The 55,196-nt window shown below is 71.5% G+C and carries 53 protein-coding genes and 2 pseudogenes; 26 read left to right on the top strand and 29 right to left on the bottom strand.

Translation table 11 applies throughout. From position 1 onward, the window contains the following. The first annotated feature begins 67 nt into the window (after positions 1 to 67). From ACZ7OO_RS39080 to ACZ7OO_RS39070, 3 genes are read left to right on the top strand one after another with little or no spacing between them, the layout of a single operon-like run. The gene (locus ACZ7OO_RS39080) at positions 68 to 1,297 is read left to right on the top strand and encodes a cytochrome P450 (protein WP_471512226.1); all 1,230 of its coding nucleotides are present in this window, start codon (positions 68 to 70) and stop codon (positions 1,295 to 1,297) included. Positions 1,298 to 1,347: 50 nt separating this feature from the next. Further along, positions 1,348 to 1,545: a ferredoxin gene (locus ACZ7OO_RS39075; protein WP_471512225.1), complete on the top strand. Its 198-nt coding sequence runs from the start codon at positions 1,348 to 1,350 to the stop codon at positions 1,543 to 1,545. Then, complete coding sequence (locus ACZ7OO_RS39070; RefSeq protein WP_471512224.1) at positions 1,542 to 2,702, top strand: NAD(P)/FAD-dependent oxidoreductase; 1,161 nt, start codon at positions 1,542 to 1,544, stop codon at positions 2,700 to 2,702. The genes ACZ7OO_RS39075 and ACZ7OO_RS39070 overlap by 4 nt, the downstream gene beginning before the upstream one ends. 43 nt (positions 2,703 to 2,745) lie before the next feature. On the opposite strand, the gene ACZ7OO_RS39065 is transcribed toward ACZ7OO_RS39070, so the two are convergent. Beyond that, the gene (locus ACZ7OO_RS39065; RefSeq protein ID WP_471512245.1) at positions 2,746 to 3,561 is read right to left on the bottom strand and encodes an EamA family transporter; all 816 of its coding nucleotides are present in this window, start codon (positions 3,559 to 3,561) and stop codon (positions 2,746 to 2,748) included. A 140-nt stretch (positions 3,562 to 3,701) separates the two neighbouring features. Here ACZ7OO_RS39065 and ACZ7OO_RS39060 point away from each other — a divergent pair, with 140 nt between their 5' ends. From ACZ7OO_RS39060 to ACZ7OO_RS39030, 7 genes are all read left to right on the top strand, one after another. Further along, entirely contained in the window at positions 3,702 to 4,559 is an 858-nt protein-coding gene (locus ACZ7OO_RS39060) for a LysR family transcriptional regulator (protein ID WP_471512223.1), read from the top strand. Positions 4,560 to 4,665: 106 nt separating this feature from the next. Then, positions 4,666 to 5,316 (top strand): GntR family transcriptional regulator, encoded by a 651-nt coding sequence (locus ACZ7OO_RS39055; RefSeq protein ID WP_471512222.1) that lies wholly within the window; start codon positions 4,666 to 4,668, stop codon positions 5,314 to 5,316. A gap of 51 nt (positions 5,317 to 5,367) precedes the next feature. Then, on the top strand, positions 5,368 to 6,120 hold the full coding sequence (locus ACZ7OO_RS39050; protein WP_471512221.1) for a PIG-L deacetylase family protein: 753 nt from the start codon (positions 5,368 to 5,370) through the stop codon (positions 6,118 to 6,120). After that, positions 6,117 to 6,821 carry a 4-carboxy-4-hydroxy-2-oxoadipate aldolase/oxaloacetate decarboxylase gene (locus ACZ7OO_RS39045; protein ID WP_471512220.1) on the top strand — a complete coding sequence of 235 codons (705 nt, stop codon included), beginning with the start codon at positions 6,117 to 6,119 and terminating at the stop codon, positions 6,819 to 6,821. Before ACZ7OO_RS39050 ends, ACZ7OO_RS39045 begins: the two co-directional genes overlap by 4 nt. Further along, on the top strand, positions 6,818 to 7,936 hold the full coding sequence (locus ACZ7OO_RS39040; RefSeq protein WP_471512219.1) for a 4-oxalomesaconate tautomerase: 1,119 nt from the start codon (positions 6,818 to 6,820) through the stop codon (positions 7,934 to 7,936). Before ACZ7OO_RS39045 ends, ACZ7OO_RS39040 begins: the two co-directional genes overlap by 4 nt. Beyond that, positions 7,917 to 8,867, top strand: coding sequence for a catechol 2,3-dioxygenase (locus ACZ7OO_RS39035; protein ID WP_471512218.1), 951 nt, complete (start codon positions 7,917 to 7,919; stop codon positions 8,865 to 8,867). The genes ACZ7OO_RS39040 and ACZ7OO_RS39035 overlap by 20 nt, the downstream gene beginning before the upstream one ends. Before the next feature lie 253 nt (positions 8,868 to 9,120). Further along, positions 9,121 to 10,446: an MFS transporter gene (locus ACZ7OO_RS39030; RefSeq protein ID WP_471512217.1), complete on the top strand. Its 1,326-nt coding sequence runs from the start codon at positions 9,121 to 9,123 to the stop codon at positions 10,444 to 10,446. A gap of 57 nt (positions 10,447 to 10,503) precedes the next feature. Here the strand turns inward: ACZ7OO_RS39030 and ACZ7OO_RS39025 are convergent, their stop codons facing one another. Together ACZ7OO_RS39025 and ACZ7OO_RS39020 are read right to left on the bottom strand one after the other, a co-directional pair. Then, a complete protein-coding gene (locus tag ACZ7OO_RS39025; RefSeq protein WP_471512216.1) occupies positions 10,504 to 11,268 on the bottom strand; it encodes a helix-turn-helix domain-containing protein in 765 nt (254 codons plus the stop codon). Between the two features lie 196 nt (positions 11,269 to 11,464). Beyond that, complete coding sequence (locus ACZ7OO_RS39020; protein ID WP_471512215.1) at positions 11,465 to 11,875, bottom strand: SH3 domain-containing protein; 411 nt, start codon at positions 11,873 to 11,875, stop codon at positions 11,465 to 11,467. A 506-nt stretch (positions 11,876 to 12,381) separates the two neighbouring features. Here ACZ7OO_RS39020 and ACZ7OO_RS39015 point away from each other — a divergent pair. The 4 genes from ACZ7OO_RS39015 (at position 12,382) to ACZ7OO_RS39000 (ending at position 16,272) form a co-directional block, all read left to right on the top strand. After that, on the top strand, positions 12,382 to 12,915 hold the full coding sequence (locus tag ACZ7OO_RS39015) for a MarR family winged helix-turn-helix transcriptional regulator (protein ID WP_471512214.1): 534 nt from the start codon (positions 12,382 to 12,384) through the stop codon (positions 12,913 to 12,915). A gap of 96 nt (positions 12,916 to 13,011) precedes the next feature. Then, a complete protein-coding gene (locus tag ACZ7OO_RS39010) occupies positions 13,012 to 13,389 on the top strand; it encodes a DoxX family protein (protein WP_471512213.1) in 378 nt (125 codons plus the stop codon). After that, on the top strand, positions 13,390 to 13,857 hold the full coding sequence (locus ACZ7OO_RS39005; RefSeq protein WP_471512212.1) for a peroxiredoxin: 468 nt from the start codon (positions 13,390 to 13,392) through the stop codon (positions 13,855 to 13,857). A 54-nt stretch (positions 13,858 to 13,911) separates the two neighbouring features. Further along, positions 13,912 to 16,272 (top strand): ATP-binding SpoIIE family protein phosphatase, encoded by a 2,361-nt coding sequence (locus ACZ7OO_RS39000; RefSeq protein WP_471512211.1) that lies wholly within the window; start codon positions 13,912 to 13,914, stop codon positions 16,270 to 16,272. A 13-nt stretch (positions 16,273 to 16,285) separates the two neighbouring features. Here ACZ7OO_RS39000 and ACZ7OO_RS38995 read toward each other — a convergent pair whose 3' ends face one another. The 5 genes from ACZ7OO_RS38995 to ACZ7OO_RS38975 all read right to left on the bottom strand — a co-directional run bounded on the left by ACZ7OO_RS38995 (position 16,286) and on the right by ACZ7OO_RS38975 (position 19,927). Continuing rightward, a complete protein-coding gene (locus ACZ7OO_RS38995; protein WP_471512210.1) occupies positions 16,286 to 16,720 on the bottom strand; it encodes a cupin domain-containing protein in 435 nt (144 codons plus the stop codon). 111 nt (positions 16,721 to 16,831) lie between these two features. Then, entirely contained in the window at positions 16,832 to 17,755 is a 924-nt protein-coding gene (gene ligD, locus ACZ7OO_RS38990; RefSeq protein ID WP_471512244.1) for a non-homologous end-joining DNA ligase, read from the bottom strand. 75 nt (positions 17,756 to 17,830) lie between these two features. Beyond that, positions 17,831 to 18,436, bottom strand: a complete 606-nt coding sequence (locus ACZ7OO_RS38985) for a DNA polymerase ligase N-terminal domain-containing protein (protein WP_471512209.1) — start codon at positions 18,434 to 18,436, stop codon at positions 17,831 to 17,833. A 54-nt stretch (positions 18,437 to 18,490) separates the two neighbouring features. Continuing rightward, positions 18,491 to 18,811 (bottom strand): aldo/keto reductase, encoded by a 321-nt coding sequence (locus ACZ7OO_RS38980; protein ID WP_471512208.1) that lies wholly within the window; start codon positions 18,809 to 18,811, stop codon positions 18,491 to 18,493. A 285-nt stretch (positions 18,812 to 19,096) separates the two neighbouring features. Next, complete coding sequence (locus ACZ7OO_RS38975; protein WP_471512207.1) at positions 19,097 to 19,927, bottom strand: aldo/keto reductase; 831 nt, start codon at positions 19,925 to 19,927, stop codon at positions 19,097 to 19,099. Positions 19,928 to 20,083: 156 nt separating this feature from the next. Between ACZ7OO_RS38975 and ACZ7OO_RS38970 the strand changes: the two genes are divergently transcribed. Beyond that, positions 20,084 to 21,058 (top strand): TauD/TfdA dioxygenase family protein, encoded by a 975-nt coding sequence (locus ACZ7OO_RS38970; RefSeq protein WP_471512206.1) that lies wholly within the window; start codon positions 20,084 to 20,086, stop codon positions 21,056 to 21,058. Position 21,059: 1 nt separating this feature from the next. On the opposite strand, the gene ACZ7OO_RS38965 is transcribed toward ACZ7OO_RS38970, so the two are convergent. From ACZ7OO_RS38965 to ACZ7OO_RS38950, 4 genes and pseudogenes are all read right to left on the bottom strand, one after another. After that, positions 21,060 to 22,088 carry an LLM class flavin-dependent oxidoreductase gene (locus tag ACZ7OO_RS38965; protein WP_471512205.1) on the bottom strand — a complete coding sequence of 343 codons (1,029 nt, stop codon included), beginning with the start codon at positions 22,086 to 22,088 and terminating at the stop codon, positions 21,060 to 21,062. Between the two features lie 66 nt (positions 22,089 to 22,154). Further along, entirely contained in the window at positions 22,155 to 23,657 is a 1,503-nt protein-coding gene (locus ACZ7OO_RS38960) for a metallophosphoesterase family protein (RefSeq protein ID WP_471512204.1), read from the bottom strand. A 139-nt stretch (positions 23,658 to 23,796) separates the two neighbouring features. Continuing rightward, a pseudogene (locus ACZ7OO_RS38955) lies at positions 23,797 to 23,901 on the bottom strand (MHYT domain-containing protein); the annotation flags it as partial. A gap of 157 nt (positions 23,902 to 24,058) precedes the next feature. Beyond that, on the bottom strand, positions 24,059 to 24,709 hold the full coding sequence (locus ACZ7OO_RS38950; protein WP_471512203.1) for an NADPH-dependent F420 reductase: 651 nt from the start codon (positions 24,707 to 24,709) through the stop codon (positions 24,059 to 24,061). A gap of 169 nt (positions 24,710 to 24,878) precedes the next feature. On the opposite strand from ACZ7OO_RS38950, the pseudogene ACZ7OO_RS38945 reads away from it, so the two are divergent. Then, positions 24,879 to 24,986, top strand: a pseudogene (locus ACZ7OO_RS38945) (GNAT family N-acetyltransferase); the annotation flags it as partial. A gap of 68 nt (positions 24,987 to 25,054) precedes the next feature. Here ACZ7OO_RS38945 and ACZ7OO_RS38940 read toward each other — a convergent pair. The 3 genes from ACZ7OO_RS38940 to ACZ7OO_RS38930 form a co-directional block, all read right to left on the bottom strand. Next, positions 25,055 to 26,293, bottom strand: coding sequence for a glycoside hydrolase family 64 protein (locus ACZ7OO_RS38940; protein WP_471512202.1), 1,239 nt, complete (start codon positions 26,291 to 26,293; stop codon positions 25,055 to 25,057). A gap of 112 nt (positions 26,294 to 26,405) precedes the next feature. After that, positions 26,406 to 27,161: a dienelactone hydrolase family protein gene (locus ACZ7OO_RS38935; RefSeq protein WP_471512201.1), complete on the bottom strand. Its 756-nt coding sequence runs from the start codon at positions 27,159 to 27,161 to the stop codon at positions 26,406 to 26,408. A gap of 109 nt (positions 27,162 to 27,270) precedes the next feature. Next, positions 27,271 to 27,891 carry an L-threonylcarbamoyladenylate synthase gene (locus ACZ7OO_RS38930; RefSeq protein WP_471512200.1) on the bottom strand — a complete coding sequence of 207 codons (621 nt, stop codon included), beginning with the start codon at positions 27,889 to 27,891 and terminating at the stop codon, positions 27,271 to 27,273. A 611-nt stretch (positions 27,892 to 28,502) separates the two neighbouring features. On the opposite strand from ACZ7OO_RS38930, the gene ACZ7OO_RS38925 reads away from it, so the two are divergent. Further along, positions 28,503 to 30,032, top strand: a complete 1,530-nt coding sequence (locus ACZ7OO_RS38925; protein ID WP_471512199.1) for a helix-turn-helix domain-containing protein — start codon at positions 28,503 to 28,505, stop codon at positions 30,030 to 30,032. A gap of 122 nt (positions 30,033 to 30,154) precedes the next feature. Here ACZ7OO_RS38925 and ACZ7OO_RS38920 read toward each other — a convergent pair whose 3' ends face one another. From ACZ7OO_RS38920 to ACZ7OO_RS38910, 3 genes are read right to left on the bottom strand one after another with little or no spacing between them, the layout of a single operon-like run. Beyond that, the gene (locus ACZ7OO_RS38920) at positions 30,155 to 31,387 is read right to left on the bottom strand and encodes a cytochrome P450 family protein (RefSeq protein ID WP_471512198.1); all 1,233 of its coding nucleotides are present in this window, start codon (positions 31,385 to 31,387) and stop codon (positions 30,155 to 30,157) included. Next, positions 31,384 to 32,535: a cytochrome P450 family protein gene (locus ACZ7OO_RS38915; protein WP_471512197.1), complete on the bottom strand. Its 1,152-nt coding sequence runs from the start codon at positions 32,533 to 32,535 to the stop codon at positions 31,384 to 31,386. The genes ACZ7OO_RS38920 and ACZ7OO_RS38915 overlap by 4 nt, the downstream gene beginning before the upstream one ends. A 33-nt stretch (positions 32,536 to 32,568) precedes the next feature. Continuing rightward, on the bottom strand, positions 32,569 to 33,036 hold the full coding sequence (locus ACZ7OO_RS38910; RefSeq protein ID WP_471512196.1) for a hypothetical protein: 468 nt from the start codon (positions 33,034 to 33,036) through the stop codon (positions 32,569 to 32,571). Between the two features lie 335 nt (positions 33,037 to 33,371). On the opposite strand from ACZ7OO_RS38910, the gene ACZ7OO_RS38905 reads away from it, so the two are divergent. Both ACZ7OO_RS38905 and ACZ7OO_RS38900 read left to right on the top strand, forming a co-directional pair. Next, on the top strand, positions 33,372 to 34,721 hold the full coding sequence (locus ACZ7OO_RS38905; RefSeq protein ID WP_471512195.1) for a transaminase: 1,350 nt from the start codon (positions 33,372 to 33,374) through the stop codon (positions 34,719 to 34,721). Between the two features lie 20 nt (positions 34,722 to 34,741). Next, positions 34,742 to 35,182, top strand: coding sequence for an Lrp/AsnC family transcriptional regulator (locus tag ACZ7OO_RS38900; RefSeq protein ID WP_471512194.1), 441 nt, complete (start codon positions 34,742 to 34,744; stop codon positions 35,180 to 35,182). A 14-nt stretch (positions 35,183 to 35,196) separates the two neighbouring features. Here the strand turns inward: ACZ7OO_RS38900 and ACZ7OO_RS38895 are convergent, their stop codons facing one another. Further along, entirely contained in the window at positions 35,197 to 36,294 is a 1,098-nt protein-coding gene (locus ACZ7OO_RS38895) for a PP2C family protein-serine/threonine phosphatase (protein ID WP_471512193.1), read from the bottom strand. Between the two features lie 244 nt (positions 36,295 to 36,538). On the opposite strand from ACZ7OO_RS38895, the gene ACZ7OO_RS38890 reads away from it, so the two are divergent. Further along, complete coding sequence (locus ACZ7OO_RS38890) at positions 36,539 to 37,447, top strand: GNAT family N-acetyltransferase (protein WP_471512192.1); 909 nt, start codon at positions 36,539 to 36,541, stop codon at positions 37,445 to 37,447. A gap of 105 nt (positions 37,448 to 37,552) precedes the next feature. On the opposite strand, the gene ACZ7OO_RS38885 is transcribed toward ACZ7OO_RS38890, so the two are convergent. The 5 genes from ACZ7OO_RS38885 to ACZ7OO_RS38865 all read right to left on the bottom strand — a co-directional run bounded on the left by ACZ7OO_RS38885 (position 37,553) and on the right by ACZ7OO_RS38865 (position 41,216). Next, a complete protein-coding gene (locus ACZ7OO_RS38885; protein ID WP_471512191.1) occupies positions 37,553 to 38,440 on the bottom strand; it encodes a Gfo/Idh/MocA family protein in 888 nt (295 codons plus the stop codon). A 47-nt stretch (positions 38,441 to 38,487) separates the two neighbouring features. Then, positions 38,488 to 39,471 (bottom strand): ATP-grasp ribosomal peptide maturase, encoded by a 984-nt coding sequence (gene tgmB, locus ACZ7OO_RS38880; protein WP_471512190.1) that lies wholly within the window; start codon positions 39,469 to 39,471, stop codon positions 38,488 to 38,490. A 15-nt stretch (positions 39,472 to 39,486) separates the two neighbouring features. Beyond that, the gene (gene tgmA, locus ACZ7OO_RS38875) at positions 39,487 to 39,678 is read right to left on the bottom strand and encodes a putative ATP-grasp-modified RiPP (RefSeq protein WP_471512189.1); all 192 of its coding nucleotides are present in this window, start codon (positions 39,676 to 39,678) and stop codon (positions 39,487 to 39,489) included. Positions 39,679 to 39,854: 176 nt separating this feature from the next. Continuing rightward, positions 39,855 to 40,721 carry a fructosamine kinase family protein gene (locus ACZ7OO_RS38870; RefSeq protein ID WP_471512188.1) on the bottom strand — a complete coding sequence of 289 codons (867 nt, stop codon included), beginning with the start codon at positions 40,719 to 40,721 and terminating at the stop codon, positions 39,855 to 39,857. Positions 40,722 to 40,748: 27 nt separating this feature from the next. Beyond that, positions 40,749 to 41,216, bottom strand: a complete 468-nt coding sequence (locus ACZ7OO_RS38865; protein ID WP_471512187.1) for a hypothetical protein — start codon at positions 41,214 to 41,216, stop codon at positions 40,749 to 40,751. Between the two features lie 244 nt (positions 41,217 to 41,460). On the opposite strand from ACZ7OO_RS38865, the gene ACZ7OO_RS38860 reads away from it, so the two are divergent. Together ACZ7OO_RS38860 and ACZ7OO_RS38855 are read left to right on the top strand one after the other, a co-directional pair. Further along, entirely contained in the window at positions 41,461 to 42,168 is a 708-nt protein-coding gene (locus ACZ7OO_RS38860) for a cyclodityrosine synthase (protein ID WP_471512186.1), read from the top strand. After that, positions 42,165 to 43,355 carry a cytochrome P450 gene (locus ACZ7OO_RS38855; protein WP_471512185.1) on the top strand — a complete coding sequence of 397 codons (1,191 nt, stop codon included), beginning with the start codon at positions 42,165 to 42,167 and terminating at the stop codon, positions 43,353 to 43,355. The genes ACZ7OO_RS38860 and ACZ7OO_RS38855 overlap by 4 nt, the downstream gene beginning before the upstream one ends. On the opposite strand, the gene ACZ7OO_RS38850 is transcribed toward ACZ7OO_RS38855, so the two are convergent. Further along, entirely contained in the window at positions 43,315 to 44,340 is a 1,026-nt protein-coding gene (locus ACZ7OO_RS38850; RefSeq protein ID WP_471512184.1) for a Vgb family protein, read from the bottom strand. The genes ACZ7OO_RS38855 and ACZ7OO_RS38850 overlap by 41 nt on opposite strands. Positions 44,341 to 44,904: 564 nt before the next feature. On the opposite strand from ACZ7OO_RS38850, the gene ACZ7OO_RS38845 reads away from it, so the two are divergent. The 3 genes from ACZ7OO_RS38845 (at position 44,905) to ACZ7OO_RS38835 (ending at position 47,863) form a co-directional block, all read left to right on the top strand. Continuing rightward, positions 44,905 to 46,293 (top strand): glycoside hydrolase family 43 protein, encoded by a 1,389-nt coding sequence (locus ACZ7OO_RS38845; protein ID WP_471512183.1) that lies wholly within the window; start codon positions 44,905 to 44,907, stop codon positions 46,291 to 46,293. Positions 46,294 to 46,529: 236 nt separating this feature from the next. Continuing rightward, a complete protein-coding gene (locus tag ACZ7OO_RS38840; protein ID WP_471512182.1) occupies positions 46,530 to 47,072 on the top strand; it encodes a hypothetical protein in 543 nt (180 codons plus the stop codon). Between the two features lie 101 nt (positions 47,073 to 47,173). After that, positions 47,174 to 47,863 carry a class F sortase gene (locus tag ACZ7OO_RS38835; protein ID WP_471512181.1) on the top strand — a complete coding sequence of 230 codons (690 nt, stop codon included), beginning with the start codon at positions 47,174 to 47,176 and terminating at the stop codon, positions 47,861 to 47,863. A 72-nt stretch (positions 47,864 to 47,935) separates the two neighbouring features. Here ACZ7OO_RS38835 and ACZ7OO_RS38830 read toward each other — a convergent pair whose 3' ends face one another. The 4 genes from ACZ7OO_RS38830 to ACZ7OO_RS38815 all read right to left on the bottom strand — a co-directional run bounded on the left by ACZ7OO_RS38830 (position 47,936) and on the right by ACZ7OO_RS38815 (position 53,412). Continuing rightward, the gene (locus ACZ7OO_RS38830) at positions 47,936 to 48,943 is read right to left on the bottom strand and encodes a LacI family DNA-binding transcriptional regulator (protein ID WP_471512180.1); all 1,008 of its coding nucleotides are present in this window, start codon (positions 48,941 to 48,943) and stop codon (positions 47,936 to 47,938) included. A 2-nt stretch (positions 48,944 to 48,945) separates the two neighbouring features. Further along, positions 48,946 to 50,247 (bottom strand): glycoside hydrolase family 27 protein, encoded by a 1,302-nt coding sequence (locus ACZ7OO_RS38825; RefSeq protein WP_471512179.1) that lies wholly within the window; start codon positions 50,245 to 50,247, stop codon positions 48,946 to 48,948. Then, positions 50,244 to 51,788, bottom strand: coding sequence for an alpha-N-arabinofuranosidase (locus tag ACZ7OO_RS38820; protein ID WP_471512178.1), 1,545 nt, complete (start codon positions 51,786 to 51,788; stop codon positions 50,244 to 50,246). The genes ACZ7OO_RS38825 and ACZ7OO_RS38820 overlap by 4 nt, the downstream gene beginning before the upstream one ends. Before the next feature lie 172 nt (positions 51,789 to 51,960). Further along, positions 51,961 to 53,412, bottom strand: coding sequence for a glyceraldehyde-3-phosphate dehydrogenase (locus ACZ7OO_RS38815; protein WP_471512177.1), 1,452 nt, complete (start codon positions 53,410 to 53,412; stop codon positions 51,961 to 51,963). Positions 53,413 to 53,588: 176 nt separating this feature from the next. Between ACZ7OO_RS38815 and ACZ7OO_RS38810 the strand changes: the two genes are divergently transcribed. Continuing rightward, on the top strand, positions 53,589 to 54,782 hold the full coding sequence (locus ACZ7OO_RS38810) for a glycosyltransferase family 39 protein (RefSeq protein ID WP_471512176.1): 1,194 nt from the start codon (positions 53,589 to 53,591) through the stop codon (positions 54,780 to 54,782). Positions 54,783 to 55,196 lie beyond the last annotated feature (414 nt).

Below are 55,196 nucleotides of genomic sequence, written 5' to 3'. Positions count from 1 at the left end.
CAAGCGAATTGACCGATCGTCCCGGCGCTCCGCACCGAGCGGAGTCCCCCACCGCGAGGAGACAGAGATGGCCGACACCCTGACCGGCGCCGCTCCCGGCACGCCCGCGGAGACACCCGACTTCCCGATGCCCCGGTCCATGCGTTGCCCCTTCGACCCGCCTCCGGCGCTGAAGGCCGCCCAGGAGGCGGGCCCCCTCGCCAGGGTCAGGCTCTGGGACGGCAAGGACTACTGGCTGATCACCCGGTACGCCGACCAGCGTGCCGTGCTGCTCGACCCGCGGGTCAGTGCCGAGCCCGACCGTCCCGGATACCCGCTCCAGGCACCCAGCAACGGCAAGAACAACATCAGCTTCATCATGATGGACGACCCCGAGCACGCTCGGCTGCGCCGTATGGTCACCGCGCCGTTCGCGGTCAAGCGGGTCGACGCCATGCGGCCCGCAGTGCAGAAGATCGTCGACGACCTGATCGACGAGATGCTGGCCGGCCCCAACCCCGTCGACCTGGTCGAGGTCTTCGCGCTCCCGGTGCCCTCGCTGGTCATCTGCGCCCTCCTCGGAGTGCCCTACGAGGACCACGACTTCTTCCAGGAGAACAGCAAGCTTCTCATCAGCCGGGACACCTCCGTCGAGGACCGGACGGCGGCGCACGGCAGGCTGGTCGAGTATCTCGACCGGCTGATGGGCGACAAGATGAAGAACCCCGCCGAGGACCTCTTCTCCGGCCTGGTGGCCCGGGTCGAGGCCGGTGAGCTGACCCGGCTGGGCGCGGCGCAGATGGGCGTCCTGCTGCTGCTCGCGGGGCACGAGACCACCGCCAACATGATCACGCTCGGTACCCTCGCCCTGCTCGAACACCCCGAGCAGCTCGCCGTCCTGCGCGACACCGACGACCCGAAGCTGATCGCCGGCGCGGTGGAGGAACTGCTGCGCTACCTGAGCATCGTGCACAGCGGCCGGCGCCGTGCGGTCCTGGCGGACATAGAGGTCGCCGGACAGGTGATCAAGGCCGGCGAAGGCGTGATCATGGCCAGCGACATCGCCAACCGCGACCCCGAGGCCTTCCCCGACCCGGACCGCCTCGACCTGAGGCGCGACGCCCGCCGCCATGTCGCCTTCGGCTTCGGCGTCCACCAGTGTCTGGGCCAGCCGCTGGCCCGGATGGAGCTCCAGGTGGTCTACGGCACGCTCTACCGGCGCATCCCCACCCTCAGGCTCGCCGCCGACCTCGCCGACCTGCCCTTCAAGCACAACGGCGGCGTGTACGGCGTCCACGAACTCCCGGTCGCCTGGTAACCCACCACCCCCCACGAAAAGCAAGAAAAGCGAAAGGCAAGGAGAACGCCATGCGTGTCGAACTGGACGAGCCGAAGTGCGTCGCATCCGGGCAGTGTGTGCTCGCCGCCCCCGAGGTGTTCGACCAGCGGGACGAGGACGGGATCGCCTTCGTGCTGGACGAGAAGCCCGCCGAGGAACTCCTCGACGACGTCCGTGAAGCCGTGGCGGTCTGCCCCGCCGCCGCGATCCGACTGGTGGAGCGATGAACCGGATCGTGGTCGTCGGCGCCTCGGCCGCGGGTCTCGCGGCCGTCGAGACCCTCCGCCGCGAGGGCTACGACGGCACGCTCACCCTGGTCGGCGACGAACTCCACACACCGTACGACCGGCCGCCGTTGTCCAAGCAGGTGCTGTCGGCCGAGTGGGCGCCGGACCGGGTGGTACTGCGGGCGCCGACCGAACTGGACGCCCTGGAGCTGGAGTTGCGGCTCGGGGTGGCGGCGACCGGGCTGGACATTGCGGACTGTACGGTTCGTCTGGCCGACGGCTCCCTGCTGCCGTACGACGGGCTGATCGTGGCCACGGGGGTACGGCCGCGCCGGCTGCCGGGGGAGGGTGCGCATGTGCTGCGCACCCTCGACGACGCGCTGACCCTTCGGGGGCGGATCGGCCCGGGGCAGCGCCTGGTGGTGGTCGGCGCCGGGTTCCTCGGCGCCGAGGCCGCCGCCGTCGCCTGGAAGCTCGGTGCGCAGGTCACCCTCCTTGAACCGGCACCGGTACCGCTCGCGCACGCGGTCGGTGAAGAGGTGGGAAGGGTGCTCACCCGGGCCCATCTCGAGCGGGGCGTGGCCCTGCGGACCGGTGTCTCCGTCACCGAGGTCACCGAGGACGGGGTGCGGCTCGCCGACGGGGAGACCATCGAGGCCGACGAGGTGCTGGTCGCGGTCGGCTCGCTGCCGAACGTGGAGTGGCTGGCCGGGAGCGGGCTCACCGTGGGCGACGGGGTGATCTGCGACCAGTACTGCGAAGCCGCGAAGGACGTGTACGCGGCCGGCGACGTCGCTCGCTGGTACAACCCGCTGTTCGATGCGTCGATACGCATCGAGCACCGCACGAACGCGGCGGAGCAGGGGATGGCCGTGGCCCGCAATCTCCTCAACGCCGAGGCGCGCAAGCCGTTCGCGCCGGTGCCGTACTTCTGGTCGGACCAGTACGACCTGAAGATCCAGGCGTACGGGTATCTGCGGGGGCACGACGAAGTGCAGGTCGTGGAGGGGGAGTTGGAGGAGGGGCGGTTCGTCGTCGCGTACCGGACCGGGGAGCGGTTGAGCGGGGTGCTCGCGGTGGGGATGGCGCCGAAGGTGATTCGGGGGTGGCGGCAGGCGATTGCGGTCGGAGCGTTGTGGGGGGAGGCCGTGAGCTGAAGGGGTGGTTGCGGTAGTGGGTGGCGGTACGGCCCCGCGCTCCTTACGGGGCGTCTGACGTCGCGACACTTACAGAGTTCGCGGCGACCACCGCCCCTGTCGCCGCCCACTCCGGCACCCCCAGGCTCTGCCCCAGCACCACCCAGCCGACCACCGCCGCCAGCACCGGGTTGACGCTCATGAACAGCCCGAAAGTCCGGGCCGGGACCTTGCGCAGCGTCAGCAGGTCGGCCAGGTAAGGCACCGCCGACGACAGGACGCCTGCCGTCACCGCGCACAGGACGGCCCCGGTCGTCGGCGGGTGTCGTACCGCCACCACGACGCCGATCGGCAGGAACGTCAGCGCGGACACGCTCGCGGCCGCCGCCGACCCCTGTGCCCCGGGTATCCGGCGCCCGACCAGCCGGTTCAAAAGGATGTACGACGCCCAGCAGCCCGCGGCCACCAGGCCCAGCCCCATCCCCAGGTAGTCCGTCGACGGTTGCGGGCGCATCAGCACCACCACACCCGCCGCCGCCAGCACCGCGCACCCCGCGTCCAGTCGACGGCGGGACGCGGCCAGGGCGATGGTGAGCGGGCCCAGGAACTCCAGGGTGACCGCCAGGCCCAGGCCGACGCGGTCGATCGCGGTGTACAGGGTCAGGTTCATCGTGCCGAAGACCGCCGCCAGCAGCAGCACCGGCCACCACTGCCGCCACGTGAAGGCGCGCAGCCGGGGGCGGCCGACGGCCACGAGGACGAGTGCGGCCACGTACTGCCGTACCGCCACCACACCCAGCGGGCCGAGGACCGGGAAGGCCAGGGCGCCGATCGCCGCGCCGGTCTGGTTGGACAGGCCGCTGCCGAACATGGTCGCCACGGCGGCCGGCCGCCCCGCATCGGAGGTCGGGACCGCGGTCGAGGGTGCCGGGCGTTCCAGGACTCGTCGCATGACAGCAGAGTCCGCCCGGCCGAGCCTTGCGCAAAATGCATGCGCTCCTGGATCTATACGATTGCCGTATGGATGACGTCGAGCTGCGGCAGCTGCGCTGTCTGGTCGCCATCGTCGACGAGGGGACCTTCACCGACGCGGCGATCGCCCTGGGGGTGTCCCAGGCCGCGGTGTCCCGCACCCTGGCGGGGCTCGAACGGGCCCTGGGCTTACGGCTGTTGCGGCGCACCTCGCGTGAGGTGACGCCCACGGCGACCGGGTTGCGGGTGGTGGAGCGGGCCCGCCGGGTCCTGGCGGACGTCGCCGACCTGGTGCGGGAGGCCGGCTCGGGGCACACCCGGCTGCGGATCGGCTACGCCTGGTCGGCGGTGGGGCGGCACACCGTGGCCTTCCAGCGGAGATGGACGGCCGCCCACCCCGGGACCGATCTGCATCTCGTCCGGGTGAACACGGCCTCCGCCGGGCTCGGTGAGGGAGCCTGTGATCTTGCTGTGGTGCGGCGGCCCCTCGAGGACCGGCGGTTCGACACGGCGATCGTGGGTCTTGAACGGCGGCTGTGCGCGCTGGCCGCCGACGATCCGCTGGCCCGGCGCCGGTCCGTACGGCTCGTCGATCTCGCCGGCCGGACCGTCCTGACCGACCGGCGCACCGGCACCACCACTGCCGAGCTGTGGCCCGCGGAGTTCCGCCCGGCCGTCGAGGAGACGCACTCGGTCGACGACTGGCTCACCGAGATCGCCGCCGGGCGCGGCATCGGCGTGACCGCGGAGTCGACCGCCAACCAGTATCCGCGGCCCGGCATCGTCTACCGGCCGGTGCGGGACGCCGAACCGGTCGCCGTCCGGCTGGCCTGGTGGCGGGACGATCCGCACCCCGCCCACCAGGCCGTTGTCGAACTGCTCAGCGAGCTGTACCGCACCGGCTGAGCGCGGTGGAGGCCGGACCGACCCGGCAATATGGCAGACAAAATTGTTGACAATCTTGTTTGGCTAGATTTACGTTCGACAGGCACTCACTCAGGGAGGGCAAACGATGCCGAAAGAAGCCCGTCCGAGCACCGGAGAGCAGGCCAAGCAGCATGCGCTCGCGCTGTTGCGGCAGGCGATCCTGCACGGCGAGATGGCCCCGGCCCAGCGGCTGGTGGAGAACGAACTCGCCGAGGAGTTCGGTGTGACGCGGGCCAGCATCCGTGCGGCGCTGATCGATCTGGAGGCGCAGGGACTGGTCGAGCGGATCCGTAACCGCGGTTCGCGGGTGCGGGTGGTGACCGTGGAGGAAGCGGTCGCGATCACGGAGTGCCGCATGGTCCTGGAGGGACTGTGCGCGGCGAAGGCGGCCGTCGTGGCCAGCGACGAGCACCTCACCGAGCTCGCCGACCTCGGGGCGGCCATGACCAAGGCCGTCGCGGACGGCGAACCGGTCACCTACTCCGAGCTCAACCACGGACTGCACGACAAGATCCGGGAGATCTCCGGCCAGCAGACCGCCGTGGAACTGCTGGAGCGGCTCAATGCCCAACTGGTGCGGCACCGATTCCAGTTGGCGCTGCGCCCGGGGCGTCCGCAGCAATCCCTGAACGAGCATCTGGCGATGATCGAGGCGATCAGGGCCAGGGACCCGCAGGCGGCCGAGGCGGCCGTCCGCGCCCACCTCACGAGCGTGATCGACGCACTGAGCGACTGAGACGCCCGGGGCTGGGTGGGCGCACACCTGTCCACCAAGGAGATTTCTGCAATGACGCACGCCAACGCGCCTGCCATCCCACCGCGATCCACCCTGGTCGTCACCGCGCACGCCGGGGACTTCGTGTGGCGGGCGGGTGGAGCCATCGCCCTGGCCGCGTCCCGGGGCGAGAAGGTCACCATCGCGTGTCTGACCTTCGGCGAGCGCGGGGAGTCCGCCAAGGCGTGGCGCGAGGGCAAGAACCTCGAAGAGATCAAGGCGATACGCCGGGAGGAGGCGGAGAAGGCCGCCGCCACTCTCGGCGCCGAGGTCCGCTTCTTCGACGCCGGCGACTACCCGCTGGTCGCCTCCGCCGAGCTGACCGACCAGCTGGTCGCCGTCCACCGCGAGACCCAGCCCGACGTCGTGCTCACCCACCCCGTCGAGGACCCCTACAACGGCGACCACCCGGCCGCCAACCGGATGGCCCTGGAGGCCCGTATCCTCGCCCAGGCCATCGGCTACCCGGGCGAGGGCGACATCATCGGCGCCCCGCCGGTCTTCTACTTCGAGCCCCACCAGCCCGAGATGAGCGGCTTCAGGCCCGAGGTCCTCCTCGACATCACCGAGGTCTGGGACACCAAGCGCAAGGCGATGGAGTGCCTCGGCGCCCAGCAGCACCTGTGGGCCTACTACACCGACCTCGCCGTCCGCCGGGGCGTCCAGCTCAAGCGGAACGCCGGACCCAACCTGGGCCTGGCGCACAACACCATGGCCGAGGCGTTCATGCGGCCGTTCCCGCAGATCGCGAAGGAGCTGGCATGAGGGGCGTGATCGTCACCAATCCACCGAAGGCGGAGCTGAAGGACGTCGACGAGCTTGCCGGTTTCGGGGTGGCCACCGTCAGCGAGGCGATGGGGCGGACCGGCCTGCTCGGCCCGGGGATCCGGCCCGTCCAGCAGGGCGTGCGGGTCGCGGGCACGGCCGTCACCGTGCTCAGCTGGCCCGGCGACAACCTCATGATCCACGCGGCCGTCGAGCAGTGCGGCGAGGGCGACATCCTGGTCGTCACCACCACCTCGCCCTGCACGGACGGTCTGTTCGGCGAGCTGTTCGCGACCGCGCTGAAGCAGCGCGGGGTACGCGGGGTCGTCCTGAACACGGGTGTCCGCGACACCCAGGAGCTGCGGGACATGGGCTTCGCCGCCTGGTCCCGGGCCGTCTCCTCGCAGGGCACGGTCAAGGCCACCGGTGGCTCGGTCAACGTACCGATCGCCATCGACGGCCAGGTGATCAACCCGGGTGACGTGATCCTCGCCGACGACGACGGTGTCGTGGTCGTCCCCCGGGAGCGCGTCCGTGAGACGGCCGAGAACTCCGAGGCCCGGGAGGCCAAGGAGGCCGCGACCCGCGCCGCGTTCGTCGAGGGACAGCTCGGCCTGGACCGCTATGGACTGCGGGACACCCTGAAGCGGCTCGGTGTCGAGTACAAGACGTACGAGGAGTACGAGGAGTCCGCCCCGTGACCGGGCCCGCGGAGGTGCGCTGCATGCTGATGCGCGGCGGCACCTCCAAGGGCGCCTACTTCCTGGCCGAGGACCTGCCCGCCGAACCCGCCGCCCGCGACGACCTGCTGCTGCGGGTGATGGGCAGCCCCGACCCGCGGCAGATCGACGGCCTGGGCGGGGCGCACCCCCTCACCAGCAAGGTGGCCGTGGTCGGGCCGTCGGACGACCCGGAGGCGGACGTCGACTATCTCTTCCTCCAAGTCGCCGTCGACCGGCCGGAAGTGAGCGACCGTCAGAACTGCGGCAACATCCTCGCCGGAGTCGGTCCGTTCGCCGTGGAGCGGGGGCTCGTGGCTCCCGGCGACGGTGAGACCTCCGTACGGATCCGCATGCTGAACACGGGGGAGTCGGCCATCGCCACCTTCCCGACGCCCGGTGGGCGCGTCGACCACACCGGGGACGCCGAGATCTCCGGCGTGCCCGGCACGGCCGCCCCGGTGGTGATCGAGTTCCCGGCCGGCCAGAGCCCGCTGCTGCCCACCGGGAACGTCCGCGACACCGTCGCCGGTACGACGGTGACCTGTGTCGACAACGGTATGCCGACCGTGCTCATCGCCGCGCGCGACCTCACGGTCACCGGGTACGAGACGCCGAAGGACCTGGAGGAGGACCGCGCCCTCGCCGACCGGCTGCACGAGATCCGGCTGGCCGCGGGGAAGCTGATGGGCCTCGGCGACGTCGAGACCGCCACCGTGCCCAAGCTCAGCCTGCTCGCTCCGCCCCGCGACGGCGGCGCGGTCACCACCCGGACCTTCATCCCGGTCCGCTGCCACACCTCGATCGGCGTCCTCGGCGCCGCGAGCGTGGCCGCGGGCCTGCGGCTGCCCGGCAGCGTGGGGGAGGGGATCGCCCGGCTCCCGGAACACGGTGACCGTATCCGCATCGAACACCCCACCGGATTCCTGGAGGTCGACACCAGCGTCGACCCCGGGTCCGACGGCTCCCCGCCGGCCGCCCGCCGCACCGCGGTCGTCCGCACCGCCCGCAAGATCTTCGACGGCACGGTCTTCCCCCGCGCCGCCGCCATCCCCGCACAACCCCAAGGAGGCAACGATGGCTCCGCCCCTCGGTGACATCGCCCATATCGGCCACGCCCAGCTGTTCACCCCGGACCTGGACGCCAGCGTCGCCTTCTTCACCGACTACCTCGGACTGACCGTCAACGGCCAGGACGGCGACACCGTCTATCTGCGCACCTTCGACGACTACGAGCACCACAGTCTGGTCCTCACCGCCCGCGACCGGCCCGGCCTCGGCCGGCTCGCCCTGCGCACGTCCAGCGAGGAGGCACTGAACCGTCGTATCAAGGCGGTCGAGGAGGCGGGCGGCACCGGCCACTGGGTCGAGGACGAGCCCGGTCTCGGCAAGCTCTTTGTCACCACCGACCCGGACGGCCACGAGCACGCCCTCTACTGGGAGAGCGAGCACTACCTGTGTCCCGACGCGATGAAACCGGCGCTGAAGAACCAGCCGCAGGCCAAGCCCAACCGGGGGGTCGGCGTGCGCCGCCTGGACCACGTCAACTTCCTGGCCGCCGACGTGCTGGCCAACGCCGAGTTCCAGGAACAGGTGCTGGGCGCCCGGCCGACCGAGCAGATCCGGCTCGACACGGGGAAGATCGCGGCCCGCTGGCTGACCTTCACCAACAAGTCGTACGACGTCGTGTACACCTCGGACTGGACGGGCTCGACCGGGCGGCTGCACCACATCGCCTTCGCCACCGACACCCGCGAGGACGTCCTGCGCGCGGCCGATCTCGCCATCGACACCGGCGTGTTCATCGAGACCGGCCCGCACAAGCACGCCATCCAGCAGACGTTCTTCCTGTACGTCTACGAGCCGGGCGGCAACCGTATCGAGCTCTGCAACCCGCTCACCAGGCTGGTGCTGGCGCCCGACTGGCCGCTGATCACCTGGACCGAGGCCGAACGGGCCAAGGGCCAGGCGTGGGGTCTGAGGACGATCGAGTCCTTCCACACCCATGGGACACCGCCGGTCGACTGACCGTCTTCGGCCATCAGGGGGTGTGCGACGCGCTGCTGTGCGTCGCACACCCCCTTTGCCACCTGGGGGTTTACCCGTCCACCGGGTGGCGCGGCCGGCGTCTGGATTGTTGCTGAGATTGTTGACGAAATCGTTGACACGTTTGGGTTCCGGTCCTTAGCGTCTACGCACCACGGGTCAGCCGCACGAGCCGCGTCGACCCCCTCACCGCTTCCCCTCCAGGGAACGCCTCCTGGACGAGAGGAAAACAAAGATGTCCTCCTCCCCCGCCCTGTCCGCTCGCGGCACCAAACTGGCGCTGTTGGTCGTCGGTCTGTGCTGGCTGGCCGTGCTCTTCGACGGCCTCGACATGTTCATCTACGGCTCGGTGCTGCCCCACCTGCTGGAGACCAAGACCTTCGGCCTCACCGCCGGCCAGGCCGGCGACCTCGGCTCCTACGCCACCTTCGGCATGCTGGTGGGTGCCCTGACCGCGGGCACGGTCGCGGACCGTATCGGCCGCAAGCAGCTGATGATCGGCTGCGTCACGCTGTTCTCGCTCGCCTCCGGCATCTGCGCGGTCTCGGGCAGCGTCGCCGTCTTCGGCCTCGGCCGCACCCTGGCGGGCGTCGGCCTCGGCGGGCTGCTGCCGACCGCGATCAGCATGGTCTCGGACTACGCCAGGGGCGGCCGGGTGGCGATCACCATCGGCATGCTGATGACCGCCCACCACGCGGGCGGCATCCTCTCCGCCTACGTCGCCAAGTGGCTGGTCGAACCGGTCGGCTGGCGCGCAGCCTTCTGGGTCTGCGTGCTCCCCCTGCTCTTCGTGCCCGTGCTGCTGAAGTTCCTGCCGGAGTCGCTGAGTTTCCTGGTCGCCAAGGGCCGCGGCCAGGAGGCCCGCGAACTGGCCGACCGCTACGAGGTCGAGCTGCCCGCAGCGGCCGGCAAGAAGACCGCCGCCGACCGGTGGGACGCACTGCTCAACCTGTTCCGCGGCGGCGAGTGGGTCCAGACCCTGCTGTACTGGCTGGCCTCCTTCGGCGGTCTGCTGCTGGTCTACGGCGTCGCGACCTGGCTGCCCACCCTGATGCGCGGCGAGGGCTACGAGCTCGGCAGCGCCCTGACCTTCGTCGTCGTCTTCAACCTCGGCGGCATCGTGGGCATGCTGGTCGCAGGCCGTGCCGCGGACAGGTTCGGCGCCCCGCGCATCTCGGCCATCTGGTTCGCCCTGACCGCCGTCGGCGTCTACCTGCTCAGCATCCACATGGCCACCGGCGTGACCATGGTGGTCGTCTTCCTCACCGGCGTCTTCCTCAACAGCGCCCAGACGATGATCTACGCGACCGTCTCCATCCGCTCCACCCCGGGCAACCGGGCCACGGCCGTCGGCTGGACCTCGGGCATGGGCCGCTTCGGTGCCGTCTTCGGCCCCTGGCTCGGCGGGCAGCTGCTCGCGGCGGGCAACGGCGACTGGGGCTTCACCGCCTTCGCGCTGGCCGGTGTCTCCTCGATGGTGTTCATCGGCATCGCCGCCCTGCGCTCGGCCGGGCAGCCGCAGCGCAGCAACGACCAGGAGCAACTGGTCGCCGCCCACTGACCGGTGTCCGTGACCGGTCCGGCGCCGCGCTCCTTCCACGGGCGCGGCGCCACTTCTTCACTCCTCCAGGCCGGGCTCGGCCTCCAGTCCGGTGCACGCCAGCTTGCCCTCGACCTCCGCACACGCCTCCACCCCCCGGGGTGTCGGCACCGTGAGCATCGGGCTGGTGTAGCCGACGGAGTCCGCGGCGGGATAGCTCGCGGAGAGCATGTCCTGCCCGGCCCGGACCGAGACCTCCCGGGCGTGCGGGGCGTGCATCCGCACCTCGGACCAGGCCGTGCCGCAGGTGGGGGAGTAGCGCAGCCGGACGTCGTACGCGGTTCCGGTGACCCTGCTCTTGGTCTGTGCGTCCCGGGCGCACGCCGAGGCGTCCGGCAACTCGCCCTGACAGGACCGCCCGTGACAGCGCGGCGCCCCCGACACCGGCTGCGCCCCCTGGGCGGTGCGCCGGTCGGACACGGTCACGGCGGCAGCCGTCACCCCGGCCACGGCGAGCAGCGCGAGTGCGGTCAGCGGCAGCCGCCCCCACCGCCTCGGCCGCGGTTTCTCCGGGGCCGGAGCCGCGGCCGGTCGCTCTTCGGCGGCTACGCACAGCGCCAGCACGGCCGCCGGGTCGGCGCCCGCGAGCCGGGCCAGGGCCTCCACGGCCGGGCGCGGCGGCCGTTTGGCGCCGGTGAGATAGCGGTGCCAGGCGGACTTGCTGTACGGGGTGCGGGCGGCCAGCGCCGCCAGGCTCAGCCCCGTACGCTCCTTCAGCTCGCGGAGGCTTGCCGCCGGGGACTCGTCGGGTGGGGTGGTGGTCGCTCCTTCGGAGTGCCGCATGTCGCGTGCCCCAACTTCATTACGCTATGGGCGTTTCGCCCCTGTTGTCGGGATGGCTTCCCATGGATACCGGGGGCGTAATCGGCGAACAGGTGTGAAGAGGGCGAATCGGGGGGTGCATGCCGAAGACCTGTTCGGGAACGCGGGGTTCCCGAACAGGTCTTCGACGGTCAGGGAGTACGGCGGAAGGGGCCCGTCAGCACCACGGAACGGCGTGGCCGACCCGGACGTAGCGGCTGGAGACGAACCCCTTGCGGTGCGGGAGCCGGTACCAGGTGTGGTTGCCGCGCACCGAGCCGCCGTACGCCTTGCAGGCCACCGGGACGAGCCGGTTGTTGTGACGGTGGCCGACGACGCGGTAGCGGGTGCTCGGGCCGGAGCGGACGTTGAGCCAGACGTGGTGGTGCGTGGTCACCCGGCCCAGGGTGCGGTAGTAATGACGGTGGGCCGCCGGGGCGGGCAGGGTGGTGTAGTTGTAGTACTGCACGATTCCGTGCGGTGCGGGGTTCGGAGTGGCGGCGCTCGCGGTGGCGGCCCCGGCCGTGGGCAGGAACGCGAACACCGCCACAGTGGCCAGCAGGCCGCTCTTCAGGATCCGACGGGACATGGAAACCTCCGTGCTGTCGTGCTTGTGACCACGAAGCGTGATCACAGTTCGGAGGATTGCCATGGCCGAGGGCGACCATGTCGTCCCCGCGTGCCCCGGGACGCCTGGGACGTCCCCGGGGACGGGGCTCAGCCCGTTTGGTCCTCGGCGGAGAGGTGCTCGACCGTCTTTCCCGTCTCCGTGAAGGTCCGGGTGACATATCCCGACGAGCACACCCGCAGGAGCCGCAGCGAGGTGTCGCCGGCGTTGCGGAACAGGTGGGGGACGGGGGACGCGGGACGTAGGTGTGTCGAACCGCTCCGGCCGGGTCACCTCGCCGTCCACCCAGACCTCCGCCTCACCCTTGAGGACGGTCGCGTGCTCGTCGCAGTTGTGCGAGTGCAACAGCGCGCCGGAGCCGACCGGATAGACACTCGTCCCGCTCGTGATACGCGCTGTGCAGTAGGGTGCGTAAACCCACGCGGTAGCTTACTTGAGTTACGCAACGATATGGTAAACTGGCTGGTATGCCCACAGAACCCCTGCCAGCCGTCCCCACCGCCACGCCGGAGGTCATCGAGATCGAGCGTGCGCTGACGCGCATCACCTATCTGAGCACCCGGGCCCGGCAGCACGAGCGGCTGATGGCCCTCGCCGGTGTCCCGCTGGACCGCGCCGCGGTGGCCCTGCTGCGCCAGGTCGCCGACTCCGAGCCGCTGCGCCCGGGGGAGCTCGCGCAGCGGCTCGGAGTCGAGGCGTCCCATGTGACGCGGACGGTGCAGCAGCTCCAGAGGTCGGGCTATGTCACCCGGGTCCCCGATCCCGACGACCGCCGCGCCCAGCGGATCGAGCTCACCGACGCCGGACGGGAGGCCGTCGACCGGGTCCGGGACGCCGGGGCGCGCGGGATGCAGCTGGCCCTTGGCGAGTGGAAGCCGGCGGAGCTGCGGCAGCTGGCCACGCTTTTTCACCGCATGGTCGACGACTTTCTGACGTACGCGGTCGAGGACGAGCCCGGCCCGGAGTCCGGCGAGACGGTGCCCTCGGGCCGGACCGTGTGAGCCGCCGGCCTTGCGGACGACCCAGCACAGACCCTGACGGCGAGCGCGCCGGTACCGCCCGGTAGTGTCCTGCGGCAGGCCGTCAGAGGAGGCGCCGTGTCCCGGTCCGAACGTTCACCCCTGTTGCTGGCGGGGCTGCTGGCCGCCGCCGGAGTGGCCCACTTCGCGGCGCCGAAGTCGTTCGACGCCACGATTCCCGGGGCACTGCCGGGCTCGCCGCGGGCGTGGACGTACGGGAGTGGGGCGGTGGAACTGGCGCTGGCGGCGGGGATCGCCCTGCCGCGCACCCGCAGGGCGGCGGCCCGGGCGGCCGCCGCCTACTTCGTCGGCGTGTTCCCGGCCAATGTGCAGATGGCTGTCGACTGGCAGAAGCGGCCCGAGCCGCTCAGGACCGCGGCCCTCGTCCGCCTGCCGCTCCAGGTCCCCCTGGTGCTGTGGGCGCGCGGTGTCGCACACAACGAGGAGGGCCGATAGATGGCGGGAACCGTCGAGGTCGGGAGCAAGGTCGAGGACTTCGCGCTGCCGGACGAGACCGGTACGACGCGGACGCTCACGGAGCTGCTGGCCGACGGGCCGGTCGTCCTCTTCTTCTACCCGGCCGCCCTGTCGCCCGGCTGCACCACCGAGGCCTGCCACTTCCGGGACCTGGCAGCCGAGTTCGCCGCCGCCGGCGCCCGGCCGGTCGGGATCAGCGGGGACACCGTCGAACGGCAGCAGGAGTTCTCCGGGAAGCACACGCTCGGCATGCCGCTGCTCTCCGACAGTGAGGGCACGATCCGCGAGCGGTTCGGCGTCAAGCGCGGATTCGCGCTCGCCCCCACCAAGCGTGCCACCTTCGTCATCGCCCAGGACCGCACCGTCCTGGAGGTCGTCCGCAGCGAACTGCGCATGAACACGCACGCCGACCGGGCGCTCGCCGCACTGCGCGGTCGGCAGGACTGAGACAGCCCGTCCCCGCGCTTGATGCCGTGGGACACAGGTCCCATCCTGGGGCGTATGGAGCGTGTCGCGGCCGCGGCGATCATTGACGCCCTGGGCAGGGTGACGGGGTGGAGCGAAGGCGCGCGGGTACTCACCGGACGCCCGGCGGAGCAGGTCGTGGGGCGCCCCGCCGCCGACCTGCTCGCCGAGGCGGTCCCCGCGGCGGCGCTCGCCGCCCGCTCCGGGACCGTCGTCCTGCGCCACGCCGACGGACACCCGACGGAGATCGCCCTGACCGCCTGTCCGGTCCTCGGCCCCGACGGAGAGACCACCGGATACGTCCTCACCGCCGACCCGCCCCGGCAGGCCGAGCCCACCCTGGCCGAACAGGCCTTCCAGCAGGCTTCCATGTCCATGTCGGTCTTCGACGTCCACCAGCGCTATCTCCGCGTCAACGACGAGGTCTGCCAGGTCATGGGCGTCCCCGAGGAGGCGATGCGCGGCCGCTTCTTTCTGGACACCGTCGAGGACACCCCGCAGAGCCAGGGCTTCCTGAGCCATCTGCGCCAGGTCGTCGAGACCGGTCGGCCCGCCCGTTACGAGAGCTTCACCGGCGCCCCGGCCCTGGACCGGGAGCACGCGTGGAGCATCGAGATGTGGCCCCTGCACGACCCCGGCGGCGAGCTGACCGCCGTCGCCCTCGCCGCCTTCGACAGCACCGAGCAGTACCTGGCCCGGCTTCGGCTCGCCCTGCTCAACGAGGCGGCCACCTCCATCGGCACCACCCTGGACGTGGTGCGCACCGCCGAGGAGGTCGTCGAACTCATCGTCCCGCGCTACGCCGACTTCGCCAGCGTCGACCTGCTCGACTGGGTCCTCGGCGCCGAGGAACTGCCCACCGTCCCGGAGGGGGACATCGTGCTGCGGCGCGTCGCCCACGGCTCGGCGAACGAGGGCACCCCCGAGGCGGCCGTACGGCTGGGTGGGACGGAGGTGTACCTGGCGTCGTCGCCGCCGGCCCGGGCACTGCGGGAGGGGCACGCGGTGGTCAGCCAGGTCGGCGAGCCGGAGTTCCGCCGCTGGGTCGCGGAGCGCAACGCCCGTGCGCCCGAGGGCCGCAGATACCGTCGCGGCGTCCACTCGATGATCGCCGTACCCCTGCGGGCCCGGGGCGTCCTGCTAGGCGTCGCCGTGGGCGTGCGCATGCGCCACCCCGACGACTACGCCATCGACGACACCGTGTTCGCCGAGGAACTCGGCAGCCGCGCCGCCGTCTGCATCGACAACGCCCGCCGCTTCGCCCGCGAGCGCTCCACCGCCCTCGCCCTCCAGCACAGCCTGCTGCCCAGCGGTCTGCCCGGCCAGGCCGCCGTCGAGGTGGCGCACCGCTACCTGCCCTGCGGATCACTGGCCGGCATCGGCGGCGACTGGTTCGACGTGATCCCGCTCTCCGGCAGCCGGGTCGGCCTGGTCGTCGGCGACGTCGTCGGCCACGGCATCCACTCCTCCGCCACCATGGGCCGGCTGCGTACGGCCGTGCGCACCCTCGCGGACGTCGATCTGCCCCCCGACGAACTCCTGACCCACCTCGACGACCTGGTCACCCACCTGGCCGCGGACGGCAACGGCGGGGAGGTCGCCGAACTGGGCGCCACCTGCCTGTACGCCGTCTACGACCCGGTCTCGCGCCGCCTCGCCCTCGCCGCCGCGGGCCATCCGGCGCCCGCTGTGGTGCTGCCCGGCGGCGAGGCCGAGCTGGTCCCGATGACCGCGGGGCCGCCGCTCGGTGTCGGCGGGCTGCCCTTCGAGGCGGCGGAGCTCGACCTGCCCGAGGGCGCCGTCGTCGCCCTCTATACGGACGGCCTGATCGAGGACCGGGACCGGGACGTGGACCGCGCCACCGAGGAGATGTGCCGGGCGCTGAGTTCGCCCGCCGACTCGCTGGAGGCCCTCAGCGACAACGTGCTCAAGGCCGTCCTGCCGGAACAGGCCTCCGACGACGTCGCCCTCCTGCTGGTCCGCACCCGTGCCCTCGGCGCCGACCGGGTGGCCACCTGGGACGTCCCGCCCGACCCCGCCGAGGTCGCGCGCTTCCGGCAGGCGGCCACCGAACGCCTCGCCGCCTGGGGCCTGGACGAGGCCGCCTTCGTCACCGAACTCGTCGTCAGCGAACTCGTCACCAACGCCATCCGCTACGGCGAACCGCCCATCCAGCTGCGCCTGATTCGCGACCGGGCGCTCATCTGCGAGGTCTCCGACTGCAGTTCGACCTCACCGCACCTGCGTCGCGCGCACGCCTACGACGAGGGCGGCCGCGGCCTGCTCCTGGTCGCCCAGCTCACCCAGCGCTGGGGCAGCCGCCAGACCGGCAGCGGCAAGACCATCTGGGCCGAACAGCCATTGCCCGAAGGGCCGTTGCAGGTCGTCGACGCCTGACGGCGCGGCCGGTCTACTCGAAGTCGCAGCCCGGGTTGGGCACCGACTCGGAGTACGGCGAGCCGTGCGGGAGGATGTACAGCACGTCCAGGACCAGGTCGGTGTCGCCCAGGTTGGCACCCAGATGCACATCGCCAGGACCGCCCGGCTCGTACACCGTGCCGCCCTGCCGGTAGACGCCGTCCCCCTCGCAGTCCGAGTGGAAGTGGCTCAGCGTGCCCTTCTGGACGTATCCGTAGACCGGGCCGTCGTGGAAGTGCCAGCCGGTGCTCTGGCCGGGCGGGACGGTGATCTCCCGCAGGACGTAGTCCGTGCCGCCGACGGTGGTCTGGCTGATCAGCCGGCCGGTCACACCGGGCCCGGCGGGGGTGGCGTAGGCGGTGCCGCAGGTCAGCAGAGTGCCGGCGGCGACCGCCCCGGCCAGCGCGGTACGGAGCGCGGTGCGCATACGGAGGGCCTCCTGAGCCGAAGATCGAGTACCTCCGTGAACATAGGCCCCCAGCGGGCCGGCCGGGGCGGGAACGCCGCAAATCCCGGTGGACCGGGGCAACGCCCGCGGTCATCCGCCCGCCCGCTCCCGGACCACCTCCCGGGGATCCTTGTCCGTCCGCAGCCCGAGGAACCGCGGATGCCGCAGCATCCCGTCTCTCGTCCACTCGGTGAACGCGATCTGGGCGACGAGCTCCGGCTTTGTCCAGTGCACCCGGTCCGCCCGCACCGGCCCGTCGAACGGCGAGCCCCGCACAGCCAGTTCGTCGAGCCGCTCACGCAGCGCCAGCAGGGTCCGCCGGTCGAACCCGGTGCCCACCTTGCCGGCGTACCGCAGCCGCCCCTGCTCGTAGTAGCCGAGCAGCAGCGCGCCCAGCCCCACACGGCTGCCCGCCGGCTCGGTGAACCCGCCGATGACGAACTCCTGCTCCTGCGAGCACTTCAGCTTCAGCCAGTCGGTGGACCGCCGCGGCACATATGGCCCGTCGGCCCGCTTGGCGATCAGTCCCTCCCAGCCGCGGGCGCACGCGTCGGCGAGCAACTCGGCACCACCCGCGTTGCGGTGGGGTGTGAAACGCAGCGGCGAGCGGTAGGCGAGCGCCCGCCGCAGCAGCGACTTCCGCGCCCGCAACGGCAGTCGACGGGTGTCGCGGCCCTCCAGGCGGAGCAGGTCGAAGACGTAGTACGTCACCGAGACCCCGGTCGCCTCGATGTCCCGCGGCCGGGTCAGCCCCAGCCGCTGCTGCAGCCGGGAGAAGTCGGTGCGGCCGCGGGAGAAGGCCACGATCTCCCCGTCCACGGTGAAGTCGCCCGACTCCTGCGCGGTGAGCGCCGCTCCGACCTCCGGGAAGGTGTCGTCGAGCCGCTGACCCGTGCGGGACAACAGCCGGGTCCGGCCGCCCTCCCGCACCACCAGCATCCGGACCCCGTCCAGCTTCCGTTCGAAGACCCACCCGTCGCCGAACTCACGGCGGTCACTGAGGGTGGCGAGCATGGGGTGGGCGGCCAGTTCCACACCCGGCGGGGCCGGAGGGAGCCGGTCGTCGTCCGACAGGTCTGGCACCGCCCGTCACCCTTCGCCCGCGTCCGCCGCGACCTGGGCGAGGGTCCGGCCGGAGGCCACCGAGCGGGCCCGGCGGGGATCGGGCGTGCCGTGCCCGCCCGACCGTGCGGCCCCCTTCTTCACCAGCAGCCAGGCGTCCTCGCCGTCGCTGCCCCGGAAGCGGGTCAGGGCGTACTCGCCGTGCAGCTTGGAGCCGTGCAGCCGGAACGTGGCGTGCCCCTGCTCCAGCGACTCCTCGAAGCCGACCGGCCGGCCCTTGCGGTCGTGACTGAGCGGCTCGTACCAGCCGTGGTCCCAGACGATCACCGTGCCGCCGCCGTACTCGCCCTTCGGGATGACGCCCTCGAAGTCCTCGTACTCCAGCGGATGGTCCTCGGTGGGCACGGCCAGCCGCTTGTCCCCGGGGTCGGCCGACGGGCCCTTGGGGATCGACCAGGACTTCAGGACCCCGTCGACCTGCAACCGGAAGTCGAAGTGCATCCGGCGCGCGTCATGGATCTGCACCACGAACCGGGGCCGCTCGCCGCCCGGACCCGACTGCCCCGCCGGCTCCCGGGTCCGCCCGAAGTCACGCTTGTCACGGTACGTACGCAGCCGCTCGTCGCTACCCACCACGGCTCCCTTCGTCGGAGGTGCGCCCCGAGTACCCGGCTCCGTCGCCCCCGATCAGCCCGCGGTCTGCTGCCCGATCCCGTCCAGTCCGGTGATCGCGTCCTCGGGCAGCACCAGGGAGGCGGCCGCGATGCTCTCCCGCAGGTGCTCCGGCGAGGAGGTGCCCGGGATCAGCGCGATGTTCGGGGAGCGCTGGAGCAGCCAGGCCAGCGCGACCTGCTGCGCCGAGGTGGCGCGCAGCACCGCGACGGCACGGGCGCGGTCCTTCGGCGGGCCGAAGACGTTCGGGCCTGCCAGCTGCATGGCGCCGTAGCCGACGCGGGTCAGGGTCAGGCCTTCGGCCGGGGTCAGGGTTCCGGCGAGGTGTGCGGTCATGTGTCGTGCCTCTCGGAAAGTCCGGGGGGCCACCGCTCGGGTCCGGTGTCCCCTTCTCGCCGTCCGGCCTGTGGCGGTCCGCGTGCGGCGTGGCCAAGCCCCCGTGTTCCTGGTACGTGGACGGCACCGACGGACTCACCCTGGTCGTCTGCCACGCCGAGCCCGGCAGCCACGACGCCGAGCTGCTGGACATCCTCGGGAGCCTCACCGCGACCGGGGCGGAGCGCGAGACTCCCCACGAACGCCCCCAGGCACGTCCCCAGGAACGCAGGGAGGACCAGCCGCTCAGAACTCCTCGTGGCTGTCGGGGTCACCGCCGAGCCGTTCGTGGGGCCGATCCGAGATGGCGGCCATCTGGGCCTCACTCAGCCGGAACCCGAAGACGTCCAGGTTCGCCCGCTGCCGCTCGGCATCCGCCGACTTCGGGATGGCCACGGCACCGAGCTGGACGTGCCAGCGCAGGATCACCTGGGCGGGCGTCACCCCGAGCGCCTCCGCCACGCCGACGACGGCCGGGTCCTCGAGCAGCAGGCTGCCCCGGCCGAGCGGGCTCCAGCTCTCGGTGACGATGCCCTTCTCGGCGTGGAAGGCGCGCAGCTCCTCCTGCGGGAACAGCGGATGCAGCTCCACCTGGTTCACCGACGGCAGCACCCCGGTCTCCTTCTCCAGCCGGGTGAGGTGCTCCTCGGTGAAGTTGGAGACGCCGATCGAGCGGACGAGACCCTCCTCGCGCAGCTTGATCATCGCCTTCCACGAGTCGGCGTACTTGCCGACCCGGGGGTTGGGCCAGTGGATCAGATACAGGTCCACGTACTCCACGCCCAGCCGCTGCCGGGACTCCTCGAAGGAGGCGAGGGTCTCCTCGTGACCGTGGTGCCGGCCCGGCAGCTTCGTCGTCACCACCACCTCCTCACGGGGGACGCCGCTGCTCGCGACACCCCGGCCGACACCGGTCTCGTTGCGGTAGTTCACCGCCGTGTCCACGAGCCGGTAGCCCGTCTGGAGCGCATGGCGAACGGCCTGCTCGGCCTGCGTGTCGTCCATCGGCCAGGTGCCCAGGCCGATGGCGGGGATCGCAGAACCGTCGTTGAGTGAATACGTCGGAATGCTGATCACGATGAGACCTTCCCTCGACGTTGTCCTCCCTCCACCCTCACGGACGGGGGGAGTGGCGATCAAACGGGGCCGACGCGTCTGTTCACGTCTTTTGCCGAGCGCGCCGGGCTGTCACGATCTTCGAAGAGAGCGGTACCGGCGAGCATCGGAGCACGCATGACGACGGACAGGGGCACGGCGGAGCAGGCGGAGCGCGTCGCGGGGGCCGAGGTGAAACCCGTCGCCGGGCACATCGGGGCCGAGATCACCGGCGTCGACCTCGGCGCGGACCTCGACGACGCCGTCGTCGCGCTGATCCGGGCGGCGGTGCTGCGCTGGAAGGTCGTTTTCTTCCGGGAGCAGCGGCTGGACCACACGGGGCATGTGGCCTTCGCCCGGCGGTTCGGTGAGCCGGTGGTACTGGGGCGGCGGGGCAGCGCCTCGCCCGCCGGCTTCCCGGAGGTGGAGACCACCGCCGACCGGCTGGAGCTGGGCGGACGGTTCGGGATGGAGCACGAGGAGTGGCTCCAGCGGCGCCGGCACACCCTGCTGCGCGGCTGGCACTGCGACCACGGAGCCCGGATCGACCCGCCCGCCGCGACCATCCTGCGGGCCGAGACCGTCCCGCCGTACGGCGGAGACACCACCTGGGCCAACCTGGCCGCCGCCTACGCCGGGCTCTCCGCACCCGTGCGCGCCTTCGTCGACGGACTGCGCGCCGAGCACCGCCTGGGCGTCGGCTACCAGCCCCGGCCCGGCGACGACTCCTATCTGCGCCATCTCCTCGACCATCAGGTCGCCTCGGTGCACCCGCTGGTGCGCGTCCACCCGGAGACCGGCGAGCGGGTGCTGTACGTCAACGGCTACTACGTCGAACAGATCACCGACGTCTCCCGCCCGGAGAGCGCCGCACTCCTGGAGATGCTGCTCGAACAGGCGGTACGCCCCGAGTACACGGTCCGCTTCCGCTGGGAGCCCGGCAGCGTCGCCTTCTGGGACAACCGGGCCACCATCCACCTCGCGCCCAGCGACAACGCCCACCTCGGCTTCCCCCGGGTCATGCACCGGGTGATGCTGCACGGCGACGTGCCGGTCGGCGTGGACGGCAGGCCGTCGGAGCCGGTGACCGGCACGGAGGCCGGCCGCTGGTGACTCAGAGGCCCGGCTGCCGGCCCAGTGCCGGGCCCAGACGGGTCGCCATGTCGGTGAGGATCTGCACGTAGTCCTCGTGCTCGAACGTGAACGGCAGCGCGAACGCCACCTCGTCGACCTCCCGGAACGCGGCGTGCGCGTGCAGCTGTTCGGCGATCTGCGCCGAGGTGCCCACCAGGTCCGGCGCGAACAGCAGCCGTGCAGGGCCCTGCGGGGCCGCGGTGCGGGGTAGCCGCTCGGCCGCGTACGCCTCGTACTTGGCGCGCTGCTCGGGCGTGGCGGAGTCGGTGGGGATGACGACCAGCCCCTGCGAGACCCGGGCCGCGTCACCGTCCGGGTGATGGGCGCGGAACTCACGGATGTGCGACAGCTGGATCTCCGCGAAGTCATGGGGGCCGTCCGGCCCCTCGGGCTTTACGACACTGCTGGTCAGGAAGTTCATGCCGTGCTCGCCCGCCCAGCGCGCGGAACCGAGACTGCCGCCGCCGTACCACAGCCGCCGCCCGAGTCCGGGGGAGTGTGGCTGGACGACGTCAGAGAAGACTTCGAAGCCCTCGACCCCTCTGAAGTCGGTGGCCGGCTTGCCCCGCACGAAGTCCAGCAGCCGCCGCACCCGCTCGTAGCTGAAGTCCTCCGTGTCGGCCGTGTCCGGGTAGAGGGCCTCCTTGACCTGCTCGTAGTGCATGGGCGGCCCCACGCTCACGCCGGGGTTGAGACGGCCGCCGGACAGGATGTCGACGGTCGCCAGGTCCTCGGCGAGCCGTAGCGGGTTCTCCCAGCCCAGCGGGATCACCGCGGTGCCCAGTTCGATACGGCTGGTGCGCTGCGAGGCCGCCGCGAGGACGGCCACCGGGGACGATATGCCGTACTGGAGATGCCGGTGGCGCACCCATGCGCTGTCGAAGCCCAGCCGCTCGCCCAGCTCGATGATCTCCAGCGTGGACTCGTGCCCCTTGCCCGGATCCGCCCCGTCGAACAGGCCGATGGTGAGGAAGCCCAGTCTGCGCAGCGGGCGGGGGGTGGACGGCACGGGTCCTCCAGCGGTCGTACGTCAGTTCTGCCCCGATTGTGGCACCCGAACATTGCGGGAGTGTGATCAGACGAGCGGGATGGTGATCTCGTCCTCGACCGGTGGATCCAGCTCCTGCACACGGTTCCCGGTCGCGGCGAAACAGCGCAGCCGTACCGCCTCCGGGCTCACGTCGAGGCGCAGGAAGCACTTGAAGAAGGGCGGGCTGTAGGTGGCCGAGCCGGGGGAGAACAGCTGGGTGTAGATCTTCTTCACCGGCAGCCGGAAGCGGGAGGTGCGGTCCGGGCGGCCGCCGGCGCCGAGCAGGCTCGCGACCAGCCGGATGCGGCGGGTGACCCGGGTGTTCGGGCCGGGAGCGCGTCCGGGCTCGATGCCGAGGCGTTCGGCGATCACGGCCGTCGCCTCCGCCGCGGTGAGCGTGAAGAAGCGGGGCATGCGCAGCCGGCGGCCGTACAGCCGGCTGTAGAAGGCCAGGGAGTCGCCGCGCAGCGGGTAGCAGCGGAAGTCGTCCTCGGTGACGTTCGCGACGGAGATCCGGGGGATGGTGTGGGTGGCGTGCATGAAGGCACCGCCGCCGCCCGCGACCACGTACTGGATGGTGCGGCCGGCCACTTCGACCGGGTAGCGCTGGTAGTTGTGGATGTCGCCGCCGATCGCCGCCACGTAGTGGTGGGCCGGGTCGCGGACGATGTCGTCGACGGTGCCACCGCCGTCGATCGGGCATGGATGGTGCGCGCCGTCCACGTACAGCGGCGAGCCGGTCACCAGGATCTTCGGGCGCGGCCCCCGCGACACCTCCCGCAGCCAGGCGCCCTGTTCGGCGTCGACGGTGCCGAGCAGACCGGTGTCGATGCCGACGATCCGCACCGGGCCGGCGTCGATGGCCCAGTAGGGGCCGGGCTGTACGGCGGTCTGCTCCTTCGCCGACCGCAACTTCCGTGCCTCGGCCAGGAGTTGCTCGTCCGCCGGGCTCGGCCGGTGCCACAGCAGGGTGCGCCACCAGGCGCGGGAGAGGGGACGGGGTTTCGGATCGGGCGGCAGCGGCGGGGCGTCCTCGCAGAAGACCCGCATGAACCCACCGAGGTCCTCGTACCAGTCGTGGTTGCCGGGTATCGCGTATATCGGCGCCGGATAGTCCTGGTAGGGGCGGAAGAACTTGGTGCCGTAGTCGTCGGTGGCGCCGACCGGATAGATCACGTCGCTCGCGATCACCGCGAAGTCGGTGTCCTGACTCATCTTCAGAAAGCCGGGCACAACGGCGTACTGGGAGTCGTCGCCCTCACCGGTGTCACCGATGACCATGAACGAGAACCGTTCGGCCTCAGCACGCCGGATCACCTTGTCGGCCGCTGCTCCGGCGGCCGCCCGCTGGGCCACCCAGCGGCTGCGGGTACGGCCGGTCGGGTCGCCGAACCAGGACGCCAGCACCCCGTTGCGGGCGGCCCACATGGTCCTGGGGTTGAACCAGAACAGCTTCTCGACATGGCCGGGCATCAGCTGGCGATAGGCGCCGCGCTCGGCATCGCCCCAGCCGGCGCCTTCTGCGGTTTCGCGTGAGGAGTCAGACACGCGGGCACCGTAGCAACGATCAACGGGCGGGTGACGCGAGGGGGTTGGCGTCCTTCGGGGCGGTCACCACTCGTAGGGGTTCGAGGGGGCGCCGTACGGGTTCTCGGGGCGGCCCGGGGTGCCGTAGCGGCCGGTGCCGCCGGGCGATGCAGCGCAGCCCCAGGGCTGCGCCCAGACAGGCCATCAGATAGGCCGCCACCGGAGTGACCCCACCGTAGTGGAACCCGCTTGTCGTGCCGTGCATAAGCGCAACTCCCCCCAGAGCCACGGCTGTTGTGGGGAAGGTACTATGCGCCGGAGGCGTGCGCCCCCGCGTTCACCGGGACTTCGGTTACCTCTCGGGCACCACGGGTCGGCACAGCTTCTCCACGGGCCGTTTTCGGTCCGGGCACAGAAGTGGCTCAGGGTGTGACGATCTTGATCGCGCTCATCCAGCCGTGCCCCTCGGGGCGCGTCTGCAGGGCCATGTGCAGCAACTGGATGCCCTCCAGCTCGCGGGCGTGGCGCAGTCCGCCGACGATCACCGGGTTGAGCCCGCCGGAGGAGGCGAGTTCGGCCACCTGGTCCCGGGCCGCCGGGTCGTCGCCCGCGATGAACACGTCCAGCGGCAGCCCGCCGACCTCGCCCGCGACCAGCGAGCCCGCGAACGTGGTGTTGAAGGCCTTCACCACCCGGGTGCCCGGCACGGCGGCCTCCGCGATCTGCTGGGCGCCGGAGCTGTCCGCGGGCACCGTGAGTGAGTCGAAGGTGGCGAAGTCCACCGGGTTGGAGATGTCGACGACGGTTTTCCCGACCAGGTGGTCCCCGTACTCGACCACGACCTGCTTGGCCGCGTCGAACGGTACGGCCAGCACCACCACGTCCGCCGCCCCCACCGCGTCCGGGACGGCGGGTGCCACATCGGCGCCCGCCATCCGCTTGGCCAGGGCGTCGGCGAGCGTGGCCGCCTTTGCCGGGTCGGTGCCGACCAGCCGGACGGTGTGCCCACCCGCCAGGGCCCGGGTCGCGATACCGCCCGCCATGTTGCCTGTGCCGACGATGAAGACCCGCATGGTGAGCCCCTTCCGTGGGGGTGGGAGCTGCTGACGACCGGGCTGGGCCGCAGGGGCTGCGCCTCCTTACCGCATCCGAATAAACAGGATAAAACGGTCAGCCTGTAGGGGCTCGGGCTGGTCGAGCGACTGAGGAGGAACCCGGGGCCACGGGCTAGCCTGGCCGGTCATGGGGGACTGGGAGATACGGCCGGCGTCGCCGGCGGACGTCGAAGCGGTGGCCGAGCTGCGGGCCGTCGTGCTGCGGGACGATCTGGAACGGCTCGGGCGGTACGATCCGCCGGACAGGCCCCAGGAAAGCCGGTGTCCCGCACCCGGAGTCCGGGTGCGGGACACTCGACTGTGTCAGCTCAGCGGGTCCAGCGTGAGATACGCCTGTTGCGGACTGCCGTCGTTGACCAGTGACTCCTGGTTGCCCACGTCGTCGAAGGCGAAGGCGTACGCCTTGCCGTCGGCCATCTGGGCGTGGACGGAACGCGCGTACTGGTTGGTCACCGCGTCCTTGTAGAAGTCGGCCGGGTTGGTGTCCGGCTGGCTGGCACTCGTCAGCAGCGTGGACCGGTTGAAGCCCGCGCACAGGGTGCGCGAGATCGGGCCGCGCACCTGGTCGTTGGGCGCGTCGAGCAGGTTGTGACAGCCGAAGACGCTGCCCGCGTCCGGCTTCTGGAAGCTGGTCACCACCGCCCCGGCGGAGTTGGTGAAGTTCATGACGTTGCCCGAGACCCGGCCGAAGTACTTGGTGTTCGGCTGGTCGGTGAACGGTGTGACGGTCAGGGTCGTCGTCGTGTACTTCGTCCAGACGCGGTTGACGTAGTCGTCCAGGACGCTCGCGGGCAGCGCCCCGGTCTCCACCCCGTACAGCGGGGAGAGCGCGCGGAGGACGGTGCCGTCGGACCGGCTCTGGACCAGGTTCGCCCAGCCGCCCGACTGTCCGCGCAGGGCGTTGAAGAAGCCGCTGTAGCCACCGGACTTGAGATGCCCTGTCGTGCTCACGGTGCCGTCGGAGCGCTGCACCCCGACCGCGTACGGCGCCGAGAACATGTCGACCTGGGTGCTGTTGATCCACAGACCCGAGTCGTTGAGGGTGTACTCGGACCAGTTGAAGAGGATGTTGCGGTTGGGGTCGCTCGGGTTCTGCACGGCGGGCTGCACCAGACCGCCCGTGGTCAGTCTGAAGTCGAGCTTCTGGCCGTAGGAGAAGTAGATCCGGCCGGAGAACTTCGGGATGCGGATCGTCGTCGACTGTCCTGCCGCCGGGCCCGTTATCGAGGCGTCCGGTGCGGGGGTCGGCGGGTTGCCGCCGGCCGGCCAGGCGTGGAAGGTGCCGTTCGCGTCGGCCCAGCCCTGCTGTCCGGTGGAGAGCTGGGTGCCGAGGTCGTAGATGTACACCTGGTCGCCGCGGCCGGAGTTGTTGGTGATCTTCAGCGGGATCGTGTCCGGTACCGCCGCGCCGGCCGGCTGCGGGGTGCCCAGGGTGAGCACCCCGCCGATCAGCGCCGCCGCGGCCGCCAGGGGCAGCGTCCGGCGTGCGAGTCCTGTGCGCACTCTCCACCTCCGTGTGGGGGGTCGGGGTTGTACGGACATTGGTCCGTACCAGTCTGAGAGCGCTCTCAGGGTGGCGGTGGGGCGAGTGCATGTCAATGAGCCGGACGGAATCGGGGCCCGTCGGCCGACGGGCCCCGCTGTACCGCTCCGATCAGAAGGTGCGCTTCAGCAGACCGAGCAGTGCGTCCCAGTGGCGCTCGGCGGCCTCGGCGGAGTACGCCGGGGTGTCGGCCTGGGTGTAGCCGTGCGCGGCGCCCGGGTAGATCTCGCAGGTGTTGCGGACTCCGGCGGCGGTGAGGGCCTCCTCGAAGGTGCGGATCTGCTCCTCGGTCATCGAGTGGTCCTGGTCCGCGAAGCCGAAGTACAGCTCCGCCGTGATCCGGTCGGCCAGCAGGTGCGGGCTGTCCGCGTCCTCGGTGACCAGCCGGCCGCCGTGGAAGCCGCCCACGGCCGCGACCCGGTCCGGGAACGCGGCGGCGGTCCGCACGGCCAGCCGGGCGCCCATGCAGTAGCCGGTGATCGCCACCGGCCCGTCGGTCACCAGCGGGCTCTCGGCGAACCAGTCCAGGTAGGCGGCCGAGTCCCGGTCGCTGGACTCGGGCGTCAGCGCCTGCATGATCGGGCCGATCCGCTGCCAGAGCGTCGGGTCCGCGGCCGGGTCGATGAACTCGGGCAGTTCGAGGACCGGGGTCCGGCCGCTGCGGTAGAAGACGTTCGGGACCAGAACCGTGTAGCCCGCACCGGCGAGCCGGTCCGCCATCGACTTCAGGTGCGGGCGGATGCCGTAGGCGTCCTGGTAGAAGAGCACGCCCGGGTGGGGGAGCCCGTCGGCGGGGTGGGCCAGGTAGGCGTCGGCGACGCCGTCCTCGGTGGTGATGTCCACGTCGGCTCCCTGTACGGCGGTCATGGCGCAGTGCCTCTCTGTGGAGTCGGCGTCGGGTCGGAGGCCCGGCGCGGCATGTCCCGATCATCGTGGCACGCGAAGGTGAGAGGACAGTTGCCCGGGGACCCGGTCGTCACTCGAAGCGCGAGGTGTCTCCCGCGCCCCGGCGGACGATCTGCGCCTCGCCGTCGGAGAAGTCGATGACCGTGGTCGGCTCGGTGCCGCAGTCCCCGGAGTCGACCACCGCGTCCACCTGGTGGTCGAGCCGGTCCTTGATCTCCCAGCCCTGGGTCAGCGGCTCCTTCTCGTCCGGCAGCAGCAGCGTGCTGGACAGCAGCGGCTCGCCCAGCTCCGCCAGCAGCGCCTGGGTGACCACATGGCCGGGGATACGGACGCCGACGGTCTTCTTCTTCGGATGCAGCAGCTTGCGCGGCACCTCCCGGGTCGCCGGGAGGATGAAGGTGTAGCTGCCGGGGGTCGACGCCTTCACGGCCCGGAACACGTCGTTGTCGACGCGCACGAACTGGCCGAGCTGGGCGAAGTCGCGGCACATCAGGGTGAAGTGGTGCCGGTCGTCCAGGTGCCGGATGCCGCGGATCCGGTCGATGCCGTCCCGGCTGCCGAGCTGGCACCCGAGCGCGTAGCAGGAGTCGGTCGGATATGCGATGAGTGACCCCGAGCGCACCGCGTCGGCGATCTGGGAGATGCTGCGCGGCTGCGGGTTGTCGGGGTGCACGTCGAAGTACTTCGCCATCCGCAGAGCCTATGCCGTACGGGCCCGGACGGCCGCACGGACTCGGCGGGACGGCTGCGGCCCCGGGGTGGCGCTGCGCTCGGCCCCGAGCTGACCGGAGCGGGTGTGCCCACGGCGACGGCCGGGCAGCTCACGGTGGCCGGGGAGGCCGTGGCCATGGGGCTCGCCCCGGTCTGCGACGGCGTGCCCGACGCGTGGCGCAAGGCGGTCGTGGAGCGCAGCGGGAACGCGTTGAGGAACCAGGGCGCACACCTCCGTCGTGGTCACCCGCGTCCTCTGCCTGCTCGGAGCCGGCAGCCACCGGGCGTCGCGGGCCCACCGAGGCAGGTATCTTCCGCCGCCGAGGCCCGCTTCGACCCGAGTCCGACGAAGGTCGCCGGTCCGTACGGGCTCGCGTCTTCGGGATCAGTGTGCATACCCGCCGGATTCCCGGGCACCCGCACTACAGCCGCCCGAGGGCCCGCCCCCGGCCCCGGGTGAGGCGTACTCCGCCGGCGGCCCTTCCCCCGAGGGCCGCCGGCGGAGCTGTACCCGGCGGTCGGGACCGGCCCAGGTTCGTCCGGTAACGTCCGTAGGCCGAGGTCGACGCTAGGGACGAGGAGCAGGGCGAGATGGCAGGCCGGGAAGGCGAGGGCCCGCACCACCCGACACCGCACGGCGACACCTGGGCCACGCAGCTCCTCGACCATCTGCGCCCCGGCGCCCGCGACCCGCGCCGGGTCGTCGGCTGGCTCGCCCGCGCGGTGCAGGCGACGGTGTGCCTCCAGGACGCCGACGGCACCCTGCTCGCCGGGGAGCCGCTGTCCCTCGACGACAGCCTCGTGGCGGAGGTGGTCGCAGGCCGGATCTCCGCCGCCGCCGTCCAGGACGGCGACCGGCACCTGCGGCTGGTCTCGGTCCGTGCTCCCGTCCCGCGCCGGGCGGCCACCTCACTGCTCGCCGTGGCCCGCGCCACCCCCTTCGACCGGCGCGCCGCCGAGATCGTCACCCACACCGCCGGCGTCGTCGAACTGCTGCTGAGGGAGCGCGAGTTGACGGCCGCCGGGCGCCGGCTCCGGCGGGCCACCGCCGATCTGCGCCTCGCCATCCTGCAACTGCTGATGGTGGAGGACACCGTCTCCGCGCGTCGGGTCGCCGCCGGCCTGTGGCCCGGCCTCCTCGACACCGACAGCGCCTGTGTGTACGTCGTCGAGGGGCACCCGGCGGAACGCGACGGGCTCGCCGAGGACTGCCTCGCCATCACCCGCGGCCAGGCCCTGGTCGTGCGCTGTCCCGCGGTCGACGGCCATGTCATCGTCGTCAGCCCCGCGCCCACGGCGGGCGAGTGGCTGCGCTCGCTCGTCGACGGCCGCCCCGGCACCTTCCTCGGCGGCAGCGTCCGGCAGAGCCTCGCCCGGACCGCCACCGCCTACGGCCAGGCCATCAGCGCCCTCGCCGTCGCCCACTTCCGCCCCGGCCGGGCCGCCGTCTACGCCGAACGCACCCACCCGGAACGGCTGATGGACCCCGCCGCGCTGCACGCCTGGTCCACCGCCGTGCTCCGGCCGCTCGACACCCTGCCCCACCACACCCGCGCCGAACTCCTCGCCACCACCCGCCTCGGCCTGGAGTTCACCGCCGTCAGCGCGGCGAAGGTCCTCGGCGTCAGCCGCAACACCGTCCGCGCCCGCATGGACCGAGTGGAGGCCCTGCTGGGCGCCGACTTCTCCGACCTCACCGTGCGGGCCATCGCCCATCTGGCCCTCAACACCCAGGCGGCCAGGGAGGAAGACCTCACCGGTACGGCACCGCAGGCGTCCGGCGTGCGACTCGGGGACCTGCTGGCCGGGCCCGGGCTGCGCGTCTGGGCGCACGACCTGCTGGACCGTCTGACCCGGGACGGCCGTGACCTGCGCGGCACCCTGCGCGCCTGGATCGCCGCCGGCGGCAACGCCGAACGCGCCGCCCAGGACCTGGGGGTACACGCCCAGACCGTCCGTGAACACGTCCGGGGCGCCGAGCCCGTCCTGGAACGTCAGCTGCTGGCCGCGGGCACCGACCTGTACGAGGTCGTCCTGGCCCACCTCGCCCTCGGGGACCTCACCGCACCCGCCCTGCTCGGGGCGAATCCGGGCCAACCGGACTCACCTGTGCACGGGTGAGTCCTCCGGGTGCCCGATCGGGCACAGGTGCGATACCCAACGGCCGGATCCGCACGTAGGTTCACGTTCGCGGGGGCACGACCGGAACGGGGGACCGGTCGCGGCCCCCGCGACCCCCGGACTCACGCCCCCAGCCGCACCGGGATCTCCTGCCAGCCGAAGGCGATGAACGACGGCACCTGCCGCAGCTCCTCCGCCCCGACCGCCAGCCGCAGCCCCGGGAAGCGGTCGAACAGGGCGGGCAACGCGGCGAGCGCCTCCGCCCGGGCCAGCGGCGCCCCGATGCAGCGATGCACCCCGAGCCCGAACGACAGATGGTCGTCGGCCCCGCGCGCCGCGTCGAACACGTCCGCGTCCGGCCCGTAGTGCGCCGGATCCACGCCCGCCGCCGCGTACGTCGTGATGATCGCGTCCCCGGCCGGCACGGTGACGTCCCCGACCTTCAGGTCGCTCACCGCGAACCGCAGCGGCAGCGAGGCGATCGACGGATGCACCCGTAGTGTCTCGTCGACCACCGCGTCCCAGCCGACCGTCCCGGCGCGCACCGCCGCCAGCTGCACCGGATGCGTCAGCAGCGCCACCACCGCGTTGCCGATCAGGTTGACCGTGGTCTCGAAACCGGCGCCGATCACCAGCAGCAGCGTGTACAGCAGCTCCTCGTCACTGAGCCGGTCGCCGTCCTCGTCACGGACCCGGATCAGCTCCGTGGTCATGTCGTCGCCCGGGTGCGTGGCCTTGTACGCGATCAGCCCGCCGAGGACCGTGCCGATCCGCTCCTGCACGAACGCGGCGTGCTCCGGGCTCGGTTCGGAGGTGTCCATGATGGCCGCGATCAGCTCGCCGGTATCGGCCCGCATCTCGTCGGGCACCCCGAACAGTTCGCAGATCATCCGCATGGGCAGCGGATGCGCCAGCTCGGCACGGAGATCCACCACCGAGCCGTCGGCGCTCGCGGCCGTCACCGTGTCGAGCAGTTCCTCGGTGATGGCCGTGACACGCGGCAGCATCGCCTCGGTGCGCCGGTGGGTGAAGCTCGGCGCCACGAGCCGGCGCAGCCGCGTGTGGTCGCTTCCGTACGCGGAGAGCATGTTGACCACGCCCACCCAGCCCAGGACCCAGCCCCAGGAGGGGTGTTCGCCGATCTCCGCCCACAACCTCCAGTGTTGGCGCGGGTCCTTGCTGACCCGGGGATCGAGGATCAGTCCCTTGAGGACGTCGTAGCCGGTGGGTGCCCAGGCGGGTGTCCCGCCGGGCAGTTCGACGGGGACGACGGGGCCGAGGGCGCGCAGCCGCGCGCTCTCCGCCGGGATGTCGGAGCCGAACGGGTCGAGGGCGATACGGTCGGTGACGGTCACGACGACTCTCCGGGCTGGTCGGGGGAGCGAGGACGGAACCGGACGGGCAGGGACGTCAGCGAGCGGTGGAAAGGACCGGGCCGCCAGCTGAGCCGCTCGCGCGGCAGGACGGGATCGAGGTCGGGCAGCCACAGGGTGAGCCGCTCGATCGCCTCGGTCGCGATGAGCAGCGCGTGGTGCCGCACCGGGCAGGCGTGCGGGCCCGCGCCCCACGACAGGTGCGAGGCGTCCCCGGGCCGCCGCCCGCTGGTGACCTCCCGCTCGGCGAAAAGCCCCACGGCACCGAAGGAGACGACCACCGGGATCGCCGGCCTGACCCACGCCCCGTGGAAGGAGACGGGCCGGCGGGCGTAGTAGATCCCGTAGTTGGCCAGCGGGGTCTCGTGGTGCAGCACCTCGACCACCGCGTCCATGACCGGGCGGGCGCTGCTGGTCAGCGTGGAGTAGTAGAGGGAGTTGCCGAGGACCCGGGACAGCGCGTTGGACACCAGGTTCGTGGTCGGCTCGTAGCCGGCGCCGAGGGTGAGGAAGACCTGCCAGGTGACCTCTTCCGGCGTCAGCCCGGCCGGATGGTCCAGGAGCATGCTCGGCAGGTCCTCGCCGCGCTCCGCGACCTTGGCGGCGACCAGCCGCAGCACGTAGTCGGTGAACTCCGCCTCGCCCTGGACCGCCTGCGCGCCGCCCTCCATCATCTGCAGGAGGCCCTCGTTGAGCCGGTCGCCCTGGCTGTCCGGCAGACCGAACAGGTTGTTGAACACCAGCGCCATCAGCGGGCGGCTGAAGTCGGTGACGAGATCCGCCTCGCCGCGTGGCCCGAAACGGTCCACCAGCAGCCGTACCGCCCGGTGCACCAGCGCGCGCAGATCGTGCGGCTCGATCAGGTCGAACACGTCGATGAGGCTGGTGCGGTACCGGACATGGGCGTCGGCGTCGGAGAACAGGGCGTTGGGCCGCCAGCGCATCATGCCGAGGAGCGGGGAGTCCTCGGGGACGGTGGCCTCCCAGCCCCGCGGGTCGTGCGAGAAGATCTCCACGTCCCGCAGCACGTCGAGGGCGGCGTGCCGCTCGGTGATCACGTACGCGGCTGTGCCCGGGGCGAGCTCCGCCCAGCCGACCGTGCCGGCCGGACCCGAGGGCCGGCGGATCACCGTGCTCGTGCCCCGGCCCCGCCGCTGACCTCGCTACTCCGCGCACATCGGGGGCAGCACCGCCAGCGTGCCGTTGGCCTCCCGCAGTGCCAGCTCCAGCGTGCCCGGCGCATGCAGCGCACCGCTGCCGTCGGGCGGCACCAGCCACTCCAGGTACCGCGCGGGCCGGTACGGCGGCGGTACGGCGAGCCACGCGCCCTTGGTCGCGTAGCGCAGCCCGGCACCGATCCAGCCGCCGGACGGATCGGGCGGCAGGAAGAAGCCGACCCGGCCCGCCGCGGTGTCCACCAGGGTCGGCCCGGGCACCGGCAGGGACGGCCGCCACAGCAGGTCCAGCGTGAGCAGACCGAGCTCGTCCGGGACGCTCAGCACATCCCAGTAGCGGCCCGCCTCCAGCAGTGCGACGCCCTCCCCGTGGTCCCACTCCCACTTGCAGGCCCGGGGGTCCGCCGCGGCCGCCGCGAGCCATTCCACACCCTGCCTCCACATCGCGTTCGTCATGCACCGCTCCGGGGGATCACCGCTCACCTGTTTCGGGCGCAGGGAACGACCGACACCGGGCACTCGGTGCGTTCGCACGCCAACCCGGCATATGCATGCTGGTAGATATTTCTAACTGGCGGAAGGGGTGGCGAACCGTGGCGTTTAAGGGCGGAAGTTCGAACATCGAACCCTGGTGCGATTGTTGAGCGTTGCGGCGGGCGTTCTTCGAGCGCGCCGCCGCTAGAATCAGCTGTCGAGACAATCGATTCGAGCGCAAGACCTTGATGGAGTGCCGATATCAGTCGTACGCTCCCTTGATTCCGTCGCCCTAGCTCCCGGACCAGGGGTACTCCATGGACCGCACCCGTCTGCACGCCCTCCTCGCCCGGGAGAGCGCCGAGGCCGAGCGGCGCAATCCCCGCTCCAGAGCGGCATATGCCGGTGCCGGCCATCTCTTCGGCCGGGTCCCGATGACATGGATGAACAAGACCGCCGGCGCCTTCCCGCGCTATCTGGCGAGCGCGCGCGGCGCCCGGGTCACCGATGTCGACGGGCACACGTACATCGACTTCTGCCTCGGCGACACCGGCGCGATGGCCGGTCACTCGCCGGCCGCCGTGACGGAGGCGGTGCACCGCAGGTTCGCCGAACTGGGCGGGGCCACGGCGATGCTGCCGACGGAGGACGCGGAGTGGGTGGGCGCGGAGCTGACCCGCCGCTTCGGGCTCGCCCGCTGGAGCTTCTCGCTCACCGCGACCGACGCCAACCGGTGGGCCATCCGGCTCGCCCGGGCCGTCACCGGCCGCCCGAAGATCCTGGTGAACAGCTACAGCTACCACGGCAGCGTCGACGAGTCGCTCATCGTCGTGGGACCCGACGGCAAGGGCGCGCCCCGCCCCGGAAACGTCGGCGCGCCCTGTGACGTCACCCTGACCAGCCGGGTCGCCGAGTTCAACGACCTGGTGCAGCTGGAGCGCGAACTCGCCCACGGCGACGTGGCCGCCGTACTCATGGAACCGGCGCTCACCAACATCGGCATCGTCCTGCCGGAACCCGGCTATCTGGCGGGCGTGCGCGCCCTGACCCGGCAGTACGGCACGCTGCTGATCAACGACGAGACGCACACCTTCTCGGCCGGCCCCGGCGGCTGCACCGCCGCCTGGGACCTGGAGCCGGACCTGCTGACCATCGGCAAGGCCATCGGCGGCGGCATCCCGGCCGGCGCCTACGGCCTCTCCGCCGACCTCGCAGAGCGCCTCCTGGCCCGCGCCGACCTGGACCTGGTGGACATGGGCGGGGTCGGCGGCACACTCGCCGGCAACGCGCTCTCGGTCGCCGCCACCCGGGCCACCCTGGAGCATGTGCTCACCGACGAGGCGTTCGCCCGTATGGCGCGGCTCTCCGAACGCTTCGAGACCGGCGTCCGGCAGGCCGTCGAGGCACACGCCCTGCCCTGGTCGGTCAGCCGCCTCGGCGCCCGCACCGAGTACCGCTTCGCCGCCCCGGCCCCGCGCACCGGCACCGAGTCCGCGGCCGCCGCCGACACCGAGCTGGAGGACTTCCTGCACCTCTACCTCGCCAACCGGGGCATCCTCCTCACCCCGTTCCACAACATGGCCCTGATGTGCCCCGACACCACCGAGCAGGACGTCGACACCCACACCGAGGTGTTCGGCGCCGCCCTGCTCGAACTCGTCTGCTGAGGAAGGGAGCCGAGGTGCACATGGACGACATCGACCGGGCCATCCTGCGCGAGCTGCAGGGCGACGGCCGGATCGCCTACGCCGACCTGGGACCCCGGGTCGGCCTCTCCGCCTCCGCGGCCCGGCAGCGGTTGCAGCGTCTGCTGGACTCACGGGCCGTGCAGGTCGTCGGCGTCACCGACCCGATGGCCATGGGCGGCCAGGCGATGGCACTGCTCGGCGTCGGCGTGGACGGCGACCCCCGCGCCGTCGCCGACGCCCTCGCCGCACACCCCGAAGTGGTCTACTCGGTGTTCACGTCGGGCGGCTTCGACCTGTTCGCCGAGGTGGTCGCACCCGGCCCGAAGGATCTGCTCGATTTCGTCAACGACGTGGTCCGGCCGATCGAGGGCGTGCGCGAGGTCCGGTCGTTCCCGTACTTCGGGATCCACACCCACCGCTTCCTCTGGGAGGTGGGGTGAGCGCAAACCGGGACTCAGGAGATGGCGGGCGCCAGGACGAGCATGGTGGCGTCGTCCCGCACCTCGCAGCACCGGGTCAGATCGGCCCACACCAGCTCGGTGAGCTCGGCCGCGTCCGCGGCGGCGAACCCGGCCAGCCGCTCCGGGAGCGGATAGAAGCCCCCTGCCCGGTCGCGCGCCTCCCAGACCCCGTCCGAGGCGATGAACAGCCGGTCGGCGGGCCCCAGCTCGACCGTGACCTCCTTCGGCGGTTCCACCCCCACAAGACCGAGCCCCACCGGTGGCCCCGGAGCGGCGGCCAGCTCCTGGGCCCGGCCGTCGCGCAGCAGCACCGGCGCCGGATGACCGCAGGCCACCAGTCGCACCGACCGCAGATCGGTGGAGAACTCCAGCAAGAGGGCCGTGGCGAACAGCTCCGCGTTCGGTACGTCGGCCGAGTCCACCGTCAGTCTGCGGTCCATCCGCGCCGCCACCGACTCCAGGTCCGGCTGGTCAAGGACCGCCTCCCGGAACGCCCCGAGCAGCGACACCACCGTGGAGACGGCGGCCAGCCCGTGACCGCGTACGTCCCCCATCACCGCCCGCACACCGAAGGGCCCGTCCCGCACGTCGAAGAAGTCCCCGCCGACCAGCGTCCCGTGCTGCGCCGCCCGGTACAGCCCGGCGCACCCCACCGCCCCGACCCGCGCCGGCAGTGGCGGCAGCACGGCGTGCTGCACGGCCTCGCCCACCGCCCGCTCGGTGACCAGCTGCGCGTCCCGGTGGCTGCGCACATAGGACACGAACACACTCAGTAGGGCGACGAAGGTGACCGTGAGCAGGTCGGTGTCGCCGGGTTGGTTCAGATGGGTGGCGGGCACGTTCAGCAGGACCACGACCAGGCAGCTGAGTGCGGCCGTCGCCAGCGGGCCGTACGACAGGACGGCCAGCGGCGGGATGGCCCCGAGCAGGAAGCCGAAGTTGTGGCCGTCGGGGCTGGCCAGCGTCAACGCGGTCACGACCGCGAGCAGCAGTACGGGCAGCACCCGCACCCAGCGTGGCGGCGGTGCACCCTGCAGCCACCCACGCCCGTCCCGGTAGTCACGCGACAACCAGCCGCGCACCGAAGTCACACCCCCAAGCTACGCCCGTGCCCAGGCACCGGTCCTGTACGGATCTTGAAATGCCGCAGTGACAAATTCCGTGGACGTGTCCGGACCAGGGCCCCTACCGTGTGAGCCGCACGCCCGAGACCGGACGGAAGGAGGCGAGTGTGATGTTCACCTCACCCATTCCGCGCTCCCTCCCCGTTTGCGGGCGTGACAGGTCAGAACTGACCCGGGAGCTCGGCCCACAGCACGTATCCCGGAGGAATCCGTGACCGATCCGGTCATCCGTACGCTGGACGACGGCACCGCCGCCCTCTTCGACGCCCTGCCCGACCCGCTGCGCCTGAGCGAGACGCACCGGCACACCCGCTACCGCCCTGGCTGGAAGCGCGTCGCCCTGCGCGACGGGCGGGTGGTCGCCCGCGCCGCCTGGTGGGGCGGGCCCGAGGACACCGAACCGCTCCTGATCAACTGGTTCGACGTGGCCGAGGGCGAGGAGGAGGCAGGCGCCGAGCTGCTGCGCGGCGCGCCCTGGCAGACCGACGAACTGGAACTCGACCTGCCCGTCGGCTGGCGTGACGTCCCCGCGCTGCGCACGGCCGCCGAGACCCGCTTCGGCGCCGCCCGCAAGGCGGGCTACGAACTGCTGGTGGAGCGCTACAACTACCGCTGGACCCCCGAGTGCGGTCTGCCCGCGCGGCCCGGCCGTCTCGTCTTCACCCCCGAACCCGACGACTCGGTCTTCCTCGGCGTCCTGCGTGGCATCAGCTCCGCAACCCTCGACGCCCACGCCCGCCGGGCCGTCGAGAAAGGGGGAGTGGAGCTGGCGGCCCAGGAGGACCTGGAGATCTTCCACTGGTTCCCCTCGCCCCGCGAGTGGTGGCAGGTCGCCCGCACCCCGGACGGGGAGACGGTCGGCATCCACATCCCCGCGCGCAATCCGTCCGGGCCGTGCATCGGTTTCATCGGCGTGCTGCCCGCGCAGCGCGGGCACGGCTACGCCTACGACCTGCTCGTCGAGTGCACCCGCTTCCTCGTGGAGCAGGGAGCCGAGGCCATCGGCGCCGCCACCGACCAGGGCAACTTCCCGATGGCCGCGCACTTCGCCGAGGCGGGCTACCCGGTCGTCCGGGAGCGGATGAACTTCTGGGCGACGGCCGCCGTCAGTGCCGGGTGACAGGCTGACGGCGCGGTGATCCACAGCGGACGGGAGGAGCCGGCATCGGATTCGAGGCTGGCACCTGGCAGGTGCGCGGCAAGCGGGTGCCCGTCGGCGAGATCGCTAGCCGACGTCCTTGCCCAGCAGAGTCTCCGCCTCGGTGAGGATCTCGGTGACCCGTAGGCCGAAGGCCGCGTCGCAGGGGTGCGGGTGGCCCGTGCGGGCGGCGGTGGCCAGGGCGTCGGCGGCGCGGGACAGGGCGGGGACCGCTCCTTCCGCACTCCTCGGCAGCAGCGTCACCCCCGCCTCGCCCCGCAGCTCCACATCGGCCCCGGCTGCCGCCGCGGGAGCCGTCAGGCTCAGCGTCACCGTGCTGGACGCACCGGCGGCATGGTCGAGGACCAGATGGACGGTGTCGGCGGGGCCGTGCACGGCGGCCGCCACCCGCCGTACGTCGCCCAGGACCGGAAGCAGCACGGACAGGGCGTGCGGGCCCACGTCCCACAGCGCGCCCTTCTCCCGTCGCCACGGCGACGCGGCGAACGGGCTCTCGTCGGTGAACACCGACCCCAGCCACTGCGCCCGCGCCGTGAACCAGCCTGCCATGCCCGCCTGTTCGCCGATCCACGCCTCGGGTTCGCTCTGGAACCGGGTGGTGAAGAAGACCACCGAGGCGACCCCGGCCCGCTCTGTCGCCTCCACTACGGCCCGCGCCTCGGCGACGCCGAGCGCGAGTGGCTTGTCCAGCAGCAAATGCCGACCCGCCGCCGCGGCCCGCACCGCCAGTGCCGCCTGGACGGCCGGCGGCAGCGCCACGGCCACCGCGTCGACATCGGCGAACAGCGCGTCCACGTCGTCGTACGACCGGACCCCGTACTCCTCGGCCAGCTCCGCCGCGGCCTCCGGGCGGCGGCCCCACACCCCGGTGAAGTCCAGCGATCCGTGCCCCGCCAGCGCGGGGGCGTAGGCCGCCCGTGCCCAGGGGCCGGTCCCCAGCAGTCCGATGCGCATCTCCCGTTCCTCTCTCCGTGCCCGGTCCCACATCGTCGCCCGGATGGTCAAGGCGTCGCGCTCCGACCGCCGTTGACGTACGGCCGGTACTGCTCCGTGCCGTGCGCCAGCCAGCCGGCGATGGTCTCGGCGATCGGCTGACCGGTGTCCATCTCGACGAAACCGAACTGGCCCGACTGGTTGCACTCCAGGAACCACCAGATGCCGTCGGCGTCCTCCGCGAAGTCGAAGGCACCATAGGCCAGTTCTGCATCCTTCATATACGTGTGAACGTTCTCGGCGACTCGCGGCGGCACCTCCGCCTCCTGCCAGGGAGAGACGGACGGGGCGAACCGGACGTCCACGTCGTCGGGATGGGCGTCCGGGTTCACCGGCTTGCGGGCGGCCAGCAGCCGCTCGCCGACCACCGTCAGCCGGATGTCCGCCCGTTTGGCGACCCGCCGCTGCAACAGCGTCGGCCCGAACGCCACCGCCGCGAAGTCGGTGTCCGGCGCCACCCGGCTGGTCGGCACCGCCCGCGGCGGCTCCTGCGGATGCGCGCCCGACACCGGTTTGACGACCAGATCCGGGAAGCGTTCCGCGAACTCCCTGGCCGCCTGCGGGAACGTGGTGATCAGCGTCGCGGGCACGGCGAGCCCGCTGCGCTGCGCCAGCCGCAGCTGCCACGGCTTGTGGCGGGCCCGGCGGGCCGCGTCCGGATGGTTCATCCAGCGCGCGTCGGTCCCGCGCAGCATGCCGTACAACGCCTGTTCGGACTCCTCGCTCAGCCAGGCGGACGGCTGGGCGGCCCGCGCGGCCGCCACCCCCGGCCTGCGCACCCAGATGGAGCGGAGGCCGCTCATGCTCACCAGACGCCCGTTGACGGACAGATGTCCGCGACTGACGCCCTGCACATATTCGCCCGACAGGGCCACACCGCTGGTCAGATCGGCAGGATCGAGGCGGACGACGGGCACTCCGGCCTCGTGCAGCCGGAGGACCACCATGTCCGCCGTCACGTCCTCGTCACTGGTCAGGATGAGCACGGTCATCGCCGGGGCCCGCGCTCAGTCGTCGAAGTGCGTCTTGGAGCCCGCGGTGGAGGTCGTGGTCCCCAGGGCTCTGAGCATTGCGTGATCGGTGGCTGCGATCCGGCCATCGAGGAGAACGTTCAACTGCAGTCCGGAGTCATACGCGTACGGAGTGATGACGTCCAACTGCACTGCGGGGCGTGCGTAGTTGAGCGCGAACGGTTGCATGGTCTCTCCCTGTTTCGTTCTTCCATGCACTTATACGATTCGAACGCGTGGTTGGTTTCCCTACTCTGCGTGATCTCAGTCGTAATTAAGGGCTTGTTAAGAAACCAGCTGGGAATCAGCGGCGAATCGTTCCCGTCCGTGGCCGATTTCACATACCCGTTCGGCATGTGACGGCGTCAGATGCGCGCGATGGACCGGGATGTCTCCAAAGTCTGTTCGGCGTAGCCCCGTCCGAAGAGCACGGTATGCACCAGCAGCGGAAACAACTGGTGCACTCCCACGCGCTCCGCCCAGCCGGCGGCCAGGGGGGCCACCTCCTGGTACCCCTCCAGGATCAGGTCAAGGTACGGACAGCCGAAGAGGCGGAGCATCGCGAGGTCGGTCTCGCGGTGCCCGCCGTGCGCGGCCGGGTCGATCAACCGGACCGGGCCGTCGGCGCCCCACAGGACATTGCCGCTCCACAGATCTCCGTGCAGCCGGGCGGGCGGCTCGGGCGGCCCCGCCAGCTCCGGCAGCCGCTCGCAGGCCCCCTCGACCAACTTGGCCTCGCCGGGCCGCATTATCCCGCGGTCGACCGCTGTGCGCAGATATGGCAGGACGCGGTGTTCGGCGAACCAGTGCGGCCAGTCGGTACCCGGCTCGTTGCGCATCGGGGCGAGGCCGATCCAGGCGTCGCACGGGCCGTCCGGCGGCGCCGCCCCGAAGGCCGGGGCTCCGGCGGCGTGCAGTGCGGCGAGCGCATGGCCGAAACGCGTCGCCGCCTCGGCGCCCGGACGTCCGGGCGGGACCAGCTCGGTCACCAGCCACCGCTCGTCGTGCCCCAGCACCCCGGGTACCGCGACCGCCCCGGCGGCGGCCAGCCAGCGCAGCCCGGCCGCCTCGGCCCGCACCGCGCCGGGGCCTTCGCCGCGCTTGACCATCACCGCACGCCCGCCGGTGAGCGTCACCTCCGCCAGGCTGCCCGACCGTGCCCGCTCGGCGGAGAACGGCCGCCCGGTGAGCCGGGCGGCCACCGCGCCGGGACCTTCGCCGCAGTCGACCACGGTCACCAGGGTACGGGCCGTCCCGGTTCAGGAGCCCCAGGTGCCCTGGTCGACGGCACAGTTCCACCCCGTGCCGTGCAGTGCGAACTTCACCTTGTAGGTACGGGTGTTCAGCAGATGTGTCTGCACCTTCACGCCGAGACTGGCCTTCTTCTTCAGTGTCGTCGTGTACACCGAAACCGTTTTCGACGTCTTGTGGCTGACCTTGCCGCCCTTGGCCGTGGCGCTGCCGAAGCGGATGTTCTTCACGTCCGTCACGGTGAACGTGACCTTCTTGAAGCTCTTGCTCGCGCTCGTGTTCTTCACCGCGAAGTACAGGCCGCCGTTGGTGACCCAGCCGGCCGAGTTCACGTAGAAGCGGCTCGGATAGACGATGTCGACCGGGCAACCGGTGCTCCGCGCCGCCCCGGCCTGCGCGGACGCGCCGGTTGCCAGGCCCAGCTGGGCGGCGGTGACGACTCCGGCGGCGGCCAGGACCCCGAAAGAAGTGCGCATACGGTTCACTACGGTGATACCTCCCCCTGCGGTACTCATCGGACCGTAGAGGAGAGTCCCACCTTCCCGGCCTGAAAGCACGTGCATTTCCACGGGACTTCCACCATTGCTACGACAGGTTCCGGCCAAACCCAGGCGGTTACTACCCGTGTCGATCAGGTACCGCTAGCGTGAGGGCCGCCGCGTCGCCACACCAGGGGCACTGGGCCCCGCAGGGACTAGCGAGCGGCGGAGGGTATCCCCCTTGACCACAGCATCCGTGCTGATGGCCGACGTCTTCGAGGTTCAGCCCTACACCTCCCACTGCCAAGTCATCTACGACGAGGGTGCGCACGCCGTGATCGGCGTGTCGCCGGGCAACAGCTACTTTTCCGCCCGGCGCCTGCACGACCTCGCCCACTGGGGACTGGACCACTTCGACAGAGTCGACTTCGTCTACACCGATCTGTACGTCGCCGAGATGTACGAGGCATCCGGCTATCCGCCCGACGAGGCCCGCCGCAAGGCGGTGAAGAACCTGCGCGGGGTGCGCGCCAAGGTACGTGACGCCGTCACCGAGGCCGATCCGGAGGGCACCCGGCTGCGCTGGCAGCCGATGTCCCGCTTCCGCGCCAACCCCTCCTACCAGGAGATCCACCGCCGGCTGAAGGACCGGCTGGGCGAGGACGGCGACTTCCGGGCCGTCTGCGACTCCCTGGTCAGCCGCTTTCTCTCGGCCAGAGGAGAGGACGCGAGCGACCGGCAGCGCGCGGTGTGCCTGGAGTACGTGTGCGCGGAGGCCCCGCTCTTCCTCGACACCCCCGCCATCCTCCACGTGCCGTCCTCCCTCAACTGCTACCACCAACTGCTGCCGATGGCCGAGCTGTTGTACGCCCGGGGCGCCGGACTGCGCGCCTCCCGAAACCAGGGGCACGCGATCGTCACCCCCGCCGCAGAAGGAGCCCCGGCATGACCACCGCCACGGAGCTACTGTCCTTCCCGTTCTCCTGGGACGGCACCCGGGTGCCGGACGAGGTCGGGGAACTGCGGGCCACGAGCCCGGTACGACGGGTGCGCACGATCGCGGGAGACGAGGCCTGGCTGGTGTCGTCGTACCGCCTGTGCCACCAGGTGCTGCGCGACGACCGGTTCTCCCTCAAGGACACCTCCGCACCGGGCGCGCCCCGCCAGTACGCGCTCACGATCCCGCCCGAGGTCGTGAACAACATGGGCAACATCACCGGCGCCGGGCTGCGCCGCGCGGTGCTGAAGGCCCTCAACCCCAAGGCGCCGGGCCTCATGGAGTGGCTGCGCGAGGAGGCGCACCGGCTGGTCGACCTGCTCGTCGAGGACGGACCTACGGCCGATCTGCGGGGCGCGTTCTGCGAGCCGTACTCGGCGGGGATGCACTGCCGCATCCTCGGCATCCCGCAGACCGAGGCCCCGGCTTTCCTGCGCAGCCTCGACATCGCGTTCATGAACTCGGCGTGCCCGATGACCGGCGCCCGGATCAACTGGGACCGGGACATCGCCCGGATGACCGCCCTGCTCGACGACCCGGCCACCCATGGCCTGATGGGCGAGCTCGCCGCACTCCGGGACGGCCCCGAGCACGACCGTCCGAACGACGAGATGCTGGCCACCGTCGGCGTCACCATGTTCGGCGCCGGAACCATCTCCACCTCCGGCTTCCTCACCATGGCCCTGGTGTACCTGCTCACCCACCCCACGGCACGCGACCTCCTCAGGGACCGCCAGGACCTGATCGGCCCGGGGGTCGAGGAACTGCTGCGGGTGAACCTCTCCATCGCCGACGCACTGCCCCGGCTCGCCCTGGAGGACATCCGGCTCGGCGACACCGACATCCACGAGGGCGACCTCGTCCTGGTCCTCGTCGAAGGCGCAAACCTGGACCCGGAGAAGTTCCCCGACCCGCACCGCTTCGACGTCCACCGCGACAACACCGCCGAGCATCTCTCCTTCGGCGGCGGAGCCCACTACTGCCCGGCGACCGCGCTGGGCCGGGCGCACGCCCGGATCGCTCTGGAGGTGCTGCTCGACCGGCTGCCGGACCTCGCCCTCGCCGTGCCGCCCGCCCAACTGGTGTGGCGCACCGGCTTCATGAAGCGCATCCCGGAGCGGCTGCCGGTGTCCTGGTAGGCGGCCCTTGGGCGGGCTTGATCCGTCCGATCGCGTTGCCCAGCAGTTCGGTGAACCACACCGTGCCGTCCGGGCCGGTCGTGAGCCGGAAGGGCGCCTTGTCGGGACCGGCCGGCACCGGTACGACGCTGACCCTGCCGTCCGCCGTCACCCGGCCGATACGGCCGGACCGGTCGGTGAACCACACCCGGCCATCCGGCCCCGCGGCGATCCCGCCGGGGTCGCCGTCCGCCCCGGGCAGCGGGAACCGGGTGACATGGCCGTCGGCGTCGATCCGGTCGACCGAATCCGACCCGGACGCCGTGAACCACATCCCGCCGGGCCCGGCGACGATGTCCTCGGGGAAGTCCGCACGGCTCGGCAACGCGAACTCGCTGATCCGGCCGGTGGATTCGATCCGTCCGATCCTGCCGCCGGCGAGTTCGGTGAACCAGAGGGCGCCTCCGGCACCGGCGGCGATGCCGTACGGGAGGGCGGCGGCCGTGGGCACCCGGTACTCGGTGATCCTGCCCGCGGTCGTGATCCGGCCGATCCGGTCGGTTCCCGGTTCGGTGAACCACAGCGCGCCGTCGGGCCCGCGCGTGATACCGGCGGGTGCGCTCGCGGCCTTGGGCAGGGCGAACTCGGTGACGGCGCCGGAGGTGGTGATCCGTCCGATACGTCCGGCCGCCTGCTCGGTGAACCAGAGGGCGTGGTCCGGCCCCGGCGTGATGGCGAAGGGCGTGCTGCCCGGGGTCGGCGTGGGGCGGTCGGTGACAGTGCCGTCCGCCGCGATACGCCCGATCCGGGCGGCGCCGGACTGGGTGAACCACAGCGCCCCGTCCGGCCCGGCGGTGATCCCGGCGGGGAGGCTGTCGGCGGTGGTGATGACCGGATACTCCGTCACATCACCGCCGCCGGCGCGGGCCGGGGCCGCGACGGCCGTCACGCCGGTCAGGGCGCCGAGCAGGAGAGCGAGCACACGTCGGGGGAGTCGGCCGGGCATACGGGGTCCTTGTCAGACGGACTTTCAGGACGAGGCTAAGCGCGACCGTCCAGTCGTACGACCCGGTCGGTCCGGACGGGGGAGGCGGTGCCGTTTCGGCGGGAGACGGAAGCGACTGGGGGCACCGTAGAGATCTCGAAAGCCAGCCTGTGGGGCGAGGAAAGCGACTCCCTCGCTGCCGTCCGGCGCCGTCGCCCAGGCGGCGCCGGACGGGCAGGCCGCGCTGACCGGTCGCAGCGCGCTGGAACTCCTGGTGGGACACCCGGCTCTGCCCTACCGGCCGGGTGAGCTGACCGCCGTCGCCCGAGGGTGCCGACGGGCTCGCGGGAGTCGCCGGCGGCAACCCGTACAACGCGGGCAGCTTCCAACAGCCCGCCACCACACCTGGCACGGCAGGGCCCTGGCCGGCCGCGCCCCGCCAAGCGGGCGGGCCGTGAAGAGAGAAATCCGAGTAACTCCCTTGTTACGCAAGGATTGACGCGCTCCACACGTCCCTCTAGTTTCTGATCGCCTCTCCGAACCGCGTTCGAAGTCTCGGACAATCCCCCGTCGTCTGGAGCGCACATGAACGGCACCCCCCTGCCGCGCCGCCACTTCCTCGGCATGGCCGCGACCGTCCCCCTCGCCGCCACCGGCGCCCTCGCCCTCGGCGCCGGAACCGCCCGGGCCGCCGCCAACTCGGCCTATGTGATGTGCTACTTCACCGAGTCCCCGGACATGCTGGCCGCCAACTACGGCCTGCACCTGGCCGTGAGCACCGACGGCCTCCAGTGGACCCCGCTCAACCAGAACAACCCCGTCGCGACCCCCACCGCGGGCTCCCTCGGCCTGCGCGACCCGTTCATCCTGCGCAAACAGGACGGCACCTTCGTGGTGCTCGCCACCGACCTGAACGGCACCGACTGGACCTACGTCAGCCAGTACATCCACGTCTGGGACTCCGCCGACCTGCGCACCTTCACCGGCTACCGGCGGATGAAGCTGCACGGCATGGACACCCACAGCTGGGCGCCCGAGGCGTTCTGGGACGCCGGCCGCGGCCAGTACGGCGTCATCTACTCCGCCGTCAACGGCAGCGGCCACAACGTCATCATGATCAACTACACCGGTGACTTCGTGACCGCCGGAGACCCCCAGGTCTTCTTCGACCCCGGCTACGACGTCATCGACGGCGACCTGGCGGTCGGCGTGAACGGCGTCAACTACCTGTACTTCAAGAAGAACTCCACACTGGTCGGCGCTCGCTCCACCTCCCTGGACCCGGGCAGCTTCACCGAGTTCAGCACGGCCGTCTCGCACAACGGCACCGAGGCCCCGACCCTGGTCAAGTCCCTTGCCTCAAGCTCCACCTGGTATCTGTGGGGCGACACCTGGTCGCCGAACGGCGTCTTCTACGCCTGGCAGACCGGCGCCCTGTCCGCCGGCACCTGGACGGCCCTCGACCAGAAGACCTACACCCAGCCGCTCAACTCCAAGCACTGCGGCATCCAGCCCATCACCTCGACCGAGTACAACAACCTCGTCGCCAAGTGGGGCACCCCCACCTGGAACCGGCTGAAGTCCTACAACTACCCGGCCCGGTACGTCCGGCACAGCAACTTCGTCGGCCGGATCGACGAGTACGCCTTCGACCCGTACACCGACGGCCTGTGGAAGCTGGTCCCGGGCCTCGCCGACAGCAGCGGCGTGTCCTTCCAGTCGGTCAACTACCCGACCCGCTATCTGCGCCACTACAACTACCAGCTGCGGCTCGACGAGAACGACAGCACGACGGCGTTCGCCCAGGACGCCACGTTCTACCGGACGGCCGGTCTCGCCGACTCCTCCTGGACCTCGTTTCGCTCGTACAACTACCCGACGCGCTACATCCGCCACTCCGACTACGTGCTGCGGATCGACCCCGTCTCCACGAGCACGGAGAAGGCCGACGCCACGTTCTACGTCGGCTACTGACACCACGGCGGGCCCGCCATGCGGCGACACGCCGACGACGGGCCCATACACCCCCGAATGGCCGCGTGTCGCCGGGCGGGATTGACCCAGCCGGGCGGTGTTGGGCGTGTCGTCGCCACGGATGGGCGGCCTGGATGGTGCCGAGCGCGGGGCTGGCTGACGGTGGTTCATGTCGGGGCCGGGTCGTTTCAGCCGATGGAGTATCCGCTGCCCGGTCACGGCGGAAGGACATCGAGATGCGTTCTGCCCGCATGATCCTCGCGACGACAGCCGCCACCGCTGCCCTCGCCTTCGCGGCACCCGGCGCTCAGGCCGCGGTCGCGGGGGACTGGGACAACGGAGGCCGTGACGACTCTTCCTACAGCAAGGAGCACAACAACGACAGCAGCCACGATGGGCCGCGCGGCGGGATGCACACGGGCGGCGGTGTACTCGCCGCGGCGAAGCTGAGCGACGCGTGGGGCTCGGACAGCGGCAACGACAGCAAGTTCGACCCCGAGACCTACAAGGACAAGGGCAAGGACGAAGGACAGGGAAACAAGGGCGACAAGGGCGACAAGGGTGACAGGGGGAAGGACGAAGGCGGGGGCGGCGGCCGGGACGAGGGCAACTCGTGGGGCGACGACGAGGACAGTGAGAAGCCGCACGGTGGCATGCACACCGGCGGCGGCGGCCTCGCCACGCCCGGGGTCACGGCCGGCGGGCTGGCGGTCCTCGGTGTGGCGGCGGCCGGCGTCTACGCGCTGCGGCGCAGGAATGCCGACGGGTCCGTGTCCTGATGGGCTTACGCATACGGGAGCCGCGGCCGCCGACCGTCGTGCGCGCGGCCGCGGCCCCCGTTCCGCCCCTCCCGCTGCCGTGCCCCAGAAAGGTGACTCCGATGGCAGCTGGCCCCTCCTCCCCGACCCCCGGGGCCCCCAACCCCGACGCCCCGAACCCGGAGGACCCGAACGGCCCCCGGCGCGGCGGACGGCTGCCCGTGTGGGCCGTGGCCGTCCTGCTCATTGCCGTGGCGCTGCTCGGCGGACACGGCAAGGCCTCCGACGCCACGGGCAACACGCCGGCCGAGAGCACGGACGCCGCCCCCTCGGGCGGGGTGCGCCGGGTCGGCGAGGCGCTGCCCCGGTCCGCGCCGACCCGCCTGCTCATCCCGAAGATCGCCGTCGACGCCCCCTTCACCACCCTCACCCTCGCCCCCTCGGGCCAGCTCCAGCCCCCGCCGTCCGACGACATCAACCTCGTCGGCTGGTACTCCAAGGGCGCGGCGCCCGGCGAGGCGGGCACCGCGATCATCGCCGGGCACGTCGACACCAAGATCTCGGCGGCCGTCTTCGCCCGGCTGTACGAACTGGAGCCCGGCGACCGTTTCACGGTGCTCCGGGCGGATGACACGAAGGCGGACTTCGTGGTCGACGACGCCGAGACCTTCGCGAAGGACGACTTCCCCAGTGAACGCGTCTACGCGGACACCAGCCGCCCCGAGGTACGCCTGATCACCTGCGCCGGCGACTACGACCACGATGTGAAGGACTACACGGATAATCTGGTCGTCTTCGGCCACCTCGTCTGATGAGCACGGCACGGCCACGGGCCGAGGCCGAGTGATCACCCCACGGTCGCCGTCCGCGGGCGGCTGACTGGTTCAGCCGCCCGTCGACTCCCGTACCACCAGGCGGAAGGGTCCGACGAACTCCTCCCGCTCCGGCCCGGGCCCGGCCCGGTCGATGCGAGCCGCCAGCAGGGCGACGGCGCGTTCGGCCATCAGGTCGTGGTCCGGGTCGACGGTGGACAGGGAGGGGACGAGGTACGCGCTCTCGTCGACGTTGTCGAAGCCGATCACCTTGACCCGCTCCGGCACCCGGAGCCCGGTGTCGGCGAGCGCGCGCAGCACACCCATGGCAACCGTGTCCGTCACACAGAACACCCCGTCGAAATCGAGGCCGCCGGTCACCTTCTCCCGGATGCGGCGGGCGGCCTCCTGCATGGTGAACGACCCGGCGGTCACCACCAGCTCCGGGTTGGCCGGCAGCCCCGCGGCCGCCAGCGCCCGCAGATACCCGGCGTGCCGCAGGCTCGACACATCGACCTCACCGCCGAGGCGCCCGCACACGAGGGCGATCCGCCGGCAGCCCCGCTCGACGAGATGGCGGGTGGCCGCCTCCGACGCGGCTTCGTTGGGCATCGCGACATGGTCGACGGGCCCGCCGAAGATCCGCTCGCCCAGGATCACCACCGGATGGTCGACCTCCAGCGCCTCGACATCGGCCGGCCCCATCCCGACGGTGCTGAGGATGAGGCCGTCGTAGAGCCGGTTGCGGGACAGGGAGAGGGCCGCCAGCTCGTTCTCCCGGCGGGCGCCGGTCTGCTCGATGCTCACCCCGAGGCCGTGCCGGGCGGCCGCCGCGATGATCGAGGCGGCCAGCCGGCCGTAGTAGGGGCGGTTGATCTCGGGGACCGCCAGACAGATCGTCCCGGTACGGCCCTTGCGGAGATTGCGGGCGGCGACGTTGACCCGGTAGCCGAGCCGGGTCATCGCCTCCAGGACGCGGTCCCGGGTGGCCGGGCGGACGTTGGGGTGGCCGTTGATCACATTGGAGACGGTCATCGCCGACACTCCGGCCGCCTTCGCCACGTCCTGGATCGTCGCCACACTCACTCCCGCCCGCTGTCCTCGGCAAGACGATAGAGGGCGGCGCCATGGGCGGGCAGTTCGACGGTCAGCCGCCGGCCGTCGTGGGCGGTGTCGGTGCGGGTCCAGAGTTCCCGGACCCGGTTGCGGGGCGCGGCCCCGATCGAGCCCAGCGGCACCTCGAAGCGGCGCGCCTGGTCCGCCAGCGAGAACACCGCCGCGTACCGGGTGTGCCCGTCGGTGTCCCGGGCGGTCCACAGCACCAGGTCCCGCTCCCGCAGCACCTCCCGGTTGCCGGTGCTGTGCCACAGGACGTCGAGCGCCTCGTCGTTGGTGAGCAGTTCGATGGTCTCGTGCGGGCTGGTGGGCAGGTCGCCGCCCATCATCAGCGGTGAGCGGGAGATCAGCCAGAGAGTGAGCAGGCTGATCTGCTCGGGGCGGGTGAGGGCCGACCGGCGGTCCGCGCCGCGCTCCGCGCGGATGCCGATACGGCCCAGCGGCAGCATGTCGGCGTCCGCCCAGCCCTGTCGGCCCTGCCAGGGAGCCCAGCGGGCCATCCGCGCGAACTGTGCCTCGACGTCCTCCCAGCGGTCCCACAGGTCGTCGCAGACCCGCCACATGGTGGCGTGCTCCCGCAGGTGGTCGAGGCGCGCGAGGGACATGTCCGTGCCGGGGGAGAGACTCAGCTCGATCGGCCGCCCGCTGCGCTGGACGGCACGCGCGTAGGCGGCTATCTCCCGCTCGTGGTAGGGGAAGAGCATGTCGTCGGCCTTGACGAAGTCGACGCCCCACTCGGCGAATTGGGCCACCTGGCTGTCGTAGTAGGCCTGGGCGGCGGGGTGGTCGTGGTCGAGGCCGTAGTTGTCGGAGTTCCAGGGGCACACGGAGTCGGTGTCGGCCACGTCGGCGGCCGTGAACTCCGTCCCCAGCACCGGGAGTTCCGCCTCGACCGCCCGCCGCGGGATGCCCCGCATGATGTGCAACCCGAACCTCAGGCCCATGCCGTGCACCTGCCCGGCCAGCGGCCCGAACCCGGCCCCGGCCGCGGCGGAGGGGAACCTGTTCGGTGCGGGGAGCTGGCGGCCGTGGCCGTCCAGGACGAGCGGGGCGTCCGGGTTGTAGCCGTGGGCCCGCGCGGTGGGCTCGTACCACTGGATGTCCACGACCACGGTGTCCCAGCCGTGCGGCAGCAGGTGCCCGCGCATGAACTCCGCGTTGGCGAGGACCTCTTCCTCGGTGACGGTGGTGCCGTAGCAGTCCCAGCTGTTCCAGCCCATCGGCGGCCGCAGTTGGCGTGCGGGCAGCGGACGTGGGGATCGGGTCATGTGCGCACTCCTGAGGGTCGGCGCGGGTTCAGGGGTGCCTGGACGGTGACGAACGAGTGAGGCGGGAGGGAGAGCCGCAGGCCGTGAGCGATCGCTGTGAGATCCTCGAAGTCCTTCGGTGCGACGGCTCTTGAGGTCCCCGGTGAGTTGTGGGCCTGGAGTTTGTCGGCCGTCAGGACACGGGCGGTCGGTTCGCCGAGGGTGCCGCCGCGCAGGTCGAGGGTGATGTCGGCGGGTTCCTCGGCGTCGAGGTTGCTCAGCGAGACCAGGACCTTGCCGTCCTTGACGCTGGCGGAGGCGGAGAGGGTGTCGAGTTCGGCGTCCCCCACCCGGCGCCGGGTGTCCTCGCCGCGTAGGTGCACAGGAAGCGAAGTGGCGTCCTGGTGGCCCTTGTTCATCTCGAAGACGTGGTAGGTCGGGGTCAGGACCAGGGCGTCGCCGTCGGTCAGGAGCATGGCCTGGAGCACGTTGACCGTCTGGGCGATGTTGGCCATGTGCAGACGGGCGGCGTGCTTGTGGAAGATGTCGAAGTGGGTGCTCGCCACCAGTGCGTCGCGCAGGGTGTTCTGCTGGAAGAGGAAGCCGGGGTCGGTGCCGGGCTCCACGTCCCACCAGGTGCCCCACTCGTCGAGGACCAGGCCGACCGTGCGGCCCGGGTCGTAGACGTCCATCACCGTGGAGTGGCCGGTGAGGATGCGGTCGATACGGCGGGCCGACAGCATCGTGCGGTAGTAGTCGTCGGTGCCGAACTCGGTGGCGCTGCCCTTGGCCTCCCAGGGGCCGGCGAGCGTGTAGTAGTGCACGGACAGGCCCTGGAAGAAGTTTTTCGGGGTGGCCTCGCAGCCGAAGCAGCTGATCTGCTGCATCAGGGTCTCGGTCCACTTGTAGTCGGCGTCGGAGGCGCCCGAGGCGATGCGGTAGAGCTTGTTGTCCCCGTGGTCGCGGCAGTAGGTGGCGTACTGGCGGGCCAGGTCGGCCGAGTACTCGGCGCGCATGTTGCCGCCGCAGCCCCAGGTTTCGTTGCCGATGCCCCAGAACTTCACTCGCCACGGCTCCTCACGGCCGTTCTCCTTGCGCAGCCGCACCATGGGGCTGTCGCCGTCCCGGGTGAGGTACTCGACCCACTCGCTCATCTCGCGGACGGTGCCCGAGCCGACGTTGCCGCTGATGTAGGGCTCGGCGCCGAGGAGTTCGCACAGAGCCATGAACTCATGGGTGCCGAAGTGGTTGTTCTCCTCGACGTTGCCCCAGTGCGTGTTGACCATCCGGGGCCGCTGCTCGCGCGGGCCGACGCCGTCCCGCCAGTGGTACTCGTCGGCGAAACAGCCGCCGGGCCAGCGGAGGTTGGGGATGTCGAGGGCGCGCAGTGCTTCCACGACGTCCAGGCGGATGCCGCCCGCGTGGGGGATGGGGGAGTCATCGCCGACCCAGAAGCCGCCGTAGACGCAGTGGCCGAGGTGTTCGGCGAAGTGGCCGTAGAGGTGGCGGCTGATGGTCGGGCCTGCGATGTCGAGGTTGATGATCCCGGTGGCGGTGGGCACGTGGGCACTCCTGTCCGAGAAGCCGGCTGTTCGATATCTGGAACGGTGTTCGCAAAGCTTTTGTATCGATAAAAAGCTGCCATCGGGGCGTGGGCGCGTCAAGAGGGGTGCAGCGCAAACGGCCCGGCTGCCCTGCACTCGCAGGGCAGCGGGCCGCTGAACGTGGGGAGTGTCAGACCGCCGTCGCCGGGAACGTCGGATACTCCACGCCCGAGACGTGCTGCACGACCCGGACCACCTGGCAGGAGTAGCCGAACTCGTTGTCGTACCAGAGGTAGAGGATCGCGTTGTCGCCCTCCACCTTCAGGGCGCCGGCGTCGACGATCGACGCGTGGCGCGAGCCGATGAAGTCGCTGGAGACCGCGTCCGGGGCGGTGGTGAAGTCGATCTGGCGCTTCAGCGGCGAGGTCAGCGACACCTCGCGGAGGTAGTCCACGACCTCCTCGCGGGACGCCTCCCGGGCCAGCTGGAGGTTGAGGATCGCGATCGACACGTCCGGCACCGGGACCCGGATCGAGCTGCCGGTGATCCGCGCCTTGAGGTCGGGCAGCGCCTTCGCGACGGCGGACGCGGCACCCGTCTCGGTGATGACCATGTTGAGCGGGGCGGACCGGCCACGACGCTCCGACTTGTGGTAATTGTCCAGCAGGTTCTGGTCGTTGGTGAACGAGTGGACGGTCTCCACGTGCCCGCGCAGCACGCCGTACTCGTCGGCCATCGCCTTCAGCGGCGGCACGATCGCGTTGGTGGTGCAGGACGCGCAGGACAGGATCTGCTCGTCCGGCTTGATGGTGTCGTGGTTGACGCCGTGCACGATGTTCGGGACGTCGCCCTTGCCCGGCGCCGTCAGGACGACCTTCTCGATACCGGGCCGCAGGTGCTCGGAAAGGCCCTCGCGGTCCCGCCACTTGCCCGTGTTGTCGATGAGGATGGCGTCCCGGATGCCGTACGCCGTGTAGTCCACCTGGGACGGATCGTCGGCGTAGATCACCTTGATCTCGTTGCCGTTGGCGAGGATCGTGCTGTGTTCCTCGTCGACGGTGATCGTGCCCTGGAACTGGCCGTGGATGGAGTCGCGGCGCAGCAGCGAGGCACGCTTGACGAGGTCCTCGGCGGCCCGGCCGCCGCCTCGCACCACGATGGCCCGCAGCCGCAGCCCGTTGCCGGAGCCGGACTTCTCGATGAGCAGCCGGGCGACCAGGCGGCCGATGCGGCCGAAGCCGTACAGGACGACGTCCCGCGGCTCGCGCTGCTCGATCTTGTTGGCGCCGGTGGCCCCGGCGACCGCCTCCGCGGTGAACGCCTCGACGCCCAGGCCCCGGTCGTCGGCCTTGTAGGTCGCGGCGAGCATGCCGAGGTCGATCTGGGAGGGGCCGAGGTCGAGCGTGGTGAGTGCCCGCAGGAAGGGCATCGTCTCGGTGACCGAGAGCTCGGCGCCGGCGATCTGGCGGGCGAACCGGTGCGTCTTGAGGATGCTGACCACCGACTTGTTCACCAAGGAGCGGCTGTGGAGGAGGACCGTCACGTCCCGCTCGCGGTGCAGCTTCCCGATGATCGGGATCATCGACTCCGCGATCTCCTCGCGGTTCTTCCAGTTGGTGAACGAGTCGTCGTTGACAGTCACAGACCTGAATCTCTCGATCGAGCTGGGTGGCGCTCATATGCTAAACCGGCCAGTGAATGATCGATCAAGGGGGTCCCCATGTGACGCGGGGCGCCAGGGTCTGAACCAGTGCGGAAGACCGTGAGAAACCCCCGGGTCGAGTTGCGCCGCCCCGAGCCGCTACCGAAGGTCGGAGTGTGAGCACGTCTTCCGTCCCGCGGCCCGAGTCCGCCGTCCCGTTCGGGCCCGCCCACCCCGGATCCGTCCGCCGGACCCAGTCCGGCCTGGTAACCGCCCTCGTCCTGTTCGTGGCCGTCCGGATCGCCGGAGTTGGCGCCGTCGTCCTGGCCAACCACTTCACGGGACGCCCCCTGGTCCGGAACCTGGCCCATGTCTGGGACGCCCGCTGGTACCTGCACATCGCCACGTACGGCTACGGGGACCTCATCGAGATCACGCGCAGGGGAGCCGTGCAGACCGACTGGGCGTTCTTCCCGCTGTACCCCGGGCTCATCCGCGCCCTGACGACGGTCCTGCCGCTCACCCCCGGCCAGGCCGCGCTGCTCGTCGCCGGGGCGGCGGCCGTCGTGGCCGCGTGGGGCGTCTACCGGATCGGCGACCACCTGTACGGCCGCACCGTCGCCGTCGCGCTCGTCGCCCTGTGGGCCGTCCTGCCCCAGTCCGTCGTACTCACCATCGCCTACACCGAGTCCCTCTTCTCCGCCCTCGCTGCCTGGTCCCTGTACTGCGTGCTCAAGGGCCGCTGGCTGGGGGCCGGTACCCTCGCCGCGCTCGCCGGTCTGTCCCGGCCGAGCGGTTTCGCGGTCGCGGTGGCCGTCCTTGTCGCGGGCGCGTACGAGGCGGTGCGACTACGGGGCCGCGTCCCCCTCGGGCTGTGGGCCGGGTGCCTGCTGGCACCTCTCGGCTGGCTCGGTTATGTGCTGTGGGTGGGGCACCGGACCGGTGATCTCCTGGACGGCTACTTCGGCGTGCAGCGCGCTTGGAACTCACGGTTCGACTTCGGACTCGGCTCTCTGCACTTCCTCAAAGGGTTGCTGTTGCACGGCGGAGGCTTCGTCTACGCGGCGGACCTGGTGATCGTCGTGTCGGCCGTCCTGCTGTTCGGTCTGCTCTGCCTGGACCGCGCCCCGCTGGCGCTGGTGGTCTTCGCGGGCATGCTGGTCGTGGTGGTCGTGGGCGGCTCGGGCTCGTTCTCCTCCAAGCCCCGCTTCCTGCTTCCCGCCTTCCCCCTCCTGATCCCGCTGGCCCGCGCCCTGGTGCGGAGCCGGCGCGCGCGTCCGGCTCAGGCCGTCCTCGTCGCCGGCGCCCTCGCGGTGGTCTCGCTGCTCTTCGGGGCCTATGTCATGACGGTCGCCCGCGCACCGCTGTGACGTCCAGCCGCCCCGCAGGCCGCAGGCCACGCCGACCAGCCGCGGCCGGAAGGCGTCCGCCAGGGGGGTCAGGACGGTGTCGGACCGGCTCACCGCGTGCGGGTCGCGGCCGATCGGCGAGGGGCGGTGCGTGGTGCCGGGGCCGGGGGTGAGGGCCGTGCGGAGTCGAGCGCGACACCGATGCCGATGCCGGTGCGACCAGCGCCGACCATCGTCACCGGCGTGGCGCAGTGCGGGCTTGGTGTCGCTGCGGCCGGGGAGGTCTGACATCGGTCGCCGACACCGGTGTTCGGCGGTGGCCTCACTCGAACGGCCGGTGGCGGGGGTGGACGGCGGGGGGGAGGGGGGCACAGGGGGGAGGGGAGGTAGTGTATATCCGTGGGTTGGAAACAACACCGCGAAAGGGGAGGCTTT

Source organism: Streptomyces sp. NPDC111744 (assembly GCF_055634995.1).
Note: the sequence above shows the minus strand (reverse complement) of the source record. Positions and strands in the feature narration are given on the sequence as shown.

Coding starts and splice junctions, on each gene's coding strand:
- ACZ7OO_RS39080 (WP_471512226.1), top strand. CDS start 68: ATGGCCGACACCCTGACCGGCGCCGCTCCCGGCACGCCCGCGGAGACA.
- ACZ7OO_RS39075 (WP_471512225.1), top strand. CDS start 1,348: ATGCGTGTCGAACTGGACGAGCCGAAGTGCGTCGCATCCGGGCAGTGT.
- ACZ7OO_RS39070 (WP_471512224.1), top strand. CDS start 1,542: ATGAACCGGATCGTGGTCGTCGGCGCCTCGGCCGCGGGTCTCGCGGCC.
- ACZ7OO_RS39060 (WP_471512223.1), top strand. CDS start 3,702: ATGGATGACGTCGAGCTGCGGCAGCTGCGCTGTCTGGTCGCCATCGTC.
- ACZ7OO_RS39055 (WP_471512222.1), top strand. CDS start 4,666: ATGCCGAAAGAAGCCCGTCCGAGCACCGGAGAGCAGGCCAAGCAGCAT.
- ACZ7OO_RS39050 (WP_471512221.1), top strand. CDS start 5,368: ATGACGCACGCCAACGCGCCTGCCATCCCACCGCGATCCACCCTGGTC.
- ACZ7OO_RS39045 (WP_471512220.1), top strand. CDS start 6,117: ATGAGGGGCGTGATCGTCACCAATCCACCGAAGGCGGAGCTGAAGGAC.
- ACZ7OO_RS39035 (WP_471512218.1), top strand. CDS start 7,917: ATGGCTCCGCCCCTCGGTGACATCGCCCATATCGGCCACGCCCAGCTG.
- ACZ7OO_RS39030 (WP_471512217.1), top strand. CDS start 9,121: ATGTCCTCCTCCCCCGCCCTGTCCGCTCGCGGCACCAAACTGGCGCTG.
- ACZ7OO_RS39025 (WP_471512216.1), bottom strand. CDS start 11,268: ATGCGGCACTCCGAAGGAGCGACCACCACCCCACCCGACGAGTCCCCG.
- ACZ7OO_RS39020 (WP_471512215.1), bottom strand. CDS start 11,875: ATGTCCCGTCGGATCCTGAAGAGCGGCCTGCTGGCCACTGTGGCGGTG.
- ACZ7OO_RS39015 (WP_471512214.1), top strand. CDS start 12,382: ATGCCCACAGAACCCCTGCCAGCCGTCCCCACCGCCACGCCGGAGGTC.
- ACZ7OO_RS39005 (WP_471512212.1), top strand. CDS start 13,390: ATGGCGGGAACCGTCGAGGTCGGGAGCAAGGTCGAGGACTTCGCGCTG.
- ACZ7OO_RS39000 (WP_471512211.1), top strand. CDS start 13,912: ATGGAGCGTGTCGCGGCCGCGGCGATCATTGACGCCCTGGGCAGGGTG.
- ACZ7OO_RS38995 (WP_471512210.1), bottom strand. CDS start 16,720: ATGCGCACCGCGCTCCGTACCGCGCTGGCCGGGGCGGTCGCCGCCGGC.
- ligD (WP_471512244.1), bottom strand. CDS start 17,755: ATGCTCGCCACCCTCAGTGACCGCCGTGAGTTCGGCGACGGGTGGGTC.
- ACZ7OO_RS38980 (WP_471512208.1), bottom strand. CDS start 18,811: ATGACCGCACACCTCGCCGGAACCCTGACCCCGGCCGAAGGCCTGACC.
- ACZ7OO_RS38970 (WP_471512206.1), top strand. CDS start 20,084: ATGACGACGGACAGGGGCACGGCGGAGCAGGCGGAGCGCGTCGCGGGG.
- ACZ7OO_RS38950 (WP_471512203.1), bottom strand. CDS start 24,709: ATGCGGGTCTTCATCGTCGGCACAGGCAACATGGCGGGCGGTATCGCG.
- ACZ7OO_RS38940 (WP_471512202.1), bottom strand. CDS start 26,293: ATGTCCGTACAACCCCGACCCCCCACACGGAGGTGGAGAGTGCGCACA.
- ACZ7OO_RS38935 (WP_471512201.1), bottom strand. CDS start 27,161: ATGACCGCCGTACAGGGAGCCGACGTGGACATCACCACCGAGGACGGC.
- ACZ7OO_RS38930 (WP_471512200.1), bottom strand. CDS start 27,891: ATGGCGAAGTACTTCGACGTGCACCCCGACAACCCGCAGCCGCGCAGC.
- ACZ7OO_RS38925 (WP_471512199.1), top strand. CDS start 28,503: ATGGCAGGCCGGGAAGGCGAGGGCCCGCACCACCCGACACCGCACGGC.
- ACZ7OO_RS38910 (WP_471512196.1), bottom strand. CDS start 33,036: ATGACGAACGCGATGTGGAGGCAGGGTGTGGAATGGCTCGCGGCGGCC.
- ACZ7OO_RS38905 (WP_471512195.1), top strand. CDS start 33,372: ATGGACCGCACCCGTCTGCACGCCCTCCTCGCCCGGGAGAGCGCCGAG.
- ACZ7OO_RS38900 (WP_471512194.1), top strand. CDS start 34,742: ATGGACGACATCGACCGGGCCATCCTGCGCGAGCTGCAGGGCGACGGC.
- ACZ7OO_RS38885 (WP_471512191.1), bottom strand. CDS start 38,440: ATGCGCATCGGACTGCTGGGGACCGGCCCCTGGGCACGGGCGGCCTAC.
- tgmB (WP_471512190.1), bottom strand. CDS start 39,471: ATGACCGTGCTCATCCTGACCAGTGACGAGGACGTGACGGCGGACATG.
- tgmA (WP_471512189.1), bottom strand. CDS start 39,678: ATGCAACCGTTCGCGCTCAACTACGCACGCCCCGCAGTGCAGTTGGAC.
- ACZ7OO_RS38865 (WP_471512187.1), bottom strand. CDS start 41,216: ATGCGCACTTCTTTCGGGGTCCTGGCCGCCGCCGGAGTCGTCACCGCC.
- ACZ7OO_RS38855 (WP_471512185.1), top strand. CDS start 42,165: ATGACCACCGCCACGGAGCTACTGTCCTTCCCGTTCTCCTGGGACGGC.
- ACZ7OO_RS38850 (WP_471512184.1), bottom strand. CDS start 44,340: ATGCCCGGCCGACTCCCCCGACGTGTGCTCGCTCTCCTGCTCGGCGCC.
- ACZ7OO_RS38845 (WP_471512183.1), top strand. CDS start 44,905: ATGAACGGCACCCCCCTGCCGCGCCGCCACTTCCTCGGCATGGCCGCG.
- ACZ7OO_RS38840 (WP_471512182.1), top strand. CDS start 46,530: ATGCGTTCTGCCCGCATGATCCTCGCGACGACAGCCGCCACCGCTGCC.
- ACZ7OO_RS38835 (WP_471512181.1), top strand. CDS start 47,174: ATGGCAGCTGGCCCCTCCTCCCCGACCCCCGGGGCCCCCAACCCCGAC.
- ACZ7OO_RS38825 (WP_471512179.1), bottom strand. CDS start 50,247: ATGACCCGATCCCCACGTCCGCTGCCCGCACGCCAACTGCGGCCGCCG.